This window comes from Variovorax sp. VRV01, from assembly GCF_014852545.1.
GTDB lineage: Bacteria > Pseudomonadota > Gammaproteobacteria > Burkholderiales > Burkholderiaceae_C > Variovorax > Variovorax beijingensis_A.
The window spans coordinates 56,587-113,278 of the sequence record NZ_JACVBS010000012.1 but is presented as its reverse complement, the minus strand read 5'-3'; the positions used below and the strand labels follow the sequence as shown (position 1 = coordinate 113,278).

The window sequence follows — 56,692 nt, the reverse complement described above, 5'->3', positions numbered from 1 at the left end:
CACCCATGAGCGGCGTACGCAGCAGGTCGAGCATCTGGGCAAACGGGTTCCACAGGATGTATTTGGCGCGGTCTGGAAGACTCTCGGGCAGCCAGAACACCGGTGTCAGGAACATCAGCATCTGCATGACGCTGCTCACGATCTGGGTGACGTCGCGGAAGCGGGTACAGATGAGCCCGAGCAACAGCCCAAGGGCGTGGGCATTGACGATGGCGATGGCCATTGCCGGGATGACCAGCAATGCAGACCAGGACAAGGAAATGCCCGCCCAAAGCGCAACCGGTACATACAACACGATTTGATGCGCGAACTGGATCAGGTTTCGCGCGATGCTCCGCCAGACAAACAGGCTGATCGGGAAGTAGCCTTGCTTGAGGTAGTTGGACGAGCCCACAAAGGCATTGCACGACTCCGTCACCACGCTCGAAAAGAAGCCCCAGAAAATAATGCCCAGCGCAAGGTGAGGGAAGAACTTGGAGAGCTCCGTTCCGAACAGGGAACTGTACAGGGGGCCCATGCCGCCAATCATGGCGCCCATGCTCAACGTGAGCCAGAGCGGGCCCAGCATCGAACGGCGATAGCGCAGCACGACGTCGAACCACGCGAGCGTCCACCAGATGTCTGTGCGGCGCGTACCTTCCCACCAGTCAGACCATGGGCTGCGATGCAAATTGGAATGTATCTGGCTCATACGCGCCCGTAGGTGTTTGCCAGGCGCACGAAACCGTTCTCGCCCGGATATTCTCGACACGGGGCTTCAATGAGCACCAGTTCCTCGTTGCCGATGTTCGTCAATCGATGTTTCTCTTTCAATGGGTATGGCGATATCCGCCGAGAAAGGGTCCCGCGCTGGACGTTGCCGATCTGGCCAATACCGCGGCCCTGGACGACAGCCCAGTGCGCTGCGCATTGGTGATGATATTGCAGTGACAGTTCCGCCCCGTCTTCACAAAACATGAACCTGGCTTGGAAGTTGCCTGTTGCGATGTTGGTCGGATCCGGGATTCTGCGCCCCCCAATAGCACAACCGAAAGGGCGCGCATTTTCTTGTTCGGGTGTGAAGAAAGGGATAATTTTACCGGCCCCCGCGCTGGGGGCTCCAGGAACCGTTGAAACCGCCTCCGATCGCCTCGCCGCATTGATAACCGCTCGCAGGACGAGCAAGCCATGAGCATCCCCCTTTCCCCCGAAATCTCCATCGCCCTTTGCACCCACAACGGCGCGCGTTTCCTGCGCGAGCAGGTGCGCAGCATCTGCCTGCAGACCCTGCCGCCGGTGGAGATCGTGTTGTCCGACGATGCGTCGACCGACGGTTCGGTGGAGGTGGTGCGCGCTGCAGTGGCCGAGTGCGCCGCCGAACGGCCGGAGCATCCCGTGGCCCTGCGCATCTTCGAGAACCGGCCCGCGCTGCGCGTGGTCAAGAACTTCGAGCAGGCCATCGGGGCCTGCACCGGCGAACTGATTGCGCTCAGCGATCAGGACGATATCTGGCTCCCCGAGCGCCTCGCGCAGATGGCCCCGCTTTTCGAGAGGGATCCGAATCTTCTGCTTTTGCACACCGATGCGCGCCTTGTCGACGCCGAGCGGCGTGATATCGGCGACACGCTGTTCCATGCGCTCGAAGTCACCCCTTCGGAGATCGAGCGCGTCCACGGCGGCGGCGCTTTCGACGTGTTCCTGCGGCGCAACCTCGTGACCGGCGCGACCACGGTGTTTCGCCGTTCGCTGCTCGAGCACGCTCTGCCCCTGCCCGTGGAATGGGTGCATGACGAGTGGCTGGGCATCATCGCGTCGGCCGTCGGTCGGGTCGATCTGATGGAGCAGCCGCTCATCGACTATCGCCAGCACGAGTCGAACCAGATCGGGGCCCGGCGCGACACCTTCGAAGCCAAGGTGCGCAAGGCCCTGGCTTCCAGGGGCAACACGCATGTCGAGCGGGCCTTCAAGGCCGAACTGCTCCTCGCACGGCTGCAGAAGATCGGAAGCCCGGTGTCACCGGAGATTCTCGAGAAGGTCCGCAGCAAGATCGAGCACCAGCGCTTCCGCGCCGCCTTGCCTGCGTCCCGGCTCGCTCGTTGCCTGCCTATCCTGCGCGAAGCCATGACCGGCCGTTACGACAAGTTCGGCCGTGGCTTCCGGGGCGTGGTGCGCGACCTCTTCGAATCTGTGTAGGCTCTGCGCCCAAGCGAATCGCGTCACTCCCACAAAAACAATGACCCCCACGAACCCTCCTCCTGTATCCACCGCCGGCGCTCCGCCCAGCGTGGTGGTGATCATTCCGTTCTACAACGGGGCGGACTTCATCGAGCGTTCTGTCCACAGCGTGTTCGAGCAGTCGGTGCCCGCGAACGAGGTGATCGTCGTCAACGATGGCTCCCGGCCCGAGGAGCGCGCGGCGCTCGACGCGCTTGCGAAGCGCTATCCGTTCCGCATCCTGGACAAGGAAAACGGAGGGCAGGGTTCGGCGCGCAACGCCGGCGTCGCCGCGTCCACGTCCGAGTACCTCTGCTTCCTTGATCAGGACGACTTCTATCTGCCCAACCACATTGAGACGCTGGTCAACGCCATACCGCCCGACGACCAGCTCTTCGGCTATGTCTACGCCGATTTGTTCGAGGCGGATGCCGATGGCAATGTGATCCGCACGGACGTTGTCAAGGACCATGCGAAGCACCCCAAGCGCAGCATCTTCGACCTGCTGCGCTACGACATGTTCGTTCTGCCTTCGGCCAGCCTGGTGAGCCGCAAAGCCTTCGAGGCGGTGGGCGGCTTCGACCCCCAGTTCATGGGCTATGAGGACGACGATCTCTTCTTGCGCATCTTCCGCAAGGGTTACAGCAATCAATTCGTGGACAAGGCCGTCACAGTCTGGTGCATCCATACGGCGAGCACATCCTTCGGCATCCGGATGGTCCGCAGCCGCTTCAAGTACTTCAAGAAGCTGCTGCAGATGTTCCCCGACGAGCATCAACGCGGCCGCTACTACCTTCGCGACTATCTGATGCCGCGGTTCCATCCGTTCTTCGTGAACGAGGCCATCGAGGCCATCAAGACCGATTCCGAATACCGCGGCGAAATGAGCGCAGTACTCGCCGAATATGCGGCCATCGTCTTTGCCAATCCCCATGTGGGCCGCAAGGCAAAGCTGCGCCTGTGGATCACGCTCCAACTGCTGCAACACAGTACACCGGGGATGGTGCGCTTCGTGGGCGCGATGACGCGGCTGCCTGGCATTCGCCGTTTGCGGCGCATCTACAGGGGCTGATTCCACGCGCTCGAGGACGCCTGGTGGACTAACGGGCGGCTTCGGCAGGCCGCCTCTGCGTGCTCATCGCCTTGTCGATGTACGTGGCGAACTTACGCACGTATTCGGCACGCAGGTGGCCCGAGTCCTTGTAGATCGGCGTGGCGTCGGCATCCGCGCGGGTGCATTCGCCGTTTTTGCAGAGCGTTGGGATCGGATCGATCACGATGGCGCCGCTGCGCTGGGCAATCTGGCGCATGCGTTCGTGCAGTTGCTTCTGTGCCACCGGCCAGGGCGCAGTAGGCGACATGCGAGCCACTTTCATGTCTCCAAGCCGCCCCCCCTTGATGAATTCTTCAGGTCCAAAGCCTTCGCCCACCGGGTTGTCCAGCAAGAGGTACACCTGTTTGTGCTTGGCAAGATTCGTCATCACCGCCTCCAGCATGTTGAGCGCAAGGTCCACGCCGCCGCCGCCCATGAAGCGGTGTTTGGTCTTGCCGTCGGAGTAGTAGTAACGGTCCGCGTCAGCGTTCGCGGCATTGGGCTTGCCGGTCTCCGAGAAGTAGCAGTTCCAGCAGCCGCCGAACACCACCGCATCGAACTTGTCGCTGATGGCCAGGCGCATGGCGCCATCGCGGCGCTCGCCGCACAGGTTGTTCTTTTCGTCGACCACGTTGGGAATGGGCGGGCAGGCGCCCCAGGTGGCGAAGGAGAGCGAATCGAGCGTGTCGGGCGCGATCTTGCTCAGTTCTACGGCGCGCGGGCCGTATTGCTCGATGTGGCTGTCGCCGAAGAGCAGCACCCGGCGCTTGCCGTGGCCGATCTGCTGGAGCACCTCGCCGTCGACCTTGATGGGGCTCAGCCCGTCCGGGTAGCCCCAGTCCTTGGCGGCCGCGGCCGTCTTGTTGAAGTAGGGGTCGCTGTGCCGCCCCACGTAGTAGCGCGTGGCCGCCAGGGTGCCCAGCACCACGAAGCCCACCATCAGCGCCACCAGCACCGAGATGACGGTGTCGTTCTCGCTGCGGCGCGTGCCGCGCTCGACGAAACGGTAGGTCAGCCAGGCCAGCACGACGGCCGCCAGCAGCATTAGCGCGCGCAGCCCGTTGGAGGGCAGGTCGCCCTCGACGATGCGCGCATACACCAGCAGCGGCCAGTGCCAGAGGTACAGCGGATAGCTGATCAGGCCGACCCATACCATCGGCTTCGAGGCGAGCACATAGCGGTTGAGCACGCCGGTCGGGCCGGCCGCGATGCAGTAGAACGCACCCAGCGTGGGCAGGATGGCCCAGAACCCCGGGAATGCCTTGCCGCCGCGGATGAACGCGAGGCCCAGGCCGATCAGCACCAGGCCGGCGATCGACTGCGCATGGCGGCCCCAGCCTGGCTTGGGCAGGGGGCGGTGCAGCCGCATGTACGCCAGCATGCCGCCGATCATCAGCTCCCAGAAGCGCGACAGCGGCGAATAGAAGGCCGCCGTGCGGTGGCTGTGGATGGTCGTGACGTTGAGCAGGAACGACAGGGCTGCCACCGTGCCCACCACCGCGAGCACGCGCCACTTGCGCTTCCAGGCCAGGCCCAGCAGCACGGGCCAGAAGATGTAGAACTGCTCCTCGATGGCCAGCGACCACAGGTGCAGCAGCGGCTTGGTCTCGGCCGCGTTGTCGAAGTAGCCGGCTTCGCTCCAGAAGGCGAAGTTCGAGACGAAGCCGGCGCCCGCCGCCACGTGCTTGCCGAGCTGCTCCCACTCGTGCGGCAGCAGTGCATACCAGCCGAAGGCAAAGGTGGCTGCCAGCACCAGCACCAGCGCCGGGAAGATGCGCTTCACCCGCCGGGCGTAGAACTCGCGGTAGCTGAACCCGTCGCCCTCGAAGCTGCCCAGGATGATGGTGGTGATCAGGAAGCCCGAGATGACGAAGAAGATGTCGACCCCGATGAAGCCGCCCTTGATCCACTGCGGAAACGCGTGGTAGCCGAGCACGGAAAGCACGGCGACGGCGCGCAGGCCGTCGATGTCGGGTCGGTACTTGGGATGGAGCAGGTGGGCGTGTTCCTGCGGGGCTGTCGGGCTGCTCGTGGTCGTCATCGTCGTGGTTGGGAGGGGACGGCGCCTGCGGTCTCTGCTGGCTTCCCGGCCCCGGATTGTCGGCGCAAACGCGGGGGCGGCTTTTTCAGGTCCCGCGGGAGCGGGCCCGCAGGTAGCGCCAGAACGCACCCGAGGTCCACACCTTGAACAGGCTGGTCACGTGCCAGTAGAGATGTTTTCTGCTGGTGCGGCTGGCGCGCTGGGCCTCGTGGCGCGCGAGCAGGTCTTCGCCCACCTGCAGCTTCCAGCCCGCCAGCTGGGTGCGGGCGCAGATGTCGAAGTCTTCGCCGTACATGAAGAAGCGCTCGTCGAAGCCCCCGATCTGGCGGTAGGCCTGGCTGCGGAACAGCATGAACAGGCCCGGAATCCAGTCCGGCACCGCCGGGCGCACGTACCCCGGCTTGCGCCGCGTGAGGATCTCGAGCGGCGTGATGATGGCGCGGTGCTGCTCGGGCGTGCTGCGGCCGGGCTCGAGGATGCGCGGCGTCAGCAGGCCGGCATCGGGTGCGGCCTGGGCCATCAGCGGCGCCAGCACGTCGCCGTCCAGGCGGATGTCGGGGTTGAGCACCAGGAACCACGGCGTATCGCAGTGCCCGAAGGCCTGGTTGTGGTTGGCGCCAAAGCCCTTGGGGCTGGCGTTTTCGATCCGCTCGACCGCAAAACCCCAGTCCAGGCCGGCCAGCACGTCGGGTTCGGGGATGTTCAGCGTGAGCACGACCTTGGCGGTCGAACTGCGGCAGAAACGGTCCAGCTGCTCGAGCAGCGGGCGCACCAATGCCAGCTGGCCGTGGCTGACGATCGAAATGGTGATCGGGGGGGAAGAAGAGGAAGGGGGCGCTGGCATGGTCTAATTTCGCTCGGGAATTCTAGGGTTCCCCAACACCCACACATGATTGCTCTGATCGTCATCAGTTTCTTCGTCTCCGCCTTCGGGGTCCAGGTGTTCATGCGCCGCGCGCGCAGGCACGCCCGGCTCTATGGCGCCGACATGCCCCAGCGCTTCCACAAGGGCCACGTGCCGCGGCTCGGGGGGGCGGGCATCCTGCTCGGCATGGGCGTGGCCTGGATGGCCTCCGGCATCACCGGCACCGACCCGTTCAACGTGTCCTGGCCGCTCAAGACCTCGATGCTCACGCTGCTGTGCATCGCGCCGGCGGTCCTCGGCGGCATCGTCGAAGACGTGACACAGAACGTCAAGGTGCGCTGGCGGCTGGCGCTGACCATCGGCTCTGCGCTGCTCGCGTGCTGGGTGCTGGGCCTGGGCCTGTCGCGCACCGGCATCGAGGCGGTCGACGGCTGGTTGGCCATGGTGCCGTACGGCGCCGTGCTGTTCGCGGCTCTGGCCATCGGCGGGCTGCCGCATGCCTTCAACATCATCGACGGCTACAACGGGCTGGCAGGCACGGTGGCGGTGCTGGTGTGCCTTGCCATTTCGCACGTGGCGCTGCAGGTGGGCGACCGCCAGCTCGCGGCCATGATGGTCTGCCTGGTCGGCGCCACCATCGGCTTCCTGATCTGGAACTATCCGCGCGGCAAGATCTTTGCCGGCGACGGCGGCGCCTACGTGTGGGGCATGGTGATTGCGCTGGCCTGCGTGACGCTGGTGCAGCGCCACCGCGTCGTCTCGCCGTGGTTCCCGATGCTGCTGCTGATCTACCCGGTCTGGGAGACGCTGTTCTCCATCTACCGCAAGCTCGCGCGCGGGCAGTCGCCTGGCACCGCCGACGCGCTGCACTTCCACCAGCTGATCTTCCGGCGCATCGTGCGTGTGGCGTTCGCCGACGACGAGGCGCGCCAATTGCTCGCCCGCAACAACCGGACCTCGCCCTACCTCTGGATGTTCGCCGCGCTGTCGGTGGTGCCGGCCGTGCTGTTCTGGAACAACACGATCGTGCTGATGCTGTTCTGCCTGCTGTTCGTCACGACCTACGTGGGCGCCTACCTGATGATCGTGCGATTCAAGGTGCCGCGCTGGCTGCGCCCGTGACGGCCGGCTTCCTTGCTGCAAGAATTCCTTCCTCCCATCGTCCTCACCGTTTTGGAGCCCGCCCGCCCATGACCGATCCCGTCCTCAACATTCCCCCGCGCGACAAGGCCGAGATCCTGGCCCAGGCGCTGCCGTACATCCGCAAGTTCCACGGCAAGACCATCGTCATCAAGTACGGCGGCAACGCCATGACCGATCCGGCCCTGCAGGCCGACTTCGCCGAAGACGTGGTGCTGCTCAAGCTGGTCGGCATGAACCCGGTGGTGGTGCACGGTGGCGGTCCGCAGATCGAGGCGGCGCTCAACCGCCTGGGCAAGAAGGGCAGCTTCATCCAGGGCATGCGCGTGACCGATGCCGAGACCATGGAGGTGGTCGAATGGGTGCTGGCCGGCGAGGTGCAGCAGGACATCGTGGGCCTGATCAACCAGGCCGGCGGCAAGGCCGTGGGCCTGACCGGCCGCGACGGCGGCATGATCCGCGCGCAGAAGCTCAAGATGGCGGACCGCGCCGACCCCACCCTGCACCACGACGTGGGCCAGGTGGGCGACATCGTCTCCATCGACCCCAGCGTGGTCAAGGCGCTGCAGGACGACGCCTTCATTCCCGTGGTGAGCCCGATCGGCTTCGGCGAGGAGAACGAGAGCTACAACATCAACGCCGACGTGGTGGCCGGCAAGCTTGCCACCGTCCTCAAGGCCGAGAAGCTCATGCTCCTGACCAACACGCCCGGCGTGCTCGACAAGGACGGCAATCTGCTCACCAACCTGAGCGCGCGCGAGATCGACGACCTGTTTGCCGACGGCACCATCTCGGGCGGCATGCTGCCCAAGATCGAGGGCGCGCTCGATGCGGCCAAGAGCGGCGTCAACGCCGTGCACATCATCGACGGCCGCGTGCCGCACGCGATGCTGCTCGAGATCCTGACCGACCAAGCCTACGGCACGATGATCCGCGCGCGCTGAGGCCGCAGCCTCAGCCGTTCACGTTCACCCTCCCAACCGCGGGTTTCCGGCCCAGGAATTCGAATCCCGCGGCGCCCACCTCCTGCACCGACTGCGGCAGCTTCTCGAAATCGGTCCAGAGCGGCGTGCCGCGCAGCGACGGATCGCGCCACAGGTCCACGAGCTCGCCCGCGGGGGTCTCCCGGAAGCGTTCCGCGGCTTCGTCGGACACGTTGGCGCGCAGCGCCTGTTCGCACTCCGACGCCAGCCAGCTGACGGAGTGATTCGGCGCGAAATTCTCCGACACCCGCACGCGCTCGGCCTCGAACTCGCGGAACCACTGCTCCAGCCCGTAGCGGGTGCAGTTGAAGAAGTGCCAGGGCCGCTCGTGCAGCGGCTGCATGAAGGCCGTGCGCACCAGGATGCGGCCGCCGGGCTTGAGCACCCGCAGGAGCTCCGCCGCCACCTTCTGCGGTTCGCGGTAGTGCTCGAAGGCGTTCATGACGATCGCGGCATCGAAGACCGCGTCGTCGAACGGCAGCACGTGGGCGTCCGCGACCACGTCGGTGTGCCTGAACAGGCAGTATTCGACCTCGACCACGTTCTCGATCTTTTCCTGCGAGCCTCCGCCGCTGAGATTCAGCACCCACCCCTTGGTGCTCTTTGTGAGCTTCAGGGCTTCGGGCGGCAGCGCGTTGCTGACGTGCTCGGCGGGTTTTACCTCGGGCTCGCCGATGTCCTCGCAAAGAACAGCCCGGCCCTGGACGACGGGCCAGCGCCGCCAGCCGTCCACGGTCACCAGCGCGCCGCTTGCCGCATCGGCCGTCAGCTTGAGCCCGGTCTTGGGACAGCGAAGAATCGGCAGCAGCGCCTGGAGCCGCGACTTCGCGCCGTCGTCGCTCAGCGCCGCCTGCAGCGCCGGCGGTTTGCGCGCGAGCCGCTCGTCGATCAGCGACACCCAGGGATACTGGGCCTTGAAGTTCTCGATCAGCCGCTGGTAATTCTGCGGGACCGTTGTCTCGGCCTTGAGCATCGAGCCCGCATGCACGCGGTAGTCCGCGAGCGTTTGCGCCTCCCACACGCCGCGCTGGCCCTGCTCCGCGAGCCGGCACCAGAAGTCGAAGTCTTCCCAGCCGTGGCGAACGTGGTTGTAGCCCCCGACGATCGCCCACACCTCCTTCGAGACCAGCGCCATCGCATCGATGTAGTTGCCGGCCACGAAGCGCTGTGGCTCGTAGCGGGAGTCGCCCAGCAGCGCACTGGAGGCGCCGAAGTGCTGGATGGTCGGGTAGGCGAAGGCCACGCGCTCGGTGCGGATGGCGCGGCGCAGCTCCTCGCAGCATTTCGGGCGCAGCCGGTTATCGGCATCCAGGGGCAGCACGTAGGGGCTGTCCGCGAGGTGGAAGCCCGCATTGCGCGTGAGGCCCAGGCCGCTGTTGGCCTCATGCCGGGCAACTGCCACGCGGTTGAAGCGCCTGGCGTGCTGCCGGGCCCATGCCAGCACGGTGTCCAGCGAGCCGTCAGTCGAACAGTCGTCCACCACCACCAGGTCCAGCACCGCGAGCGTCTGGGCACGCACGGATTCCAGCGCCTCGACGATGAACTGCTCGTAGTTGTAGAGCGGAATGACGACCGTGACATCCGCAAGCTCGACCTCTTCGGCTCGGTGCTCGAACAGCACGTCGAGCGGCATCAGCTGGGGCCGGCGGATCGGCGTCGAGCGCACGCGCGCATCGAGTGCGAAGGCCCGCGCGGCCAGCGCATCGCCTTGCAGCTGGTCGAGCACCCGGCCGAACTGCGCGGCCCGCTGCAGCGGGCCGTACGAGGCCATCGCGCGCAGGAACGCGGCCGAGCCGATGCGGGTCCTGAGCTCGGGGTCGGAAGCAAGGCTTGAAAGGTGGTGGTACCAGTCGTCGGCGCTCGCGGCCAGGAAGCCCGACACGCCGTGCTCGATCGCCCGCGTGAACGGCCCGGTCGGCGACGCGATGGTGGGAACGTCGACCAGCGCGGCCTCGAAGAACTTCAATTCGCTCTTGGCCTCGCAGAAGGGGTTGCCGAATTCCAGCGGAGCGATGTTGATGTCGAAGCGCGCAATTTCGCGCGGCAGTGTCTCCAGGGTCTGGAAGGGCCGCCATTCGATGCGGTGCGCCAGGCCGGCCATCACCGGATATTCCTCCACGTCGACCAGGCGCATGCCGGACTCGGTCTGGAACAGCACCAGGCGGCACAGCTCGTTTTCGCGCAGCACGCGCGCGATCGCCTCGATGGCCAGGCCCAGGTCGCGCTGGTGCGTCCGCGATCCGCCGGCATAGCCGATGCGCACCAGGTTATCGGTGCGCGCGCTGCGCCACTGCCTCGCACTGCGGCGCGACAGCTCGAAGGTCTGGTCGTCGAAGCCGTTGAACAGCACATGGGTGGACTTGCCCGCCCAGCGCATGTGGTAGGCCAGTTCCTGCGTGCTGGCAATGCAGACGTCGGCCGCGAGCATGGACCTGCGTACGCTCGCGAAGAGCTCGCGCACCGCGGCTTCCGGATGGGCGTTGGAGCGGATGCCGTCGATCACCTTGGTGTCGGCCAGGTCCGGCTCGATCATCAGGTCGTCGATGTCGAACACCACCTTCTTGCCCTGCGCATGCATCAGCCCGATGGCTTTTTCGAGGGCGGAGCTCCACTGGGTGCGCCAGAGAATCATCACGTCGTGCCGCGAGGTCAGCTCGAGCCGCGCCTCCAGCTCTTCCTGCCGGACCCATTCCGCCGGCACGCCGTTCATCCGCGCAGCCTCGATGTAGCGCGCCACGCGGTACAGATGGCCGGGCGTATCCGCCTCGCCCGAGACATAGAAGATCGAGAACACCCGGCTCGGCAATACAGGAAGGGGCGGCGGCTCCGTGTCGTCGCTGCCGAGCAGGCCGGCGCGCCGCCCCTCTCGGGCGCCGACCAGCATGTAGTGAAGCAGCGGATTGAAGCCCGCCGCGTCCCCATAGCGCGCGGTGTATTCGGTGCCCGAGAACCACGGGCCGGGCTGGCGCCCTTCGGCCGCGCCGTGGGTGACGTAGTGCTCCGCGGGGTCCGTGCCGGCCGATGCGACGTCGGGGTAGGTCTTCAGGTACCACTCGCGATCGAAGTAGGGCGAGAACCGGACGATCTCCACCGCGCCCAGGTCCACCCGCTTGCCGGCAAGGCGGCGGGCAAGCAGCCGCAGGCGCCTGCGCAGCTTGGCCTTTACGCTCAGCGACGGGTCCACCCGCAGGCGCGTGAAGCGCTCCATCAGCGATTCGACCCGGTCTTCCTTCCGGTCGGCGAGGTTCTTCCAGGCCAGCGCGGTGCGCTGCTGCAGGCTCCTGGCGTCGCTGGTCTCGTTCAGGTCGTCGCGGGTCTTGTTCAGGTCGGAGGCCAATTGCGCCACGACATTCCGCAGCTCTGCCACGCGCCGGTTCGCCTGCTCGTGGGCGAAGCCGGTTGCGCGGGCGGCGGCTTCGGCCCGGGCGGCCTTCGCCTGCGCATCGCTGGCCTGCTTGCTCAGGTCTTCCAGCTGGGCGGCCTTCTGGGTCACCTCCTGGGACAGGGCGCTCACTTGCCCTTCGGCGCTGGCGCGGGCCTCGGCCTCGGCGGCGCGGGCGGCCGCCACCTGGGCCAGTTCCGCTTCCACCGGCGCGCGCTGGGCATGGACGTCGTGGATGCGCTGATGCAGGTCGGCCGAACCGAGCTGTTCGCGCGTGGTGACGAACCAGCGCGCGCCTAGGTGCGAGAAGCGCGACCTGGCGGCATCGGCGCGCTCGGGCTCGAGGTTGCACAGCGCCATGGCGGCGGCCGGCGCGCGGTCGCCCACGGCCAGCACGCCGAGCCCATGCCCGTGCAGGAACTCGAACGAGGGATAGTGAAGCGCCTGTTCGGCGAAGAAGCGGAAGACGCCGAAATTGCCGCTGCGCACATTGGTGTCGTGGAACAGCACCACGGCCTTGTCCGACAGCTTGGGAAGCCAGGTCTCGAAGTCGTGCTTGACCGCCTCGTAGGTGTGGAAGCCGTCGATGTGCAGCAGGTCGATGGAGCCGTCGGCGAAGTACGGCAACGCGTCGTCAAAGGTGGACTTCAGGAGCTCGGAGAAGGCGCTGAAGTGCTTGTCATGGAAGTCGCGCAGCTCGTGGTAGACCTGCGCGTCGAAATGCCCGGCGTGCTCGTCTCCGGCCCAGGTGTCCACGGCGTAGCAGCGCGTGGCCGACTTGAGCCGCGCAACGGCCTCGCAGAATGCCGCGTACGACACGCCATTGTGCGTGCCCAGTTCCACCAGCAGGCCCGGCTTGCAAGCCGCCACGATCCAGAACGCGAACGGCGTGTGGGTCCACCAGGCACTGGCCTTGCCGAGCAGGTGCGGCGTCCAGAAAAGTGGGTCCAGCACCGGGTGCGTCAGCACGTCGAGCGACTTGTCGACCGTCGGAAGAATGAGGGTAGGTTCTTTCATTTGTATTCCTGCCCGGACGAGTCCGGGCCTCCGCTAGAAAGTCGATGAAACCGCCGCACCCGCCTCAGCGCGCGAGCTGCCATTGCTGGCCGGCGCTGGGGGCCAGGTGCGCGCCGGTGACCCAGTCCAGCTGGACATTCGGGTTGTGATAGGGGTCGTGCTCGAAGCGATCGATCCACTTGGCGCTGGCATGCGCCTGCTCGCGCGCTGCCCGCTGCTGCTTCTCTTCGGAAACATGGTCGTGCCCGCGCGAGGCGCTCTCCAGGTGCAGCAGCGAGGCAAACGGCGTGCAGATGTTGCGGTAGCCCGCATCGTTCACCTTCAGGCACAGGTCGATGTCGTTGTAGGCCACCGGCAGGTGCTCGCCGTCGAAGCCGCCCACCTGCTCGAACACCGAGCGCCGAACCGCCAGGCAGGCTCCCGTGACCGCCAGGTAGTCGCGCGTGCCGGCGAGCCGCCCGTCCAGGCCGGTGTCGGTGGCGCCATCGGTGCGGCAGACATGCATCGCCAGCGGGCCGTGCTGCAGCATGACGCCGGCGTGTTGGACCGTGCCGTTGCCGTACAGGAGCTTGGCGCCCACGCAGCCGATGTCCGGCCGCATGGCTTCGCCGACCATCTCCCTGAGCCATCCGCCATCGAGGATCTCGATGTCGTTGTTTAGGAAGAGCAGCACCTCGCCGGTCGAGGCCTGCACGCCGGCGTTGTTGATGGCCGAGAAATTGAACGGGCCAGGCACGCGCAGCACGCGCACGCGAGGGTCCGCGGCCAGCTCGGCGAAGAGCGACAGCGTCGCCGGCTCGACGCTGTCGTTATCGAGGATGAGGACTTCGAAATCCGGATAGTCGGTCTTGCGCAGCAGGCCGTCCAGGCAGGTCCTTACCAGATGGGCACGGTCGCGCGTCGGCACGAGCACGCTGACCCGTGGCGCGGGGCTGGGCAGTGAGCGGCGGACATGGTTGACGAACTCCGCGATCGGCGAGGGCAGCACCTCGGCCGCCATACCCGTCTGCCAGAACGCCGCTTCAGCCGCCACCCGCCGGGCCGCCGCCGCATAGGCCTCGACGGCCTGCCGCGTGTCGCCCGCATCGATGATTGGCGGGACCTGCCGGTGATACAGCACCGAGGGAATATGGCGCACCTGGCTGCAGGGCAGCGGCATCGCCACCCTGCAGTGCAGGTCGTAGCTTGCGGCCGGCTCGAATTCGGCGCGAAAGCCTCCAGCTGCGAGAACGTTGGCGCGCTTCATTACGCACAGCCCGTCCAGCAGGTCGAAGCCGAGCTGGGCCTCGGGATCCCATGCCGACTTGAAGCGCGGCTTGCAGCGGGCCTGGCCCTCGGCGATCCAGTCCTCGTCCGCATAGATGACCGCCGCATCGGGCCATTTCGCGAGCGTGAGCTGGATCGACGAAACGGCCCGCGGTGCGAGCCGGTCGCCCGCGAGGATCACTCCGAACCAAGTCTCGGCCGTGTGCTCGAGCGCGAGTTGCTGCAGTTCGAGCCGGCTTGCCGGCGCGTTCGCGGCCACGAGGCGGATGTTGATCGAATCGCGGACGAACGAGAGCGCGTTGGTGACCGCTTCCGCGCGCAAGGGGGTGCATGCCACCACCACATCGAACCGCTGACACAACTGTGGGGAAAGCGAGGCCAGGGTGGCGCGCAACCCTGCATCGTCGCCGCTGTCGGCGATTGCGAAGGTGATGCCGTGCCGGTACGGGAGATGCGCCAACTCCAGGCGCAGCGCCGGATCTTCTTCCTTTGCGCAGGATACTTCTACGTCGGTCCATGCCAGGTATTCGGCATCCGTGAAGGATGAAAACCTGCACGCTGCAGCCCAATGGGCATATCGCGCTTGATCGATAGACAAATCATTCTCCAAGTCTTCAAGGGGCGGCGGTACCGAGGACTCTCTGGCATGCAGAGGCCCACCGAATCAGAATACCGAGAGAAGCAGCCAAGGAAGAACCGCAGGCTGGTAACAGCCTGTTTGAGCTTTGGCTTATTCAGTCCGGATGTATGTGCTCGTTACCAGCGTACGCAGCGGTTTGCCGCGACCTGAAGGACAACGTGCCGACTGAATACCAGCACTTGTCTGATTTCGATGGCGGCAAACCGGTGCCCCCAAGCGGACGCCGTGCCGCAACGGTCAGAACCGCCCGCGGCCAAAGCCACTAGCGATCCATGGCTCTGGTGTCGTAGCCGTTCGGATTGCCCTGCTGCCAGCGCCAGCTGTCGGCGCACATCTGGTCGAGCCCGCGGTGCGCGCGCCAGCCGAGCGTGGCTTCTGCCAGCGAGGGATCGCCCCAGTACGCGGGCACGTCGCCGGGCCGGCGCGGGCCGATCTCGTAAGGCAGCGGACGCCCGCTCGCGCGCTCGAAGGCATGCACCACCTCCAGCACCGAGGCGCCGCGGCCGGTGCCGAGGTTCAGCGTGACCAGGCCCGCATGGCCTTGCGCATGCCGAAGCGCCGCCACATGCCCCTCGGCGAGGTCCATCACATGCACGTAGTCGCGCACGCCGGTGCCGTCGGGCGTAGGGTAGTCGTTGCCGTGGATCAGCAGCTTGTCGCGCTGCCCCACGGCCACCTGGCACACGAAGGGCATCAGGTTGTTCGGCTTGCCCTGCGGGTGTTCGCCGATGAGCCCGCTTTCATGCGCGCCGACCGGGTTGAAGTAGCGCAGCAGCGCAATGCGCCAGCCGGGCTGCGCGCGCTGCAGGTCGGCCAGCGCCTCTTCCACCATGCGCTTGGAGCGGCCGTAAGGATTGGCCGGCCTGCAGGGCGCGTCTTCCGGAATGGGGGAGTGGTCGGGTTCGCCGTACACCGTGGCCGAGGACGAAAAGATCAGCGTCCGCACGCCCGCCTGCTCCATGGCCGAGGCGAGCACGAGGCTGCCGTGCACGTTGTTGTCGTAGTAGGTGAGCGGGTCGGCCACCGAGTCGCCCACGGCCTTGAGGCCCGCGAAGTGGATTACGGCCGAAAAGCCTTCTTCGCCCAGCACGCGGTCGAGCAGGGCCCGGTCGCGCACGTCGCCCTCGATCAGCCGCGGCGCGCTGCCGGTGATCTGCCGCAACCGCTCCAATACCCGGATGTCGCTGTTGCCCAGATTGTCGAGAATCACCGGTGTGTATCCGGCGGTGGCCAGCGCGACGCAGGTGTGGCTGCCAATGAAACCTGCACCACCCGTCACCAGAACGCTTTTTGGGGCCATGAGAACTCTTGCTTGGTTGGATGGGCCGATTCTGTACGAGCTTTCCCGGGGCCGGTTTGCGCGCGCTCACTGCGCGGCCCTGTGCGAGAATCAATTGATTACATCTTTGCACGCGCTTCCATGCAGAACGAAGAGACAAGCCATCCCGGCACAGAAACCCCTACCGAGACGTCGACGCCCGTCGCGCCGGTCCGAAAGCGTCCCAAGCCCGGGGAGCGGCGCGTGCAGATCCTGCAGGCGCTGGCCGCCATGCTCGAGCAGCCCGGCGCCGAGCGGGTGACGACCGCGGCACTGGCCGCGCGGCTCGACGTCAGCGAAGCCGCGCTCTACCGCCACTTCGCGAGCAAGGCCCAGATGTTCGAAGGCCTGATCGACTTCATCGAGCAGAGCGTCTTCACGCTGGTGAACCAGATCCTCGAGCGCGAAGGCGCGACGGGGGCCCAGCAGGCCGCAAAGATCCTCACGCTGCTGGTGCAGTTTGCCGAGCGCAACCCCGGCATGACGCGCGTCATGGTGGGCGACGCGCTGGTGTTCGAGAACGAGCGTCTCCAGCAGCGCATGAACCAGTTCTTCGACAAGATCGAGGCCACCCTGCGCCAGGTGCTGCGCGGAGCAGCCGCCGCGGACGGCTCGGCCACCCCGAGCGTCGATGCGCAGGTGCGCGCCGCCGCGCTCACGGCCTTCGTGGTCGGGCAGCTGCAGCGCTTCACGCGCTCGGGCTTCCGCCGGGCGCCGTCGGAGCACCTCGAAGCCACGATCGCGCTGATCGTCTAGGTCGGCCGCCTATCGAGGCGATAGCTCAATGTGATGCAGCAGGGCTGCGTCCATTGAGAGAATGCATGGGCTCATCAACTCAAGAGGAAGCCCACCCATGACCGATTCCCGCAAGCTCACCACCGAAAACGGCGCGCCCGTCGAGAACAACCAGCAGTCGCAGACGGCGGGCCCCGGCGGCCCCGTGCTGATGCAGGACCACCACCTGATCGAAAAGCTCGCTCGCTTCGACCGTGAGCGCATTCCGGAGCGCGTGGTGCATGCGCGCGGTTCGGGCGCCTTCGGCACCTTCGAGGTCACGGCCGACGTGTCGAAATGGACCAAGGCCAGGTTTCTGAGCCAGGTCGGCAAGAAGACCGAGGTGCTGGCGCGCTTCTCAACCGTGGCGCTCGAGCTCGGCTCGGCCGACACCGTGCGCGACCCGCGCGGCTTCGCCCTCAAGTTCTATACCGAAGAAGGCAACTACGACCTCGTCGGCAACAACACGCCGGTCTTCTTCATCCGCGATCCGCTCAAGTTTCCCGACTTCATCCACTCGCAGAAGCGCGATCCCTACAGCCATGTGCAGGAGCCCAACAACGCCTGGGACTTCTTCTCGCATTCGCCCGAGGCCACGCACCAGTTCACCTGGCTGTTCGGCGACCGCGGCATTCCGAAGAGCTACCGCCACATGGACGGCTTCGGCTCGCACACCTTCCAGTGGGTGAACGCCAAGGGCGAGGCCTTCTGGGTCAAGTACCACTTCAAGACCAACCAGGGCATCGAGACCTTCGTGGCCGAAGAGGCGCAGCGCGTGGGCGGCGAAAACCCGAACCACCACCACCTCGACCTGCTGCATTCGATCGAGCGCGGCGAGTTCCCGAGCTGGCGCGTCCAGGTGCAGATCATGCCGGTGGCCGAGGCGCAGACCTACCGCTTCAACCCCTTCGACCTGACCAAGGTCTGGTCGCACAAGGACTATCCGAAGATCGACATCGGCATCCTCACGCTCAACCGAAATCCCGACAACTACTTTGCCGAGATCGAGCAGGCCGCGTTCAACCCGGCCAACTTCGTGCCCGGCATCGGCCCTTCGCCCGACAAGATGCTGCAGGGCCGGCTGTTCAGCTACGGCGACACGCAGCGCTACCGCCTGGGCATCAACCACACGCAGCTGCCGGTGAACCGCCCGCACGCCACCACGGCGCAGAACTACGGTCGCGATGGCGCGATGCGCGGCGACGGCAACGGCGGCCGCGGTCCCAACTACGAGCCCAACAGCTTCAGCAACGCACCCAAGCAGAGCAACGAGCCGGTCTACGCACCGCTCGAGATCCATGGCTGGACCGGCAGCCACCAGTGGCAGAAGCACCCCGAGGACAACGACTTCGTGCAGGCCGGCGACCTCTACCGCCTGATGGACGAAGCCGCCAAGGAACGGCTGGTGAACAACATCGCGGGCGGCCTGGGCGCGGTGACGCGGCAGGACATCATCGACCGTTCGGTGAGCTACTTCCGCCAGGCCGATGCCGACTACGGCGCGCGGCTCGACAAGGCCATCAAGGCCGTGCAGGCGAAGCTCAAGGGCGAGGAAGTGAGCGTGCAGGTCGGCAAGCCGGCGCACGACGCGAGCCGCAGCTGATCCGAGGCGGCAATGGGGTACCCAGGGGAGGGCGCGGGGCGCGGCATCGCACTCGACTTGCTTCATCGCGAAGCGTAGGATCAGCGCCCCCTTGCCGCTGAGTCGCGGCGACAAGCCTGTGTTCGTGTGGCTTCTGAACGGAGGTTCGTATGAGCTATCACCTGGAAGGTCGCCTGCTCGAGGTATGCAACTGCAACGTCCTGTGTCCCTGCTGGATCGGCGAGGACCCTGACAACGGCACCTGCGACACCATCGTCGCGTGGCGCATCGACAAGGGAACCATCGACGGCGTCGACGTTGGCGGCAACACCATCGCGGCCGTGGCGCATGTGCCCGGAAACATCCTCGAAGGCAACTGGACGGCGGCGATCTTCGTCGACGAAAACGCCTCCAAGGCGCAGGAAGAGGCGCTGCTCAAGGTCTACACCGGGAAGGCCGGCGGACCCATCGCCGATCTGGCCGCCCTCATCGGCCAGGTGGTGTCGGTCGAGCGGGCGCCGATCCGCTTCACCGTGAACGAAGGCAAGGGCGAGTTGGAAATCGGCAAGGACTACTACGCCGAACTCGAGCCCTACCGCGGCGCGACCGGCGGCCAGACCACGCTTTCGGACACCGTGTTCTCCACGGTGCCGGGCGCGCCGGTGTTCGTCGGCAAGGCGCCCACCTACCGCTCGAAGAACCCTGCCCTCGGCATCGATCTCGACATCAAGAACCACAACGCCCTGCAGAGCACCTTCGTCTTCGACGCATGAGCCTCCGCCCGGCCGTTCCGAAGGGGGCTGCTCGCACTGCCGTGAGCCACCGACGCGTGTTCCTGCCGGTTCTTGCCGCGCTGGTCATGCTCGCGTGGGTGGTGTTGTGGGCCTGGGCGCGCAGCCCTTACGGACGCTATCTCGAACACGGCGACTGGACCGCCTCCGGGCCAGCCGCGTTCCTGTGCCAGGCCATTCCCGCCGGCGGCGTGGTCGTGCCTGCAGTGCTCTATGCCTTTGCGTGGATCCTCATGACAATGGCCATGATGCTGCCGACCACGCTGCCGCTGTTCAACGCCTTCGACCGCCTGACCGCGGGGCGCTCGGACCACGCGCGCCTGCTCGTGATGCTGGGGCTCGGCTACATGGCCGTGTGGGGTGCCTTCGGGCTGCTGGCGCACGGGCTCCACAGCGCGGTGCTGGCGCTGCTCGCGAGTGCGCCCACACTGGCCTGGCACGGCTGGGTGATCGGCGCCGCGACCATCGCGCTGGCCGGCGCCTTCCAGTTCAGCAGCCTCAAGCACAAGTGCCTCGAGAAGTGCCGCACGCCGCTCGGCTTTGTCATCGAGCACTGGCGCGGCCGTGCGCAGGCCCGCCAGGCCTTCGCGCTGGGCCTGCACCACGGCCTGTTCTGCGTCGGCTGCTGCTGGGCGCTGATGCTGCTGATGTTCGCGCTCGGCACCGGCAGCCTGGGCTGGATGCTTCTGCTGGCCGCGGCCATGGCGCTGGAAAAGAACGTTCCCTGGGGCCATCGCCTGAGCGCACCGATGGGCTTCGCGCTGCTGGGTTGGGCGGCTTTCATGGTGGCGACGCATGTCTGAAGCCATCTCCGAGGTGCGCCGCGCGCCGTCCACCCTGCAGACCGTCGCGCTGACCGCGGTGGCCATGGTGGCGTTCGCGGCCAATTCGCTGTTGTGCCGGCTGGCGTTGCAGCAGCGCGGCATCGATCCGGCCAGCTTCGGCAGCATCCGGCTGGTGTCCGGTGCGCTCACGCTCGCGCTCGTCGTGCAGTTCCGGGCGCGGCCTGCTGTGCCCGGCCGCGCCGACTGGCTTGCGGCCGCCATGCTGTTCGCCTACGTCGCGTTCTTCTCCTTTGCCTACCTCAGCCTTTCCGCGGGCACGGGCGCGCTGATCCTGTTCGGCGCTGTGCAGCTCACGATGCTGGGCGCGGGCCTGGGCTCCGGCGAGCGCTTCGGGCCCGTGGCATGGCTCGGCTTCGTGCTGGCGGCCGGCGGGCTCGTCTACCTGGTGCTGCCGGGCGTCGCGGCGCCGCCGCTGCTCGGCGCCGTGCTGATGGCCATCGCCGGCGTGGCATGGGGCGTGTATTCGCTGCGCGGCCGCGGCGTGCCCGATCCACTGGCCGCCACCGGCCGCAACTTCATGCGGGCCGTGCCGCTGGCGCTGGCGCTGAGCCTTGCCTTCATGATGCGCGCCCATGCGGATGCCACCGGCATCGCGCTGGCCGTGGCCTCCGGCGCATTGACCTCGGGCCTCGGTTATGTCGTCTGGTATGCGGCGCTGGCGCGCCTGTCGGCCATGCAGGCGGCCACCGTGCAGCTGTCGGTGCCGCTGCTGGCCGCGTTCGGCGGCGTGCTGCTGCTGTCGGAGGCGATCACGCCGCGGCTGGCGGCCGCCTCGGTGGCCATCCTGGGCGGCATTGCGATCGTGCTGAGCCAGAAGTCGCGCAACGCGCGCCGGTAGACACCAGCGCCCTTTGCTACGCGACGGCCACGCCCACCTTGGCCCCGGCCGCGACGATCTCGCTCCACGTCGCATCGTCCAGCCAGATGCCGTCGCGCTCGCGCGCCACGCGTGCGGCGCGCTCCGGCTCGCCCGCGATCTGCACCTGGTCGAAACCGGCGCCCGGCGGGCTCTGGCGCAGCCAGTCGACGAAGGCTGTCGCTTCCTGCGCGAAGCTCTCCTGGGTGCCGAGCCTGGCGGGGTCGATCAGGATCGTCAGCATGCCGTTGAGCACCGTACGCGCCGTGTCGGCCGGGCGGTGCCAGGTGCCGCCGCCGGTGAGTGCGCCGCCCAGCAGCTCGCAGGCCATCGCCATGCCGTAGCCCTTGTGTTCGCCGAAGGTCATGAGCGCGCCGAACAGGCCATTGGACTGCGGCACCACGACCACGCCCGGGTCGTTGGTGGGCGCGCCGCGCTCGTCGATCAGGTAGCCGTCGGGCACGCGTTCGCCCTTGTTGTGGGCGACGCGCATCTTGCCCTGCGCCACGCGGCTGGTCGCGAAGTCGAGCAGGAAGGGCTCGGCGCCCGCCAGCGGAATGCCGATGCAGCACGGGTTGGTGCCGAAGCGTCCGTCGCCGCCGCCCCATGGCGCCACCACGGGCCGCGACAGCACGTTGACGAAGTGCATCGAGACCAGGCCCTCGGTCGTCGCCATTTCGGCGAAGTGCCCGATGCGGCCCAGGTGGTGCGCATTCGCGAGCGTGAAGATGCAGCTGCCGTGTTGCTTCGCCCGCTCGATGCCGAGCGCCATCGCCTGCACGCCGACGATCTGGCCGTAGCCATGCTGGCCATCGAGTGCGAGCAGGGTGCCGATGTCGGTGTTGACCTTGACCGCGGCATTCGGCACGAGCCCGCCTTCGGCCACGGCGTCGACATAGCGCGGCAGCATGCCCACGCCGTGCGAGTCATGGCCGCTCAGGTTGGCCAGCACGAGGTTCGCGGCCACCTGCGCGGCTTCGGCCGGCGTGCTGCCGGCGGCTTCGAGGATGCGGGCGCATTGCGATCGCAGAACAGAGGCGGGAAGGGTTTGGGACATAGGTTCCTTACATGACTGCGCCGACTTGCCACGGCACGAATTCATTTTGGCCGTAGCCATGTTTCTCGCTTTTCGAGGGTTCGCCGGATGCCGTGGCCAAGACCAGTTCGAAGATGCGCTGCCCCATCTCCTGGATCGAACTGGTGCCATCCACGATCTCGCCGCAGTTGATGTCCATGTCCTCTTCCTGCCGCTGCCACAGCGCCGAGTTGGTCGCGAGCTTGAGCGAGGGGGAGGGCGCGCAGCCATAGGCCGAGCCGCGTCCGGTCGTGAAGCAGATGAGGTTCGCGCCGCCCGCGACCTGCCCGGTGGCGCTCACGGGGTCGTAGCCCGGCGTGTCCATGTAGACGAAGCCGTGCGCCGTGACCGGCTCGGCGTATTCGTACACCGCCTCGAGGTTGCTGGTCCCGCCCTTGGCCACCGCGCCGAGCGATTTTTCGAGGATGGTCGTGAGGCCACCGGCCTTGTTGCCCGGCGAGGGGTTGTTGTTCATCTCGCCTTCGTTGATTGCGGTGTAGTGCTCCCACCACTTGATGCGGTCCACCAGCTTCTGGCCGACCTCGCGCCGGACGGCGCGGCGCGTGAGCAGGTGCTCGGCGCCATAGACCTCGGGCGTTTCGCTCAGGATGGCCGTGCCGCCGTGCGCCACCAGCAGGTCGACCGCCGCACCCAGCGCCGGGTTGGCGCTGATGCCCGAATACCCGTCCGAGCCGCCGCACTGCAGCCCGATCGTGATGTGCGCCGCGCTGCAGGGTTCGCGCTTGACCGCATTGGCGCGCGGCAGCATCTCGTTGATCAGCGCGATGCCTTTGTCGACCGTCTTGCGCGTACCGCCGGTGTCCTGGATGTTGAAGGTGCGGAAGTTCTCGCCTTCGGCCAGGTGGCCGGTCGCGAGCCAGGCATTGATCTGGTTCGCCTCGCAGCCCAGGCCCACCACCAGCACGCCCGCGAAGTTCGGGTGCGTGGCATAGCCCGTGAGTGTGCGCTCCAGGATCTGCATGCCCATGCCCTGCGTGTCCATGCCGCAGCCCGTGCCGTGGGTGAGCGCCACCACGCCGTCGACATTCGGGTAGCCGGCCAGCGCCGATGGATTGGTCTTGCGCGAGAAGTGGTCGGCAATGGCGCGCGCCGCGGTGGCCGAGCAGTTCACGCTCGTGAGCACGCCGATGTAGTTGCGCGTGGCCACGCGGCCGTCGGCCCGCTTGATGCCCATGAAGGTGGCCTCGCGCTTCGCGGGCGCAGGCTTCACGTCGGCGCCGAAGGCGTAGTCGCGCTCGAAGTCGCCCTTGTCGGGGCCCATGTCGAGGTTGTGCGTGTGCACGTGCTCGCCGGCCGCGATCGGCTTGCTCGCGAAGCCGATGATCTGGTTGTAGCGGCGCACCGGTTCGCCAACGGCAATGGCGTGCGTCGCCACCTTGTGCCCGGCGGGAATCAGGCCGCGCACGGCAAAGTCTTCGACCTTGGCGCCGCCGACCAGCTGGCTGCGCGCGATCACGACATCGTCGGCCGGATGCAGGCGAATGAAGGGATTCATCGTGGAACTCGTGTTGTGTTGGGGATCAGAAGAACATTTTCGGCAGCCAGAGTACCAATGAAGGTACATAGGTGATCACCACCAGTGCCAGCAGCAGCGGGATGAGCCAGGGAAGAATGGCCATCGTCGTGCGCTCGAAGCTCAGGCCCGCCACGCGCGCCAGCACGAACAGCACCATGCCCATCGGCGGATGCAGCAGGCCGATCATCAGGTTCAGCACCATCACCAGGCCGAAGTGGATCGGGTCCACGCCGAGTTGCGTGGCAATCGGCAGCAGGATCGGAACCAGAATGGTGATGGCGGCCGTCGGCTCCAGGAAGCAGCCCACGAACAGCATCAGCAGGTTGGCCAGCAGCAGGAACACCCAGGCTTCCTTGGTGAAGCCCAGCACCCAGCTCGCGATGTCGGTGGTCACGCCGGTGGCGGTGAGCATCCAGCCGAAGATCGACGCGGCCGCCACGATGAACAGCACGGTGGAGGTGGTCTCGATGGTGTCGAGGCAGACCTTGACGAACATCTTCCACGACAGCGTCTTGTACCAGCCAAAGCCCAGGATCATCGCCCACACGCAGGCGGCAATCGCGCCCTCGGTGGGTGTGAACAGGCCCGTGCTCATGCCGCCGATCAGCAGCACCGGCGTCATGATGGGCAGCAGCGCCTCGAAGCGGAAGATCCGGTCGAGCACGAACAGCGATGCGAGGCCCGCCAACACCGTGAGCTGCGGCGGCGTGCCCAGCTTGGCCACCAGCAGCCACATCAGCAGCGGCCAGGCGATCACCACGGCGAGCTCGCACATGGCCTTGAAGAAGCGCGTGCTCGAGAACTTGACGTCGCCGCCCCAGCCGTTGCGGTGCGCAAAGTAGGCCACCGTGAGCATCATCAGGATGGCCAGCAGTGCGCCGGGCAAGATGCCCGCGAGGAACAGCGCCCCCACCGACACATTGGCCATCATCCCGTAGATCACGAAGGGCAGGCTGGGCGGAATGATCGGGCCCAGCGTGGCCGAGGCGGCCGTCACGCCCACCGCGAACTCGGTCGAATAGCCGTGCTCCTTCATCGCCTTGATCTCGATGGTGCCCAGGCCCGCGGCATCGGCAATGGCGGTGCCGCTCATGCCTGCGAAGATCACCGAGCCGAGCACGTTCACATGGCCCAGGCCGCCCTTGAGCCAGCCCACCAGCGCGAGCGCGAAGTTGTAGATGCGGGTGGTGATGCCCGCGTTGTTCATCAGGTTGCCGGCCAGGATGAAGAAGGGCACCGCCAGCAGCGGAAAGCTGTCGATGCCGCTCACCATGCGGTGGATCACGACGAAGGGCGGCAGGCTGCCGCTCGCGAGGATGTAGGCCAGCGAGGCACCGGCCATGGCCACGGCCACCGGAATGCCGCCCGCCATGAAGACAAGGAAGAATATTTTCAGCATGCAGATGTTCTCGGGGGCTCAGCGGTCGGCGAGCGTGGACTCGGGGCGTTCGAGCACGCTGTAGCCGCGTTTCCAATGGACGCGCGCGACCTGGACCGAGCGCCAGGTCATCGCGACGAAGCCGAACAGGCACAGGCCGTAGACGATGTTCATTGGCGCATCGACGATCGTCATGCGCGTGGTGTTGCCGATCTTCAGCATCATCTGCACCGTCATGACCACGGCCGCGGCAAAGAAGGCAGTGCGCAGCACATCCACCGCGCGCGAGATCCAGCGGCCCATGGCCGCCGGCATGTGGCGGTAGAAGAAGTCGACCTGGATCTGGTTGTTCTTCGCGACCCCGATCGCGGCGCCGATGAAGACCACCGCGATCAGCATGTAGCGCGCCACCTCCTCGGTCCATGCGGCCGAGTCGTTCATCACGTAGCGCGTGACGAACTGGTAGAACACCGTGAGCGCGAGCATCCAGAAGATCGCAAGCGAGATCCAGCCTTCGGCGATGGTGTGGGAAAGGTCGACGGCCTCGTCTTCTGCGTGGAAGTGCCCTTCGTCGTCGATGATCTTCGGTTCAGTCATGCCGGCGCCCTGGGTTCACTTGATGCTCGTGATGCGGTCGTAGTCCTGCTGGCGGTAGCCATGGTCCGTGGGCTTGGTGTTCTTCAGCACGGCTTCGCGGAACGCGGCCTTGTCCACCGTGATCACGTTGTTGCCGCGCTTCTTGAACTCGTCGACCAGGCGGATTTCCGAGGCGATGATGTCGCGGCCGGTCTTTTCGGCGGCCTCCTGCATCACGTCGGCGAAGATCTTCTTCTCGTCGGCCGAGAGCTTGCCCCACAGCTGGCCGGAGACCACGGTCAGCAGCGAGTCGACGATGTGGCCCGTGAGCGAGATGTTCTTCTGCACCTCGAAGAACTTCTTGGCCTCGATGGTGGGCAGCGGGTTCTCCTGCGCATCGACCGTGTTGTTCTGCAGCGCCAGGTAGACCTCGGCGAACGCGATGGGCGTGGCGTTGGCGCCCAGCGCCTTGGGGAAGGCCAGGTAGGCCGGTGCGTCGGGCACGCGGATCTTCAGGCCCTTCATGTCTTCGGGCTTGGCCACCGGCCTGGCGGCGCTCGAGGTGACGTGGCGCGCGCCATAGTAGTTGAGCGCCGTGATGTGGTTGCCGCTCTTCTCGTCGTAGCCCTTGGCGAGCTCCTGGAACACATCGCTCTTGGCGTACTTCAGCAGGTGCTCCGCATCGCGGAAGATGAACGGAAAGTAGGTCACGGCCAGCGGCTTGTAGGTGTTGCCCGCGAAGCTGGCACCGGTCAGCACGATGTCGACGGTGCCCAGCGTCAGGCCCTGGTTGATGTCCGACTCCTTGCCCAGGCTGGAGGCCGGGAACACCTGGATGTCGTACTTGCCGTTGGTGCGCTTCTTGATTTCTTCCGCGGCCCACACCGAGTACTTGTGGAACGGCTCGGAGGTTTCGTAGACGTGTGCCCACTTGAGCTTGGTCTGCGCGCCGGCGATGCCGGCCGTGCCCAGCACGGTGGCCGCCAGGGCGCAGGCGGCGATGGCCTTGAGGGTGTTGTGTTTGCTGTTCATCGGTTTGTCTCCGTTGGTGTGATGTGTTGAAGAAGTCGCTGGCGGTTCAGGACGAGGCTTTCCTGGCGCGGCGCCAGCTCGCGCTGAACCGCTGGTGCGAGTTGTCCATGTGGGCGTGCATGGCGGCGCGCGCGGCCTCGGCATCGCGTGCGGCCACGGCGTCGCGGATGGCCTCGTGCTCGGCAATGGCGGAGCGCCAGGAGGCCACCGTCTCGAAGTAGCCGCCCAGCCGCGTGAAGATCGGTCCGTTGCGCGAATCCCAGAAGCTCTGCACCGTTTCCACCAGCACGGCGTTGCCGCTGGCATTGACGATGGCCACGTGGAATGCGCGGTCGCCTTCGAGCGGCAGTATTTCGCGGTCGGCGAGCCCGCGCATCGCTTCGATGGCGCGGCTCATGGCGTCGATGTCCTTGCGCTTGCCCACCGCGGCTGCAATGGCAGCAGTCTCGCCCTCGATCACGCGGCGCGCGCGAATCAGCTCCAGAGGCCCCCATTCGGTGGGCGCCACCGGCTTGCTCGCGCGATGCGAGCGGTCCAGCACGTAGACGCCCGAACCGGTCCGGACCTCGACCCAGCCCTCGACCTCGAGCGCGATCAGCGCCTCGCGCACCGAGGGCCGGCTCACGCCGAGCTGCTTGGCCAGGTCGCGCTCGGCCGGCAGCCGCGCGCCGGCCAGGAACTCGCCCTTGCCGATCAGTCCTCGGAGCTGGTCGGCAATCTGGCGATAGAGGCGCTGGGGTTCGACGGTCTGGAGCGGCACGGCGGGGGGGTTAAGGGTTGTCCTGAATTGGACAAGTGGTAAGGCCAATTCAGAATACGATCCGCACTGCGCCGCTGCCATCGGGCCAAACCCTGAACGCCCGGCAGCCAGCGCCCCATTTTTCCAAGGAGACATGCATGAGACTCAAGGGCAAGACCGTGCTCGTGACGGCGGCCGGACAAGGCATCGGCCATGCGAGCGTGCTCGCGATGGCCGCCGAAGGCGCGCAGGTCTGGGCGACCGACGTGAACGAGAAGTTGCTCGAGCGCTACACGGGCGTCGCCAACGTGCGCACGGCCCGGCTCGACGTGCTCGACAAGGACGCGATCGTCGCCTTCTTCAAGAGTCTTCCCGCGCTCGACGTGCTGTTCAACTGCGCCGGCGTGGTGCACAACGGCACCGCGCTCGAGGCCACCGACAAGGACCTCGAATTCGCGTTCGCCCTCAACGTGCGCGCGCAGTTCTGGACCATCCAGGCCGCGCTGCCGGGCATGCTGGCCGCAGGAAGCGGCAGCATCATCAACATGGCGAGCGTGTGCTCGAGCATGAAGGGCCTGCCCAACCGCTTCGTCTACGGCACCACCAAGGCCGCGGTGCTGGGCCTGACCAAGAGCGTGGCGGCCGACTTCGTGGCGCGCGGCATCCGCTGCAATGCCGTGTGCCCCGGCACGGTCGACACGCCCTCGCTCGGGGAGCGCATCAATGCCAACGAGGACCCCGAGGCGGCGCGCCGCGCCTTCATCGCGCGCCAGCCCATGGGCCGGCTCGCGCAGGCCGAGGAAATCGCGCCCGTGGTGGTGTTCCTGGCCAGCGACGAATCGGTGTTCGCCACCGGCCAGGCCTTCACGGTCGACGGCGGCATCACCATATGAACCAGCTCGATTTCGCGGGCCGCCACGCAGTGGTGACCGGCGGCGCGAGCGGGCTGGGCTACGGCATCGCCGAGCGGCTGATCGCGTCGGGCGGCAGCGTCACGCTGTGGGACCGCGACGCAGCGGCCGCGCAGAAGGCCGCAGCGGCTCTGGGCGGCAAGGCCTTCGCCGTGACGGTTGACGTGGCGCAGCAGCCTTCCGTGGCCCGGGCAGTGGCGGCCACGCTGGCGCATGCGCCGCGCATCGATGCACTGGTCAACAGCGCCGGCATCACCGGCCCCAACACGAAGCTGTGGGACTACCCGGTCGACGACTGGCGGCAGGTGATGGAGGTCAACATCAACGGCGTGTTCCTGTGCTGCCGCGAAGTGGTGGCGCAGATGCGCGTGCAAGGCTACGGACGCATCGTCAACATCGCCTCGGTGGCCGGGAAAGAAGGCAACCCCAACGCCAGCGCCTACAGTGCGAGCAAGGCCGCCGTCATTGCGCTCACCAAGTCGCTCGGCAAGGAACTGGCCGACACCGGCATCCGCGTCAACTGCGTGACGCCCGCGGCGGTGAAGACCGCCATCTTCGACCAGATGACGCCGGAGCACATTGCGTTCATGCGGTCGAAAATACCGATGGGCCGCTTCGGCACGGTGGAGGAAGTGGCCGCAATGGTCGGCTGGCTCTGCACCGAAGATTGCTCGTTTTCCACCGGCGCCGTGTTCGACCTGTCCGGCGGCCGCTCCACTTACTAGATAGTCAGTCTCCCCCAAGAAAGGACCACATGAAACTCGTTCGCTATGGCAATCCCGGCAAGGAAAAGCCCGGCCTCATCGACGACAACGGCCAGCTGCGCGACCTGAGCGCGCTGGTCAAGGACATCGGGCCCGAGCAGCTCGGCGATGCCGCGCTGGCCAAGCTGCGCAAGCAGAAGGTCGACAAGCTGCCGCTGGTCAAGGGCAAGCCGCGCTTCGGCAGCCCGGTGGCCAATGTCGGCAAGTTCATTGCCATCGGCCTGAACTATGCCGACCACGCGGCCGAGTCCGGCCTGCCGATTCCGAAGGAGCCGGTGGTCTTCATGAAGGCCACCAGCTGCATCCAGGGCCCGAACGATCCGGTCATGCTGCCCAAGAACTCGGTCAAGAGCGACTGGGAGGTCGAGCTCGGCGTGGTCATCGGCACGCGTGCGCGCTACGTCTCGCAGAAGGATGCACTCAACTTCGTGGCCGGCTACTGCACCATCAACGACGTGAGCGAGCGCGAGTTCCAGATCGAGCGCGGCGGCACCTGGGACAAGGGCAAGGGCTGCGACACCTTCGGCCCGATCGGCCCGTGGCTCGTGACGCGCGACGAAGTGCCCAACCCGCAGAAGCTGTCGATGTGGCTCGACCTCAACGGCAAGCGCATGCAGACCGGCAGCACCAGGACGATGATCTTCAGCATCGCCAAGATCGTGAGCTACCTGAGCCAGTTCATGACGCTCCTGCCCGGCGACGTCATCACCACCGGCACGCCGCCCGGCGTGGGCCTGGGCATGAAGCCGCCGCTCTACCTGAAGAAGGGCGACGTGATGACGCTGGGCATCGAAGGCCTGGGCGACCAGCGCCAGGAAGTGATTCCGTTCAAGCTGTAAGCGGCGAGCGAGCAGCCACAAACGGCGCGGCGGGCATTGGCCCGGCGCGCCGTTCTTCTTTGTGCCGCTGCGGTTTTAAATGTCCCATTGACAGAACATTGAAAGTGCAAAAACATCAAAGGCATGTCGCAGATGCCTTTGCCGAAGTACCACCAGATCTACCTGGTCCTGCGTGAGCAGCTGCACGAAGGCCGTTTTGCGGAGGGGCTGCCCGGCGAACTCGCGCTCATGGCGCAGTTCAACGTGGCGCGCGTCACGGTGCGGCGCGCGCTCGAGCAGCTGTCTTCCGAAGGCCTGATCGCGCGCAACCCAGGGCGCCGCACGCGCGCACTGCCGCCCGTGCCCGCGAGCGAAGCGAACAGCGGCAGGAGCATGGAGCGTGCCAATCTGCGCGGCCTGCTCGAGAACCTGGTGACGATGGGCCTGCACACCTCGGTGAAAGTGATCGAGGTCGCCACCATCACGGCCTCCACCCAGGTGGCCGAGGCGCTGCAGCTTCAGCTGGGCGACCCGGTGCAGAAGGCGGTGCGCGTGCGCTCCACCAAGGAAGGTCCGCTTTCGCACATCACCACCTACGTGCCCGATTCCATCGCGCGCCGCTTCGGCCGCCGCGAGCTGTCGAAGAAGCCGATCCTCGTGCTGCTCGAGGAATCGGGCGTCAAGGTGGGGCGCGCGCACCAGACCATCTCCGCGCGCCTGGCCGACAGCCTGATCGCGCAGCACCTTGACGTGTCGGTCGGCTCCGCGCTGCTCGCGGTGCGCCGCCTGATCTACGACGAGGACGAGCGGCCCGTGCAGTGGCTGCACGGCCTCTACCGCCCCGACCGCTACACCTACGAGATGCAGCTCTCCCGCGTGGGCGGCATCGACGCGAAGGTGTGGGTCAGCAAGGACGTGTCAGCCCAGTTCAACTGAAGAAAAAGGAAAGCCCCATGCAGAACCGCCGCAGTTTCGTGTCGCAGTCCGCCGCCCTGGCGACCGCCGTCGCCTTCCCGCTCGTGGCCGGCGCGCAGCCCAAGACCGTCAAGGTCGGCGTGCTGCATCCGGTCACCGGGGCGCTGGCCTACTCGGGCCAGCAGTGCCGCCTCGGCGCGCTGATGGCCATCGAGGACATCAACGCTGCCGGCGGCATCAAGTCGCTCGGCGGTGCGAAGCTCGAGGCCCTGCTGGGCGACGCGCAATCTCAGCCGCAGGCCGGCGCGGCCGAGGTCGAGAAGATGAACGAGGCCGGCGTCTCGGCCATCGTGGGCGCCTACGCCTCGGCCATCTGCCTGGCGACCACGCAGGCGGCGGCCAAGTACAACTTGCCGCACGTGGTCGACGTGGGCGTGGCCGACCAGATCGTCGAGCGCGGCCTGAAGAACACCTTCCGCTTCGGCCCCGGCTACAGGAAGTCGACCGAGGTGGCCATGGCCAACCTGCTGGTGCTCAACAAGGCCGCGGGCAACCCGGCCAAGACGGTGATGATCATCCACGAGGAGTCGCTGTTCGGCGCCGGCACCGCGCAGCTGCTCTCGCGCGAACTGCCGGGCTACGGCTTCGAGGTGAGGGAGGTGGTGAAGCACGCCAACCCCACGCGCGACTTCAACAACATCGTGCTGCGCATGAAGTCGGTCAACCCCGACATCGTGATCCCCGCCAACTACTACAACGAGTACGCGCTGCTGGTGCGCACCATGCAGCAGCAGAAGGTGGTGCCCAAGGCGATCTTCTCGGTGCTGGGCGGCGCCGCGTCGAGCTACAAGTTCGTGAAGGAGTTTCCGGACGCGGCCAACGGCATCATCGACTGCAACCACTGGTTCAACCCGAAGGACAAACGCTCGCAGGAGCTGCGCAAGCGCGTGGAAGCCAAGGGCCAGTTCTTCAGCTACGAGGTCTTCATGACCTACACCGCGATGTGGCTGCTGGCTGATGCGCTGGAGCGCGCGAAGTCGGCCGAACGCGCCGCCATCGTCGATGCGCTGGAGAAGAGCACCTTCTCGAATCACATCATGCCGTACGGTCCCACGAAGTTCGTCAATGGACAGAACGAGGGCGCACAGCCGTTGATGACGCAGGTGGTGAAGAACGACATCAAGGTGATCATCCCGCGCGACTACCGCGAGGTGGAGCCTGTGTTTCCGCTCAGGGCATGAACACGTTACCGCATGGTGTGGGCACGCTGCGGGTGCGCCCTTCGTATTCCGGCCGCGCCTGTTCCACCCTGGAGCCCGGTATGCGGTGCGGGCCGGGCGATCCCCTCTGCGCCGCCGAGGAGCGCAGCGTTTCGCGGATCAGGGCTCGCAGCTGTTTGAGCGAAGCGAGTTCTGCGAGACCCCGCGAAGCGCGAGCACCGCAGGGCAGCCCGAAGGGCCGGCGCAGTGGGGTCGCACGGCCCGCACCGCATACCGGGCGGACCCAATAAAAACGCAGCGTCCCACGCAAATGCTCGACTTCAACATCCTCTTTCCCTCGATTCTGAATGGCCTCACGACAGGCGCCGTGTACGCATTGATCGCGCTGGGGCTCACGCTGATCTATGGCGTGCTCCACATCATCAACTTCGCCCACGGCGCGAGCCTGATGCTGGCGCTGTACGCGGTGTACTTCCTCAAGGAGCGCTGGGGCATCGACCCGTACATGGCACTGCCCATTGCGGTGGCAGGCATGTTCGCGCTCGGCTACGCGCTGCAGCGCGTCGTCATCAACCGCGCGGGCCACGGCAAGGACGAGAACATCCTGCTCGCCACGCTCGGCATCGCCATCGTCATGGAGAACCTCGCGCTGCTGTTCTTCAAGTCGGACACCCGCAGCATCGACACCGCCTATTCGCTCAGCACCGTCGCCATCGGCCCCGCGATGATCGCCGTGCCCAAGCTCGTGGCCTTCGCGGGCGCGCTTGTCGTCTCCGGCATCCTGTTCTGGATCATGGGCCGCACCGATCTCGGCCGCGCCATCCGCGCCGTCGCCAAGGAGAAGGAAGGCGCCAAGCTCATGGGCATCGACGTCGACCATGTCTACGCCATGAGCTTCGGCATCGGCCTGGCGTGCCTCGGCGCGGCGGCCTGCTTCCTGCTGCCGGCCTATTACGTCAACCCGCAGGTAGGCGGCGGCTTCGTGCTTGTGGCCTTCACCATCGTCGTGCTCGGCGGCATGGGCAGCTTCGTCGGCGCGCTCGCCGGCGGCTTCCTGGTCGGCGTGGTCGAGTCGCTCGGCGGGCTGTACCTCGGCGAATCGCTCGGGCAGATCGGCATCTTCGCGATCTTCATCGGCGTGGTGCTGTTCCGGCCCCAGGGCATGTTCGGAGCCAGGGCATGAGCAGCGCGCACAGACAACTCGCGGGCATCGCGCTCTTCGCGGTGCTGGCCGGCTGCGTGCCGCTCGTCACGAAGTCGGGCTTGACGCTGAACTTCGTGATGATGGCGCTCTACGCCACGCTCATCGCGCAGGCCTGGAACATTCTCGGCGGCTTCGGCGGGCAGTTCTCGTTCGGGCATGCGCTGTTCTTCGGCACCGGGGCCTACATCCAGGCCATCGCGCAGCTGCAGGGCGGCATCAACGCCTGGGTCGCGCTGCCGCTGGCGGTGGCCGGCGCCGCACTGGTCGGGCTCTTCGTCGGCGCGCTGAGCTTCCGCTACGGCCTCAAGGGTTCGTATTTCGCGCTCGTCACGCTGGCCTTCGCGGAAGTGTTCCGCATCCTCGCGCTGTCGGTGAACTTCACGGGCGGCGGCGTGGGCCTGATGGTGCCGCTGCGCGAATCGGCGGCCAACCTGCAGTTCGCCTCGCGCGCCGGCTACCTGTGGGTGGTGCTGGCCATGGTGGTGCTGGCGCTGCTCGTGACCTGCTGGCTGCGCAACGGCCGCTTCGGCGCCTACCTCCAGGCCGTGCGCGACAACGAGGATGCGGCGCGCGCCGTGGGCGTGAACCCGTTTCGCGTCAAGCTCGCGGCCATCGGCATCTCGGCCGCCTTCATGGGGGCGGCCGGCGCCTTCTACGTGCAGGTGTTCCAGTACATCGACGCCGGCATCGCCTACGGCCCGGCCGTGTCGGTCGAGGCGCTGGTGGCAGCCATCGTGGGCGGCATGGGCACGCTGTGGGGCCCGGTGCTGGGCGCGGTCGTGCTGCACCTGCTGTCGGACCTCACGCGCAACCTGTTCGGCGAACTGCCGGGCATCAACATGGTGATCTACGGCACGGTGCTGGTCGTGATCGTGATCTTTTTGCCGCGCGGCGTCGCGGGGCTGGGGCTGTCGGTGCGGCAGCTGTGGAGCGCGAAGGGAGGCCGCCATGACTGAGGCGCTGCTGGCCGTGGGCGGTCTCTCGCGTTCCTTCGGCGGACTGAAGGCCGTGCAGGACGTGAGCCTGTCGGTGAGGGAGGGCAGCCTGAGCGCGCTGATCGGCCCCAACGGTGCCGGCAAGACCACGCTGTTCGCGCTGATGTCGGGCTTCCTCAAGCCCGATGCCGGCAGCGTGCGCTTCGCGGGCCAGGACATCACGGGCCGCGAGCCGCACCGCAATGCGCTGCTCGGCATGACGCGCACCTTCCAGATCGTGAAGCCCTTTGCGGCGCAGACGGTGCGCGAGAACATCGCGGTCGGTGCGCACCTGCACCTGCGCGGCCGCCGCGAGGCGCTGGCGCATGCCGAGGCCATCGCGCTGCGCGTGGGCCTCGCGCCGCAGCTCGACAAGCCCGCGTCGGACCTCACCGTGGCCGGCCGCAAGCGCCTCGAACTGGCGCGTGCGCTGGCCACGCGCCCGCGCCTGCTGCTGCTCGACGAAGTGCTTGCCGGCCTCAACCCGCAGGAGATCGCCGAGATGATGCCGGTGGTGCGCGGCATCGCCGACAGCGGCGTGACCGTGCTGATGATCGAGCACGTGATGCAGGCCGTGATGCACCTGGCCGAGCATGTGTGGGTGCTGGCGCAGGGGCAGCTGATTGCCGAAGGCAGCCCGGCGCAGGTGACCTCCGACGACAAGGTCGTCGAGGCCTACCTGGGCCATGGCACCGCGGCGCGGCTGCGCAAGGCCGCTTCGGGAGCTGCCGAATGACCGCGTTGCTGGATATCCAGCGCCTGCGCGGCGGCTACGGCCGCGTCGAGGTGCTGCGCGGCGTCGACCTGCAGGTGAACGCCGGCGAAATGGTCGCGCTGCTCGGCAGCAACGGCGCGGGCAAGTCCACCCTCAACAAGATGGTCTGCGGCCTGTGCCCCGCCTGGAGCGGCAATGTGCGCTTCGACGGCAAGGACCTGAGCGGCGCGCACTACCGCGACGTGGTCAAGGCCGGCCTGATCCAGGTGCCCGAGGGCCGCAAGGTGTTTCCCAACCTCAGCGTGCTGGAGAACCTGGAGCTCGGCTCCTTCACGCGGGCGCGCGAGCGCCGCGCGGCCAACATCGAGAAGATGTTCCACATCTTCCCGCGGCTGCGGGAACGCATGGCGCAGCACGCCGGCACCATGAGCGGCGGCGAGCAGCAGATGCTGGCCATCGCGCGCGGACTCATGGCCGAGCCCGTGCTGCTGATCCTCGACGAGCCCTCGCTCGGGCTCTCGCCGCGGCTGGTGGAAGAGATGTTCTCGCTGATCCGCGAACTGCGCGACGGCGGCCTCGCGGTGCTGCTGGTGGAGCAGAACGTGGGCCAGTCGCTCGAGATCGCGGACCGCGCCTACGTGCTGGAGAACGGCAGCGTTCGTTTTTCAGGCCTGCCCGGCGAGCTGCTCGGCAGCGACGAACTGCGGCGCGCCTACCTGGGGCTCTGACGTGCCCTCAAAAAAAATGAGCCAGGAGACTTCATGAAACGCCGCGACATCCTCATTTCGTCCACCGCGCTGGCCTCGCTGGCCATGGCCGGCGGCGCACGCGCGCAGATCGGCAATGCGCCGGTCCGCATCCTCGTCGGCGCACCCGCCGGCGGCTCGACCGACACGCTGGCCCGTTCGCTGGCCGTCAGCATGGGCCCGGCGCTCGGCCGCACCGTGATCGTCGAGAACCGGCCCGGCGCGGGCGGCAACATCGCAGCCGATGCCGTGGCCAAGGCCGCACCCGACGGCAACACGCTGCTGATGAGCTTCACCAGCCATGCGATCAACGCCACGCTCTATCCGGCACTGCCTTTCGATCCGGTGAAGGACTTCACCGCGCTCACCTGCGTGGCGACCTCGCCCTCGATCCTCGTCGCGCATCCGTCGGTGCCCGCGAAGGACGTGCGCGAACTCATCGCGCTCGCCAAGGCGAAGCCGGGCCAGCTCAACTTTGCGATCGGCGCGGTGGGCTCGTCGCTGCACATGGCGGGCGAGGCCTTCAAGATGCAGTCGGGCGTCGACATCGTGAACATCCCCTACAAGGGCACCTCGCCCGCCGTGCAGGACGTGCTCGCAGGCCAGGTGCAGCTGATGTTCGCGGCCGTGGGCAACGTCAAGGCGCACATCCAGGCCGGCAAGCTCAGGGCACTGGGCGTGACCACGGGCAAACGGCTGCCGGCCTTTCCCGACGTGCCCGCGATCGCCGAGGCGCTGCCGGGCTACGAGTCGAGCGCATGGTTCGGCCTCTTCGGCCCGGCCCGCATGCCGGCGGACCGCGTGAAGCAGATCGGCGACGCCGCGCGCCATGCGCTGCAGCAGGCCGACATGCGCCAGCGCCTCGACACCGAGGGTGCGATACCGGTGGGCAACTCGTCCGAGCAGTTCGCCGCCTTCGTGCAGAGCGAGATCACGCGCTGGGCCAAGGTCGTCAAGTTCTCGGGAGCCAAGCCGGAATGACCTTCAACGCTTCAGACCGCGCGCCGGCGCAGCAGACGCTGGCGCAGAAGCTCATCGCGCGCGCCAGCGGCCGCGCGCAGGTGGCGGTGGGCGAGATCGTGACCTGCGGCGTCGACATGGCCATGTTCCACGACTCCTCGGGTCCGCGCCGGCTGCAGCCGATGCTCGAGGAGCTCGGCGCGCAGATCTGGGACCGCTCCCGCGTGGTGCTGGTCATGGACCACTACGTGCCCGAGCGCGACGACGACTCGCGCCGCATCGTGCGCATCGCGCGCGACTGGGCGCGCGAGCAGCAGCTGCCGCACGTGTACGACAGCCAGGGCATCTGCCACGTGGTGGTGCCGCAGCACGGCCACATCCGCCCCGGCATGCTGTGCGTGGGCGGCGATTCGCATTCGCCCACGGGCGGCGCATTCGGCGCCTACATGTTCGGCATCGGCAGCACCGAGATGCTGGGCGTGATGGTCACCGGCGAGATCTGGCTGCGCGTGCCCGAGACCATCCGCATGTGGTGGGACGGCGCGCTGCCCGCCGGCGTGACCGCCAAGGACATGATGCTGCACATGATCGGCCGCTTCGGCATGAACGGCGGGCGCTACCAGGCGGTGGAGTTCGCGGGTCCGGCCGTCGCCGCGCTGTCGATGCAGGAGCGCATGACGCTCTCCAACATGAGCGCCGAGCTGGGTGCGCAGGCCGGCCTGATCGCGCCCGATGCCACCACCGCCGCGTTCCTCGCACAAGCCGGCGCCCCGCCGGTCGACATGGCACCCTGGTTCACCGACGAAGGCGCCGCGCTCACGCACCACCGCTTCGACGCCGCCACGCTCGAGCCCTACGTCGCCGCGCCGCACAGCCCGGCCAACGCGCACGGCGTGAGCCGGTACCTGGGCACGCATGTCGACGTGGCCTACATCGGCGCCTGCACCGGCGCCAAGCTCGACGACCTGCGCGCCGCAGCCCAGGTGCTGCGCGGCCACAAGGTGGCGAGCGGCATCCGTCTCATCGTGGCGCCCGCGAGCCTGCACGACCAGGAGCAGGCGCGCGAAGAGGGCGTGCTGCAGGTGCTGATGGACGCTGGCGCCGAACTGTTCCCGACCGCGTGCGGCGCCTGCTCGGGCTACGGCGATCCGATGGGCGACGGCATCACGGTGATCTCGACCACGGCACGCAACTTCAAGGGCCGCATGGGTTCGCCGACCGCTCAGGTCTACCTGGGCTCGCCCTACACGGTGGCGGCGGCCGCACTGCGCGGCTGCGTGACCGATCCGCGCGAGGTGCTCGCATGACCGCCGACATCCTGCACCGCCCGCATCGGGTCTGGCGCCTGGGCGCCGACATCGACACCGATGCGCTCGCGCCCGGCCATGCGATGAAGCACGGCATCGACGTCATCGCCAAGCACTGCCTCGAAGCCATCCGCCCCGAGTTCGCAAGCAAGGTGCAACCGGGCGACGTGATCGTGGCCGGCCCCAACTTCGGCATCGGCTCGTCGCGCGAACAGGCCGCGGCCGTGCTCGTTCAACTGGGCGTGGCCGCGGTGATTGCGCCTTCATACAGCGGCCTGTATTTTCGCAATGCCTTCAACGTGGGCCTGCTGCTGCTGACCTGCGCCGAAGCCGAGTCGCTGCAGGACGGCGAACGCATCGCACTCGACACCCGCACGCCCGCCGTGCGCACCGCCGATGCGCACACGCTCGCCTGCGAGCCCGTGCCGGGCTTCCTGATGGAGATGGTCGATGCCGGCGGCCTGCTGCGGCTGTTGCGCCGGCGCATGGCCGCGAGGAAGGAAGCCGATGCACAGCACTGACACTGATCACGATCCGCAACGTGCCGTGCTGCAGGCCACGGTGGCGCTGCACGCGGCGCAGCCGGCCACCGCCGAGGCCGCGTCGCAGGCGCGGCGCCTGCTGGTCGACACGGCCGGCTGCGCACTCGCGGGCCGGCATGCGAGCGAGGTGCAGCGCCTCGAAGCCGCGCTCGCGGCTTGCGAGCCCGGCGATTTCGCTTTCCCCGGCGGCCCGCCGATGGCGCTGCAGGCCGCCGCGCAGGTGCTGGCCATGGCCGCGACTTGGGACGAGGCCTGCGAGGGCCATGCACTCGCGCACGGCAGGCCCGGCGTGCCGCTGGTGGCGGCGCTGCTGCCACTTGCGCTGCGGCGCGGCGCCAGCCTTGGCGAGTTCATCGATGCCTTCGTGCTCGGCTACGAGGTCGGCGCGCGCTGCGGCGCTTGGCTGCGCATCCGGCCCGGCATGCATGTCGATGCGAACTGGCCCGCGCTGGGCGTCGCGGCCGGCGTGGCGCGACTGCTCGCGCTGCCGCCAGCGGGCATCGTGCAGGCCATCGACATCGCGGCCTGCCAGCTCGCGACCAGCCTCTACTTGCCGGTGCAGCAGGGCCGCACCGCGCGCAACACCTACCTCGGCCACAGCGCATCACTGGGGCTGCAGGCGGCCTTTGCCAGCGCAGCGGGCATCGACGCGCCGGACGGTGCGCTGGCTCACTACGCACACACGCATTCGGCCGCGACCGCGCAGCCGATGCCCGGTGCGGCGACGCCGCTGCTGCGCGATGCCTATCTCAAGCCCTTCGCGGCCGTGCGCCACGTGCACTACGGCGCGGCTGCCGCGCGCCAGGTCCGCGAGCAGCTGGCCCGGGACACCACCGGCATCCAGGGCATCGTGCTCAAGATATACGAAGAGGCGATCGTCTACTGCGGCAACCGCGCGCCGCGCACGCCGATCCAGGCGCAGTTCAGCCTGTCTTTCGGCGTCGCGGCGATGCTGCGCTTCGGCGATGTCGATCCCTCCGTTTATGCCGTGCCGCGTTTCGACGACCTCGAACTGCGTCGGCTCGAAGCCCTGGTCGTGCTCGAAGCCGATGCCGGACTGACGGCACGCGGGCAACGCGGTGCCACGCTCCAGGTGTCGCACGCGGGCGGCACGCTCGAGGCAGCCGTCGGCACCATCGCGGGGGACGCTGCCCGCCCGCTCGACCGCGCGGCGCTCATCGCCAAGTTCGCGCACTACACGGCGCACAGCGTGCCGGGCCCGAAGGCCGCGCGCTTCTGCGAGGGCGTGCTGGACGCGCCCGCAGGCGCCAGCCTCCGCGAGCTGTGGCAGCAGCTTGCCGACGCCTGAACCACTCATCACTCTCACCACCTACCCACCATGAAACTCCTGCGCCATCTCGCGAGCACGCTCCTTGTCTGCCTGCCGCTGGTCGCCGCCGCGCAGGCGGGCGATTTTCCGAACAAGGCGATCCGCATCGTCGTGCCGTTCCCGCCGGGCGGCGCCACCGATGCGGCGGCGCGGCTGGTCGCAGTGAAGATGGGCGAGCACTGGGGCCAGCCGGTGGTGGTCGACAACCGTGCGGGCGCGGGCGGCAACGTCGGCTCCGACCTCGTCGCCAAGGCGCCGGCCGACGGCTACACGCTGGTGATGGGCGTGACCGGCTCGCATGCGATCAACACCTCGCTCTACAGCAGGATGCCCTACGACCCGGTGGCCGACTTCGTCGCCATCGGCCAGGTGGCGGTGGTGCCCAACGTGCTGGTGGTGCATCCCTCGGTGCCCGCGAAGAACCTGGCCGAGCTCATGGCGCTTGCGAAGAAGGAGCCCGGCAAGCTCAACTACGCCTCGCTCGGCAACGGCACGGCCGCGCACCTGGGCATGGAAATGCTCAAGTCCGAGGCCGGCGTCGACATCACGCACGTGCCTTACAAGGGCAGCGCGCCGGCCGTGTCCGACCTGCTCGCGGGGCAAGTGCAGATGATGGTGGACGGGCTCCCGTCGGCGCTGCCGCACGTCAAGGCCGGCAAGCTGCGCGCCATTGCGCTCACCAGCCTGCGCCGCGCGCCGTCATTGCCCGACTTGCCGACCATCGCCGAGACCTACCCGGGCTTCTACGCCGATGCATGGTCGGGCCTGTTCGCGCCCAAGGGCACGCCGCAGCCCGTGGTGGACAAGCTCTCGGCCGAGGTGCAGCGCATCCTGAAGCTGCCCGAGGTGCGCGAGAAGCTGACGGCGCTGGGCGCGGAGCCCGTGGGCTCCACGCAAGCGGAATTCGCCGCGCACGTGAAGCGCGAGATCGACAAATGGGCCAAGGTCGTCAAGACCAGCGGCGCGAAAGTGGACTGAACATGAACGACACACTCGACCCCGTCACGCTCGCCGTGCTGCGCGGCCGCCTCGAACAGGTGGCCGACGAGATGGACGCTACGCTCTACCGCAGCGCGTTCAATCCCATCATTGCCGAGGCGCACGACGCCTGCCACGGCCTCTACGACGCCACGACCGGCGACACGCTGGTGCAGGGCAAGTCGGGCCTGCCGGTGTTCGTGGGCGCGATGGCCTTCGCGGTGCGCGCCACCGCCAAGGCGGCCGCGCCGCGCGGCGGCATGAAGGACGGCGACATCCGGATCAGCAACGATGCCTACGACGGCGGCACGCACGCCAACGACTTCAAGCTGGTTAAGCCCTTCTTCCGCAACGGCAAGCTGTATTGCTACATGGCCTCGGCCGCGCACTGGCACGACGTGGGCGGCGCGGTGCCCGGCAACTACAACCCCGCGGCCACCGAGTGCTGGCAGGAGGCGGTGCAGATTCCGCCGGTGCGCATCGTGCAGGGCGGCGTGCTCGATGCCGACGTGCTCGCCATCCTGCAGGCCAACACGCGCCTGCCCGACAGTCTCTGGGGCGACCTCAACGGCCAGCTCGCCGCGCTGGAGCTCGGTGCGAAGCGGCTGCACGGCCTGCTCGACGAATACGGCGACGGCCTGGTGCTGAATGCGCTCGGCGAGCTGCGCGGCCGCGCGCTGCGCCTCATGCGCTCGCACATCGCCTCGCTGCCCGACGGCCGCTACAGCTTCGAGGACGTGCTCGACAACGACGGCATCGTCAACCAGCCGCTCACCATCGCGCTCGACATGACGGTGGCCGGCGACCGGCTCACGCTCGACTTCTCGCGCACCTCGCCGCAATGCGCGGGGCCGGTGAACATTTCGCGCGCTACGGCGGTCGCGGCCTGCTACGTCGCGCTCAAGCACCTGTTCCCCGACGTGCCCGCGAACGCCGGCGTGCTCGACGCGGTCGACTTCGTGATTCCCGACCGGCTGGTGATCAGCGCCGAGCGCCCGCGCCCGGTCGGCGGCTACACCGAGACCATCCTGCGCATGATCGACGTGATCTTCAGCGCCGCCGCGCAGGCCGACCCCACGCGCGCGGTGGCGCAGGCCTACGGCACCATCAACGCACTGTCGATCGCGGGCCACCGCAGCGACAAGGGCCGCGAAGGCCAGCGCTGGGTGATGTTCAGCTTCTTCGGCGGCGGGCACGGCGGCCATTCGGGCGGCGACGGCCTGTCGCACGGCAACGCGCCGATCTCGACCGCGACGATTCCGCCGCTCGAAATCCTCGAGGCCGCCTACCCCGTGCGCTTCACCGAATGGTCGCTGCGCGCCGACTCGGGCGGCGACGGCCGGCACCGCGGCGGCCTCGGCGCCGTCTACGAGATCGAACTGCTCGAAAAGGATGCCGAGGTGTTCGTCTTCGGCGAGCGCGGCACCTCGCCGCCCAAGGGCATCGCGGGCGGCGGCCCGGGCGCCCTCAACGTGTTCCGCTACGAGAACGCGGGCGAATGGCACACGCCGCCCATGGTGTCGAAGATGCGCGGCATCCAGCTCGCGCGCGGCGAGCGCGTGCGGCTCGAAACGCCCGGCGGCGGCGGCTGGGGCCGTTCCGGCGAGCGGCCCGCTTCGCAGCGCGAAGCCGATGCCGCCATGGGCTACGTCACGGCCGCTACCGCCAGCAAGAAGAAAGCCTCCGAATGAGCTCCACAAGCAAATCCCTTGTCGTCGGCGTCGATGTCGGCGGCACCTTCACCGACCTGTTCGTGCTCGATGAGGCCAACGGCAGCGCGCGCATCGTCAAGGTGCCCTCCACGCGCGGCGAGGAAGCGCGCGGCTTCATGAACGGCGTGGCGCGCGTGGCCGATTCGGCCGCGGCCATCGCCACCATCGTGCACGGCACCACCGTCGGCACCAATGCGCTGCTCGAACGCAAGGTGGCGCGCACCGGCATCATCACCACGCGCGGTTTCCGCGACGTGCTCGAGATGCGCCGCCGCGACCGGCCCGAGACCTGGGGCCTGCGCGGCAGCTTCGTGCCCGTGGTGCCGCGCGACCTGCGCCGCGAAGTCGACGAGCGCGTGCTGGCCGACGGCACGCTGCACACGCCGGTCGACCTGGAACAGGTGCGCGCCGAGGCGCGCTCGCTACTCGAGGCCGGTTGCGAGGCCGTCTGCGTGTTCTTCATCAACACCTACGCCAACCCCGAAAACGAACGGCTCGCCGTGGCGGCCGTGCGCGCGCTCTGGCCCAACCCGCACGTCACCTCGGCCAGCGAGGTGCTGCCCGAGATCCGCGAGTTCGAGCGCTGCTCGACCGCCACGCTCAATGCGGCGCTGCAGCCGGTGGTCGGCAGCTACCTCGGCCGCCTCGAAGCCGACCTGCGCGCGCAGGGCTTCGCGGGCGAGCTGCTGGTGGTGCAGAGCAACGGCGGCGTGATGTCGCGCCAGACCGCGAGCGACCTGCCGGTGCGCACCGCGCTCTCGGGCCCGGCGGCCGGCGTGATTGCCTGCGCGGCCATCGCGCGCGCGGCGGGTTTTCCGAATGCGATCACCGGCGACATGGGCGGCACCTCGTTCGACGTGTCGCTGGTGGCCAACGGCGAGGCCGCGCTGGCCGCGCAGACCGCGATCGAGTTCGGCATGGTGATCCGCTCGCCGATGATCCAGATCGAGACCATCGGCGCCGGCGGCGGTTCCATCGCTTCCGTGGATGCGAGCGGCATGCTGCAGGTCGGCCCCGAGTCCGCCGGCAGCGTGCCGGGACCGGCGTGCTACGGGCGCGGCAACATGCGCCCGACCGTGACCGATGCCAACGTGCTGCTGGGCCGCATCGCCGCCGACCGGCCGCTCGGTGGCGGGCTGCTTGCGGCGTTGGACGCAGAGAAGTCCCGGCAGGCCATCGAGGCGCACGTCGCGCGCCCGCTGGGCCTCGACGTGCACGCCGCGGCCGAGGCGATCCTCACGGTGGCCAATGCACGCATGGCGGGCGCGATCCGCCTCGTGTCGATCGAGCGCGGGCACGATCCGCGCCGCTTTGCGTACATGCCTTTCGGCGGCGGCGGTGCGCTGCATGTGTGCGCGATGATGCGCGAGGTGGGCGTCGCCACCGGCATCGTGCCGCGCTATCCCGGCGTGACCTCGGCGCTGGGCTGCGTGATCGCCGACATGCGCCACGACGCGGTGCAGACCCTCAACAGGCCGCTGGCCGAACTCGACGTGGCCGACCTGCAGCGCCGCATCGACGAACTTTCGGCCGCCTGCCAGCAGCGCCTCGACTCGTCGGGCGTGCGCTTCGAGGAAGTGCGCGAGCTGGTCGCGCTCGACATGCTCTATGCGGGCCAGACCCACACGCTGCCCGTGGTGCTGGCCGATGCGGGCAGTACGCCGATCACCGCGCAATCCATTCGCGCCGCATTCGAGGCCAGTTACAGCGCCGCTTTCGGCCGGGTGCTCGACGGCATCCCGATCCGCGTGATGAACCTGCGCTATGCGCGCATTGGCGTGCGGCCCAAGTTCGACCTGAAGGTGCTGGCCCCCGAAGGGCAGGGCAGCACCGCGCCGCTGGGCACGCAGCGCGTGTTCCACCATGGCCAGTGGCACGAGGCCGTGCGCTACGCGCGGCTCGAACTGCCGGTGGCCGCGCGCATCGAAGGACCTGCGATCCTCGAGCAGGCCGACACCACCGTGTGGCTCGAACCCGGCTTTCACGCCGAGGTCGACGCGCACGGCAACCTGCTGGTGAGGCCGTCATGAGCGCAGCGAAGACGGCGCTGGTCATCATCGACCTGCAGAACGACTTCCTCGATGCCAAGGGCGCCTATGCGCGCGGCGGCGACACCAACCCGCCGGCCCTGCTTCTGCCGGTGCGCGTGGCCGAAGTGGCGCGCGCGCTCAAGGCCGCGGGCGGCCTCGTGGTGGCCAGCCAGTTCACGCTGTGGCCCGATGCGGCCGGCGAGCCGATGGTGTCGCCGCACCTGAAGGCGCTGCGTCCTTATCTGAGGAAGGGCGACTTCGCGCCCGGCAGCTGGGGCCAGGCGAATGTCGACGCGCTGGCCGGGCTCGTCGACGTGGCGGTCAGCAAGGTCGCGTATTCGGCCTTCTTCAACACCCAGCTCGACTGGGTGCTGCGCCGCGCGGGCATCGACACCGTGGCGGTGTGCGGCATCGTGACCAACGGCGGCGTGGCCAGCACCGTGCGCGATGCGCACATGCGCGACTACCGCACGCTGGTGCTGGCCGACGGCTGTGCGGCCTTCGGCGAAGAGCGCCACCGGACCTCGCTGGCCGATATGCGCAACGTGGCCGAGGTGACCGACTGCGCGGCTTTCATCGCATCGCTCGCATGACGGCAAGCCCCTCGCGCCTCATCCGCCGCGCGGCACATCTCGAGGCCGAGGTGCAGGTGCCGGTGGCCATCGTCGGCGGCGGCGCGTGCGGGCTCACGGCCGCGCTGATGCTGGCCGATGCGGGCGTGGACTGCGTGGTGCTGGAGCGCGATGCGTTGCCGAGCGGCTCGACCGCGCTGTCCTCGGGCTTCATTCCCGCGCCCGGCACGCGCACGCAGCGGGCGCATGGCGTGCAGGACGACAGTGCCGAGCGTTTCGCCGCCGACATCCAGGCCAAGGCCCATGGCCGCGCGGCGCCCGCGCTGGTCGAGGCCTATGCGGCCGCCATCGGCCCGGCGCTCGATGCGCTGCAGGAGCGGCACGGCCTGCAGTGGATGCTGCTCGACGGCTTTCTCTATCCGGGCCACAGCGTGCATCGGATGCATGCGCTGCCGCAGAAGACCGGCGCATCGCTGATGGCGGCGCTGCAGGCGGCCGTCGAGGCGGCGGGCATTCCGGTGCTGACGCAGGCGCTGGTCGACGCGCTGGTGTTCGACGCCGAAGACCGCGTGGTCGGCGTCGATTACCTGCGCCCCGATGGCAGCCGCGAGACGCTGGCCTGCGACGCACTGCTGCTCGCCTGCAACGGCTTCGGCGGCAATTCGGAAATGGTCCGCACGCTGCTGCCCGAGATGGCCGAAGCCACCTTCGGCGGCCACGCCGGCAACGACGGCAGTGCGATCCTCTGGGGCGAAGCGCTGGGCGCGCGCCTGCGCGACCTGGGCGGCTACCAGGGCCATGGCTCGTGGGTCACGCCGCAAGGCGCGCTGATGTCGTGGGCCGTGATGATGGAAGGCGGCGTCCAGCTCAACCGCGAGGGGCGGCGCTTCCACGACGAGACGCAGGGCTACTCGGAAGCCGCCGTGCACGTGCTCGCGCAACCGGGCGGCATTGCATGGAACGTGTTCGACACGCCGCTGCTTGCACTGGCGCGGGGCTTTCCCGACTTCTGCGAGGCCGAAGCGGCAGGTGCGCTGCGCCGCTGCGAATCGGTGGCTGCGCTGGCGGATTGCATCGGCTGCGAGCCTTCCGCCTTGCAGGGCACGCTCGACGCCATGCGCGCCGGCACGCCGCCGCCCGATGGCCGCGTGTTCGCACGCGCACTCGAGGCGCCGTACTTCGCAGTGAAGGTCACGGGCGCGTTGTTCCACACCCAGGGCGGCCTCGACACCGCGCCCGACATGCGCGTGCTGCGGCACGACGGCACGCCCTTCGCCAACCTGTTCGCCGCCGGCGGCGCGGCGGGCGGCGTGTCGGGCGATGCGGTGTGGGGCTATCTCTCCGGCAACGGCTTGCTGAGCGCCGTGGCCGGCGGCTACATCGCGGCGCGCACGGCGGCCGCACTGATCCAATCGACGGAAGCATCCGCATGACGAATCCCTCCTTCAAGACCCGGCTCGCGCGCAACGACATCGTGCTCGCACCCGGCGTGTACGACGCCCTCAGCGCCCTCGTGGCCGAGCAGGCCGGCTTCGAGGCGCTGTACCTCTCGGGCGCATCGATCGCCTACACGCGGCTCGGCCGCTCCGACATCGGCCTGACCACCTTCACCGAGGTGGCCGACACGCTCGCGCGCATCACCGAACGCGTGAACCTGCCGGTGATCGTCGATGCCGACACGGGCTTCGGCAACGCGCTCAACACGCAGCGCACCGTGCGCGGATTCGAGCGCGCGGGCGCGGCGATGGTGCAGATCGAGGACCAGACCTTTCCCAAGCGCTGCGGCCACCTCGACGGCAAGACCGTGGTGCCCGAGCGCGAGATGGTCGGCAAGTTGAAAGCCGCGCTGGACGCGCGCACCTCGAGCGACACGCTGATCCTCGCGCGCACCGATGCGGTCGCGGTCGAAGGGCTGGAGGCCGCGCTCGACCGCGCCGAGGCCTACCTCGCCTGCGGCGTCGATGCGCTCTTCATCGAGGCGCTGCGCTCGCCAGAGCAGATGGATGCCGCCTGCCAGCGCTTCGGCGACCGCGTGCCGCTGCTCGCCAACATGGTCGAAGGCGGCAAGACGCCGATCCAGGATGCCGATGCGCTGCAGGCCCATGGCTTTCGCATCGCGATCTTTCCGGGCGGCACCGCGCGTGCCGTGGTCCACACGCTGCAAGGCTACTACGCGAGCCTGTACCGGCACCGCACCACGCAGCCCTGGCGGCCGCAGATGCTGGACTTCGACGCGCTCAACGAGGTGATCGGCACGCCGGAACTGATGCGCACCGGACAGAAGTACGACTGACCTGCCGCCTCAGCGCAGCACGCGGATCAGCTCGTCATACACCAGCCGCACGCGCGCGGGCACCGGCGCGCGCTGCGAGCGGTAGACGTGGATCGGCCAGGGCTCGGGGGCTTCGGCCTCGAGCACCGCCACCAGCTCGCCCGACTGCAGCAGCGGCTCGGCCAGCGGTCCCACGAGCTGGCCGAAACCCAAGCCCGCGCGCACCGCGGCGCATTCGGCATCGACGTCGTCGGTGACGAAGGCCGGCGCGGCGACCGGCACCTGCCGCCCCTTGCTGAAGAACCAGGACCAGGGGCGGCCCGAGCTGCGGTCCATCAGCGCGGTGAGCGGAAAGCCGGACAGCATGTCGAGACTCTTCGGGATGCCGGTGCGCTCGACCAGCGCGGGCGCGGCCACCACGTGGAGCCGCATCTTGCCGACCGTGCGCGCAACGAAGCGTGCATCGCGGATCGGGCCCGCGCGCACGCCGATGTCGATCTGTTCGTCGACCACGTCGGCATGCGCCTCCGACAGCCGCAGGTCGAGCACCAGGCCCGGATGCGCGGCCAGCATCGGCGCGAGCGCTTCCGGGATCAGGCGCCGGCCGAACACGTTGGGCGCGGTGACGCGCACCGTGCCCGCGTGCTGCGACAGCGCGCGCCGGTCGGCGCGGTGGAACAGCGCATCGACGCCGCCGACCGCGGCGCGCGCGCGCTCGGCGAGCTGCCGACCGAAATCGGTGAGCTGCACGCCGCGCGTGCTGCGGTGGAACAGCGGCTCGCCCAGTTCTTCTTCCAGCTCGCGCACCGCGCGCGTCACGACCTGCGGCGAGACGGACAGGCGCGCGGCGGCCTCGCGGAAATTGGCAGCGGCGGCGGCGGTGCAGAACACGCGCAGGGCTTCGAGACGGTTGGCCATGGGGGCTTTCAAGAGAAGGTGTATTCCAGATCAAGGAATTCTGAAGTCGACAGAGTTTCATTTACGGGAACGCGTGGATTTTCCACACTGCATGCACTTCTTCAACAACACACCCGAAAGGAATTTCCCATGACATCCGTTCAAGACAACATCCGCGGCAAGGTCGCCATCGTCACCGGCGCGAGCAGCGGGCTCGGCGAATCGACAGCGCGCCACCTGGCCGCGCGCGGCGCCAAGGTGGTGCTCGCGGCGCGCCGCACCGACCGGCTGGAGAAGGTCGTCGCCGAGATCCGCGAGGCCGGCGGCGAGGCCATCGCCGTGGCCACCGACGTGGCCCAGCGTGCCGACCTGGATCAGCTCGCCGCCGCGACGGTCGAGGCCTTCGGCCGCATCGACGTGCTGGTCAACAACGCGGGCGTGATGCCGCTGTCGCCGATCGAGAAGCTCAAGGTCGACGAGTGGGACCGCACCATCGACGTCAACATCAAGGGCGTGCTCTACGGCATTGCCGCGGTGCTGCCGCGCATGCAGGCGCAGGGCAGCGGCCACATCGTCAACGTCGCGTCGATCGCGGGGCTCAAGGTGTTCACGCCGATCGGCACCGTCTACAGCGCGACCAAGCATGCAGTGCGCGCAATCTCCGAAGGGCTGCGCGTCGAAATGGGCAACAGCGGCGTGCGCGTGACCATCGTCTCGCCCGGCGCGGTGGAGTCGGAGCTGAAGTTCGGCAGCACCGACGCCGAGAGCGCGGCCGGCGTGAAGGCGTTCTACGAGGCCAACCAGATTCCCGCCGATTCGGTGGCACGCGCGGTGGTCTATGCCGTGGAGCAGCCCGCGGACGTGGACATCAACGAGGTGGTGCTGCGGCCGGTCTCGCAGGAGTTCTGATCCGGGAGGGCGGGGCTTGGCGGCCCCTCTGCGCACCCATTAACCTTCAAGTGTTGAAGGTCATTGCCAGCCAAAAGTGCAAAGCCCCTGCAAAATAGAACGACCGTTCGTTTTATTCCGGAGCTTCCACGATGTCTGTCAATGCCGTTCCCGCCAAGCCGGCCCGCGCCGCCCAGAAGGGCCAGCAGACCAAGGCCGTCATCGTCGACGCCGCGCTGGCGCTGGCGGCGCAGATCGGGCTCGAGGGCCTGTCGATCGGTGCCGTGGCCGAGCTCACCAAGATGAGCAAGTCGGGCGTGTTTGCCCACTTCGGCTCGCGTGAGGAACTGCAGATTTCCGTGGTGCGCGAGTATCACGCACGTTTCGAGCAGGAAGTGTTCTTTCCCGCCCTCGAGGCGCCGCGCGGCCTGCCGCGCCTGCGCGCCATGTTCGCCAACTGGATGAAGCGCACCTCGGCCGAGATCGACTCGGGCTGCATCTACATCAGCGGCGCCTCCGAATTCGACGACCGTCCCGGCCCGGTGCGCGATGCGCTGGTGGAGTCGGTCAGCATCTGGCAGGCGGCCGTGCTGCGCGCCATCGTCCAGGCCAAGAGCGAAGGCCATCTGCGCGCCGATGCCGACGAGCGGCAGCTGGCCTTCGAGATCCACGGCCTGATCCTCGCGCTGCACTACGAAGCGCGCTTCCTGCAGGTGCCGGGTTCCATCGGCCGCGCCAACGTCGGCTTCGACAACATCCTGGCGCGCAGTGCCACGCCCGATGCGCCGCCCGCCGAAGCCGCGGCAGCGACCAAGCCCGCCGCCTCCCGCCGGCTCAAGCCGGTGCGCTGAGCGGCCCCTTTTCCCTTTTTTCTTTTTCCCTTTCAGTTTTCGACCAGGAGAGTCCCGGATGCCCAGCTACAACCCACCCTTGCGCGACATGCAGTTCGTGCTGCACGAAGTGCTCAACGTCGCCGACGAACTCAAGGCGCTTCCGGCCCATGCCGAGACCGATGCCGACACCATCAACGCGGTGATCGAGGAGGCCGGCAAGTTCGCCGCCGAGGTCACTTTTCCGCTCAACATCAGCGGCGACGAAGAGGGCTGCACGCTCGACAAGGCCACGCATGAAGTCAAGACGCCCAAGGGCTTCAAGGACGCCTACGCCAAGTATGTCGAAGGCGGCTGGCCCGCGCTGTCGTGCGACCCGGCCTTCGGCGGCCAGGGCCTGCCTTTCGTGGTGAACCAGTGCCTGTTCGAAATGCTCAACAGCGCCAACCAGGCCTGGACCATGTACCCCGGCCTCTCGCACGGCGCCTACGAAGCGCTGGTGGCCCACGGCACCGAAGAACAGAAGAAGACCTACCTGCCCAAGCTCACGAGCGGCGAATGGACCGGCACCATGTGCCTGACCGAGCCGCACTGCGGCACCGACCTGGGCCTGCTGCGCACCAAGGCCGAGCCGCAGCCCGACGGCACCTACCGCATCACGGGCAGCAAGATCTTCATCTCGGCCGGCGAGCACGACATGACGAGCAACATCATTCACCTGGTGTTGGCCCGCCTGCCCGATGCGCCCAAGGGCAGCAAGGGCATCAGCCTGTTCGTGGTGCCGAAGTACAAGGTCAAGGCCGACGGCTCGCTGGGCGAGCGCAACCCGATCTTCTGCGCCGGACTGGAGCACAAGATGGGCATCCATGGCAACGCCACCGCGCAGATCGTGATCGAAGGCGCCACCGGTTCGCTGGTGGGCGAGCCCAACAAGGGCCTGCAGGCCATGTTCGTGATGATGAATGCCGCGCGCCTGGGCGTGGGCAACCAGTCGCTCGGCCTGACCGAAGTGGCTTACCAGAATGCGCTGGCCTACGCCAAGGACCGCATCCAGATGCGTTCGCTCTCGGGCGTGAAGGCCAAGGACAAGGAAGCCGATCCGATCATCGTGCACCCCGACGTGCGCAAGATGCTGCTCACGGCCAAGGCATACGCCGAAGGCGGCCGCGCGCTGCAGATCTTCTGCACGCTGCTGCTCGACAAGGAGCACAACCATCCCGACGAGAAGGTCCGCAAGGACTCCGGCGAGCTGGTGGCGCTGCTCACGCCCATCGTCAAGGCCTTCATCACCGACAACGGCCACATCGCCACCAACGCCTGCATGCAGGTGTTCGGCGGCCATGGCTTCATCAAGGAATGGGGCATGGAGCAGTTCGTGCGCGACAACCGCATCAACATGATCTATGAAGGCACCAACACCATCCAGTCGCTGGACCTGCTGGGCCGCAAGGTGCTGGGCAATAACGGCGCATCGCTCAAGAAGTTAGGCAAGCTGGTTGCGAAGCTGGTCGAAGAAGAAGGTGTGAACGAGAAGATGGCCGAGTTCATCAACCCGATCGCGGGCCTGGGCGACCAGCTCACCAAGTTCACGACCGAGATCGGCTTCAAGGGCTTCCAGAACCCCGACGAAGTGGGCGCCGCCGCGGTCGACTACCTGCGCGTGGCCGGTCACTTCGTGTTCGGCTACCTGTTCGCGCGCATGGCGCAGGTCGCGCTGCGCCAGATCGCGGCCGGCAACACCGACCCGTTCTACGTCGCCAAACTGCAGACCGCGCGCTTCTACTTCGCCAAGCTGTTCCCCGAGACCGCGACGCTGATGCGCACCGCGCGCGCCGGCAGCAAGGTGCTGATGGATACCGACGCGGCGCTGGCCTGAGGCCTTCGTCCTTTCTTCATCGTCCGACCGGGAGCCGCCCATGAAATCGACGCTTGCAGCCATCGTCCTCGCCGTCACTTCCGCCGTGGCCGCGGCCCAGACCACGCCGGTGGGGCTGTGGCGCAACGTCGACGACAAGACCGGCGAGGCCAAGGCCGAGATCCGCATCGGCGAGGCCAACGGCGCGCTCATCGGCCGCATCGAGAAGTCGCTCAAGAAGGACGCCAAGCCCGACGCGATCTGCGACGAATGCAGCGACGACCGCAAGGGCAAGCCCATCACCGGGCTCGACATCATCCGCGGCGGCAGGAAGGCCGAGGGCAAGGACGTCTGGGAAGGCGGAAAGATCCTCGACCCCGAGAACGGCAAGGAATACCGCGCGAGCTTCACGCCGATCGAAGGCGGCAAGAAGCTCGAAGTGCGCGGCTACCTGGGCCCCTTCTGGCGTACCCAGACCTGGAATCGTGCCCAGTAAACCACCGCACTTTCAATCCAAGAAATACCAATCAACATGTCCCGATTCCAAGTGAAGAAAGTCGCCGTGCTCGGCGCCGGCGTGATGGGCGCGCAGATCGCGGCCCACCTCGTCAACGTGCGCGTGCCCGTGGTGCTGTTCGACCTGGCCGCAAAGGAAGGCCCGAAGAACGGCATCGTCTCGCGCGCCATCGACAACCTCAAGAAGCTCAAGCCCGCGCCGCTCGGCGACGTGGCCGACGCGGTGCTCATCGAGCAGGCCAACTACGAAGACGACCTCGCCAAGCTCGGCGAGTGCGACCTCGTCATCGAAGCCATTGCCGAGCGCATGGATTGGAAGCTCGATCTGTACAGGAAGATCGCGCCCCATGTCGCCAAGCATTCGATCCTGGCCTCCAACACTTCGGGCCTGTCGATCACCAAGCTCAGCGAGGCGCTGCCTGAAGCGCTGAAGCCGCGCTTCTGCGGCATTCACTTCTTCAACCCGCCGCGCTACATGTTCCTGGTGGAGCTGATCAACACGCCCACCACCGAGCCGCAGGTGCTCGACGACCTCGAGGCCTTCGTCACCAGCACGCTCGGCAAGGGCGTGGTGCGCGCGCACGACACGCCCAACTTCATTGCCAACCGCGTCGGCATCGCCGGCATGCTGGCCACGCTGAAGGAAGTCGAGAAATTCGGCCTGACGCCCGACGTGGTGGACGACCTCACGGGCAAGAAGCTGGGCCGCGCGAGCTCGGGCACCTTCCGCACCGCCGACGTGGTGGGCCTGGACACCATGGCGCACGTCGTGAAGACGCTGCAGGACAACCTCAACGCCGAAACCGATCCGTTCTATGCCAACTTCTCGACGCCGTCGGTGCTCGCCAAGCTGCTCGAGCTCGGCAACCTGGGCCAGAAGACCAAGGCCGGCTTCTTCAAGAAGGTCGGCCGCGACATCCTGCGCTTCGACCTCCAGAGCGGCGAGTACGTGCCCGCCGGCGCCAAGGCCGACGAGGTGTATGGCCGCATGCTGAAGAAGCCCGCGGGCGAACGCCTGAAGCTCTTGCGCGAGAGCGAAGGGCCGCAGGGGCAGTTCCTCTGGGCCATCCTGCGCGACGGGTTCCACTACGCCGCGGTGCACCTGGCCGACATCGCCGAGAGCGCGCGCGACATCGACTTTGCGATGCGCTGGGGCTTCGGCATGAAGCAGGGCCCGTTCGAGCTCTGGCAGGAAGCCGGCTGGGCGCAGGTCGCCAAGTGGGTGCAGGAAGATATCGACGCCGGCAAGGCGCTGAGCACGGTGCCGCTGCCCAAGTGGGTGTTCGAAGGCCCGGTGGCCGAGGCCGGTGGCGTGCACACGCCCGAAGGCTCGTGGAGCGCGTCGCAGAACAAGTTCGTTCCGCAGCGCAAGCTGCCGGTACACGGGCGCCAGCTGTTCCCCGAAAGCGTGCTCGGCGCGAACGCGGCGGATGCCAACACGGCCGGCACCACCATCAGCGACGAAGGCGATGTGCGCGTGTGGACGCTCGACGGCGAAGTGCTGATCGCGAGCATCCATTCGAAGATGCATGCGATCAGCCCCGACGTGGCCGAGGCGCTGGGCGCCGCGGTCGACCTGGCCGAAGCCGAATACAAGGGCCTCGTGATCTGGTCGCCCGATGAGATGTTCTCGGTCGGCGCCGACCTGCAGGCGATGCTGCCGGCCTTCGTGGTCGCGGGCATCGGTGCGGTGGAGGGCGCGGAAGAAGAGCTGCAGAACGTGATGCTCAAGATCCGCTACGCGAGCGTGCCGGTGATCTCGGCCGTGCGCGGCATGGCGCTGGGCGGCGGCTGCGAGCTGGCCATCCATTCGGCCAGGCGCGTTGCCGCGATGGAAAGCTACATCGGCCTCGTCGAAGTGGGCGTGGGCCTGATTCCGGGCGCCGGAGGCCTGACCTACATCGCACGCCGCGCGGCCGAGAACGCCGCGGCCTCGACGGGCACCGACCTGCTGCCGTTCTTGACCGAAGGCTTCACGGCCGCCGCGATGGCCAAGGTGGGCACCGGCGCGCTCGATTCGAAGAAGCTCGGCTACCTGCTGGACAGCGACATCATCGTGCCGAACAAGGACGAGTTGCTCTACGTGGCGCTGCAGCAGGCCAAGGCCATGGCCGACGCCGGCTACCGCCCGCCGTTGCGCCGCACGTTCCGCGTGGCGGGCCGCAGCGGCGCCGCGACGATCAAGGGCCAGCTCGTGAACATGCGCGACGGCGGCTTCATCAGCGCGCACGACTTCCACATCGCGAGCCTGATCGCCAACGTGGTGACCGGCGGCGACGTGGACGCCGGCTCGCTCGTGACCGAGGAGTACCTGATGGCGCTGGAACGCAAGGCGTTCTGCTCGCTCATCGTGCATCCGAAGACGCAGGAGCGGATCATGGGGATGCTGAGCACGGGGAAGCCGGTGCGGAACTGACCTGCATTTCTCCTTCCCCCTCCGGGGGAAGGCAGGAATGGGGGCGACCTCCAACCAAGCACGATGCGAAACCAGTCCACGCCCAACGCACGCGCAAACGCGCAGGTGCTTCGCCGCGAGATGACCGATTCGGAGCGAAAGCTCTGGGGCGGACTGCGCGCTGAGCAACTGGGTGTGAAATTTAGGCGCCAGCATCCGCTGGGCAACTACGTCGCGGATTTCGCGTGCCTTGCACCCAAGCTGATCGTCGAACTCGACGGATCGCAGCATCAGGTGCAGCAAGGCTACGACGCGCGACGTGACGCATTCTTCCGCGCGCAGGGTTTCGATGTGCTGCGCTTTGCATCGAACGATCCGTTCACCAATCTTGATGGGGTTCGCCAGGCCATTGCCAATCGGCTTGCCGAGTTGATGCCGCCGGCCCCCATCCCAGCCTTCCCCCGGAGGGGGAAGGAGCAAGAAAATCTAGGAGCTTCTTCATGAGCAGCAAACAAGTCCAAGACGCCTACATCGTCTCCGCCACCCGCACCCCCATCGGCAAGTCGCATCGCGGCTACTTCCGCAACTACCGCCCCGACGACCTGCTCGCGACCACGCTCAAGGCCGCACTCGCCGCCGTGCCCGGCCTCGATCCCAAGGCCATCGAGGACATCATCTGCGGCTGCGCGATTCCCGAATCGCAGCAGGGCCTGAACGTGGCGCGCATCGGCGCGGTGCTCGCGGGCCTGCCGACCAGCATCGGCGGCATCACCGTGAACCGCTTCTGCGCCTCGGGCCTGTCGGCCGTGCAGATGGCCGCGGACCGCATCCGCGTGGGCGAGGCCGACGTGATGATCGCGGCCGGCGTCGAAAGCATGAGCATGGTGCCGATGATGGGCAACTCGCCCTCGCTGTCGCCCGCGATCTTCGAGCGCGAGGGCGACGTGGGCATCGCCTACGGCATGGGCCTCACGGCCGAGAAGGTCGCGCAGCAGTGGAAGGTGAGCCGCGAGGCGCAGGACGCGTTCGCGCTCGCCTCGCACCAGAAGGCCCTGGCCGCGCAGAAGGCTGGCAAGTTTGCCGACGAGATCACACCCATCGAAGTGACCGACCGCACGCCGGACCTGGAAACCGGCGAATCGATTGCCAAGACGCGCACCGTGAATCTCGACGAAGGCGCGCGTCCCGACACCAGCCTCGAAGGCCTGGCCAAGCTGCGCACCGTGTTTGCCGCGCGCGGCACCGTGACGGCCGGCAACAGCTCGCAGACCTCCGATGGCGCGGGCGCGCTGATCCTCGCGAGCGAGAAAGCCGTGAAGCAGTACGGGCTCACGCCGCTCGCGCGCTTCGTGAGCTTTGCCAGCAAGGGCGTGCCGCCACACATCATGGGCATCGGCCCGATCGAGGCCATTCCGGCCGCGCTGCGCTACGCGGGCCTGAAGCACGAGGACATCGACTGGTTCGAGCTCAACGAAGCCTTCGCCGCGCAGTCGCTCGCCGTGATCAACACGCTGGGGCTCGACCCGAGCAAGGTCAACCCGATGGGCGGCGCGATCGCCCTGGGCCATCCGCTCGGCGCGACCGGCGCAATCCGTGCGGCCACGGTGGTGCATGCGCTGCGGCGCGAGAACCTGAAGTACGGCATGGTCACGATGTGCGTGGGCATGGGGCAGGGCGCCGCGGGAATTTTCGAACGCGTCTGATCGTTCCACCACCTGCCACATGCACGCGCACCAGCACCAGAAACTTCGGGTGGACGACGAGACGCAGCTCGCCGTGCGCCGCTACGAGCCGGCGGGTGAGGCCCGGGCCAGCATCGTCATCGGCGGTGCGATGGGCGTGCGCCAGTCGTTCTACGAACCCTTCGCGCAGTGGCTCGCGCAGCAGGGCCTGCGTGTCTGGACCTTCGACTACCGCGGCTCGGGCGATTCGCGCAACGGTGCCTCGCTGCGCGGCTTCGAGGCCGACCTGTTCGACTGGGCGCGCGACTACGAAGCGGTGATCGACGCCGCCAAGGCCGCGCTGCCCGAACAGCCGCTCTACCTCCTCGGCCACAGCCTGGGCGCGCAGCTGCCGGGTTTCCTGCAGCGCCCCGGGCAGGTGGACGGCCTCGTCAGCATCGCCGCCGGCAGCGGCTACTGGCGCGAGAACGCGCCCAAGCTCAGGCGCAGCATCCTCTACTTCTGGTTCGTGCTCGTGCCGCTGGCCACGCGGCTGT

Annotated in this window: 50 protein-coding genes (2 of these 50 running past the window's edge); 36 read left to right on the top strand and 14 right to left on the bottom strand. The window is 67.7% G+C overall.

Features of this window, described 5'->3' with window-relative positions:
- On the bottom strand, positions 1-691 hold the 5' portion of the coding sequence (locus IB278_RS21410; RefSeq protein WP_192325309.1) for an ABC transporter permease. Its footprint begins 113 nt before the window's first position; 691 of the gene's 804 nt are visible here — the first part of the coding sequence; its start codon is at positions 689-691; its stop codon lies beyond the left edge, outside the window.
- A complete protein-coding gene (locus tag IB278_RS33885) occupies positions 688-1,215 on the bottom strand; it encodes a hypothetical protein (RefSeq protein WP_318646692.1) in 528 nt (175 codons plus the stop codon). The genes IB278_RS21410 and IB278_RS33885 overlap by 4 nt, the downstream gene beginning before the upstream one ends.
- 27 nt (positions 1,216-1,242) lie before the next feature.
- Between IB278_RS33885 and IB278_RS21400 the strand changes: the two genes are divergently transcribed.
- Both IB278_RS21400 and IB278_RS21395 read left to right on the top strand, forming a co-directional pair.
- On the top strand, positions 1,243-2,172 hold the full coding sequence (locus tag IB278_RS21400; protein ID WP_318646691.1) for a glycosyltransferase: 930 nt from the start codon (positions 1,243-1,245) through the stop codon (positions 2,170-2,172).
- A gap of 40 nt (positions 2,173-2,212) precedes the next feature.
- Entirely contained in the window at positions 2,213-3,265 is a 1,053-nt protein-coding gene (locus IB278_RS21395) for a glycosyltransferase family 2 protein (RefSeq protein WP_192325305.1), read from the top strand.
- Positions 3,266-3,293: 28 nt separating this feature from the next.
- On the opposite strand, the gene IB278_RS21390 is transcribed toward IB278_RS21395, so the two are convergent.
- Together IB278_RS21390 and IB278_RS21385 are read right to left on the bottom strand one after the other, a co-directional pair.
- The gene (locus tag IB278_RS21390; RefSeq protein ID WP_192325303.1) at positions 3,294-5,327 is read right to left on the bottom strand and encodes an acyltransferase family protein; all 2,034 of its coding nucleotides are present in this window, start codon (positions 5,325-5,327) and stop codon (positions 3,294-3,296) included.
- 85 nt (positions 5,328-5,412) lie between these two features.
- On the bottom strand, positions 5,413-6,171 hold the full coding sequence (locus IB278_RS21385) for a glycosyltransferase family 2 protein (protein ID WP_145742209.1): 759 nt from the start codon (positions 6,169-6,171) through the stop codon (positions 5,413-5,415).
- Between the two features lie 45 nt (positions 6,172-6,216).
- On the opposite strand from IB278_RS21385, the gene IB278_RS21380 reads away from it, so the two are divergent.
- Positions 6,217-7,314 carry a glycosyltransferase family 4 protein gene (locus tag IB278_RS21380; protein WP_145742207.1) on the top strand — a complete coding sequence of 366 codons (1,098 nt, stop codon included), beginning with the start codon at positions 6,217-6,219 and terminating at the stop codon, positions 7,312-7,314.
- A gap of 68 nt (positions 7,315-7,382) precedes the next feature.
- Positions 7,383-8,276, top strand: a complete 894-nt coding sequence (gene argB, locus IB278_RS21375; RefSeq protein ID WP_145742205.1) for an acetylglutamate kinase — start codon at positions 7,383-7,385, stop codon at positions 8,274-8,276.
- Positions 8,277-8,286: 10 nt separating this feature from the next.
- Here argB and IB278_RS21370 read toward each other — a convergent pair whose 3' ends face one another.
- From IB278_RS21370 to galE, 3 genes are all read right to left on the bottom strand, one after another.
- On the bottom strand, positions 8,287-12,714 hold the full coding sequence (locus IB278_RS21370) for a class I SAM-dependent methyltransferase (protein ID WP_192325301.1): 4,428 nt from the start codon (positions 12,712-12,714) through the stop codon (positions 8,287-8,289).
- 64 nt (positions 12,715-12,778) lie between these two features.
- Positions 12,779-14,440, bottom strand: coding sequence for a glycosyltransferase family 2 protein (locus IB278_RS21365; RefSeq protein WP_225613056.1), 1,662 nt, complete (start codon positions 14,438-14,440; stop codon positions 12,779-12,781).
- Between the two features lie 442 nt (positions 14,441-14,882).
- A complete protein-coding gene (gene galE, locus IB278_RS21360; RefSeq protein ID WP_192325299.1) occupies positions 14,883-15,920 on the bottom strand; it encodes a UDP-glucose 4-epimerase GalE in 1,038 nt (345 codons plus the stop codon).
- A gap of 120 nt (positions 15,921-16,040) precedes the next feature.
- Here galE and slmA point away from each other — a divergent pair, with 120 nt between their 5' ends.
- The 5 genes from slmA (at position 16,041) to IB278_RS21335 (ending at position 20,768) form a co-directional block, all read left to right on the top strand.
- On the top strand, positions 16,041-16,694 hold the full coding sequence (gene slmA, locus IB278_RS21355) for a nucleoid occlusion factor SlmA (RefSeq protein WP_145742197.1): 654 nt from the start codon (positions 16,041-16,043) through the stop codon (positions 16,692-16,694).
- Positions 16,695-16,791: 97 nt separating this feature from the next.
- Positions 16,792-18,315 carry a catalase gene (locus IB278_RS21350; protein ID WP_145742195.1) on the top strand — a complete coding sequence of 508 codons (1,524 nt, stop codon included), beginning with the start codon at positions 16,792-16,794 and terminating at the stop codon, positions 18,313-18,315.
- Positions 18,316-18,464: 149 nt separating this feature from the next.
- On the top strand, positions 18,465-19,067 hold the full coding sequence (locus IB278_RS21345; protein ID WP_145742193.1) for a DUF1326 domain-containing protein: 603 nt from the start codon (positions 18,465-18,467) through the stop codon (positions 19,065-19,067).
- Entirely contained in the window at positions 19,064-19,888 is an 825-nt protein-coding gene (locus IB278_RS21340; protein ID WP_192325297.1) for a DUF2182 domain-containing protein, read from the top strand. The genes IB278_RS21345 and IB278_RS21340 overlap by 4 nt, the downstream gene beginning before the upstream one ends.
- On the top strand, positions 19,881-20,768 hold the full coding sequence (locus tag IB278_RS21335) for a DMT family transporter (protein ID WP_145742189.1): 888 nt from the start codon (positions 19,881-19,883) through the stop codon (positions 20,766-20,768). Before IB278_RS21340 ends, IB278_RS21335 begins: the two co-directional genes overlap by 8 nt.
- A gap of 16 nt (positions 20,769-20,784) precedes the next feature.
- Here IB278_RS21335 and IB278_RS21330 read toward each other — a convergent pair whose 3' ends face one another.
- From IB278_RS21330 to IB278_RS21305, 6 genes are read right to left on the bottom strand one after another with little or no spacing between them, the layout of a single operon-like run.
- Positions 20,785-21,843, bottom strand: coding sequence for a malate/lactate/ureidoglycolate dehydrogenase (locus IB278_RS21330; RefSeq protein WP_145742187.1), 1,059 nt, complete (start codon positions 21,841-21,843; stop codon positions 20,785-20,787).
- A gap of 7 nt (positions 21,844-21,850) precedes the next feature.
- Positions 21,851-23,377, bottom strand: coding sequence for a UxaA family hydrolase (locus IB278_RS21325; RefSeq protein ID WP_192325295.1), 1,527 nt, complete (start codon positions 23,375-23,377; stop codon positions 21,851-21,853).
- A 25-nt stretch (positions 23,378-23,402) separates the two neighbouring features.
- Positions 23,403-24,797, bottom strand: a complete 1,395-nt coding sequence (locus tag IB278_RS21320) for a TRAP transporter large permease (RefSeq protein ID WP_145742183.1) — start codon at positions 24,795-24,797, stop codon at positions 23,403-23,405.
- Positions 24,798-24,815: 18 nt separating this feature from the next.
- Positions 24,816-25,373, bottom strand: coding sequence for a TRAP transporter small permease (locus IB278_RS21315; protein WP_145742182.1), 558 nt, complete (start codon positions 25,371-25,373; stop codon positions 24,816-24,818).
- Positions 25,374-25,388: 15 nt separating this feature from the next.
- A complete protein-coding gene (locus tag IB278_RS21310; RefSeq protein WP_192325293.1) occupies positions 25,389-26,384 on the bottom strand; it encodes a sialic acid TRAP transporter substrate-binding protein SiaP in 996 nt (331 codons plus the stop codon).
- Positions 26,385-26,430: 46 nt separating this feature from the next.
- Complete coding sequence (locus IB278_RS21305) at positions 26,431-27,144, bottom strand: FadR/GntR family transcriptional regulator (RefSeq protein ID WP_192325291.1); 714 nt, start codon at positions 27,142-27,144, stop codon at positions 26,431-26,433.
- Between the two features lie 137 nt (positions 27,145-27,281).
- Here IB278_RS21305 and IB278_RS21300 point away from each other — a divergent pair, with 137 nt between their 5' ends.
- From IB278_RS21300 to IB278_RS21210, 19 genes are all read left to right on the top strand, one after another.
- Complete coding sequence (locus tag IB278_RS21300; protein ID WP_145742177.1) at positions 27,282-28,016, top strand: SDR family oxidoreductase; 735 nt, start codon at positions 27,282-27,284, stop codon at positions 28,014-28,016.
- Positions 28,013-28,759 (top strand): SDR family NAD(P)-dependent oxidoreductase, encoded by a 747-nt coding sequence (locus tag IB278_RS21295; protein ID WP_192325289.1) that lies wholly within the window; start codon positions 28,013-28,015, stop codon positions 28,757-28,759. The genes IB278_RS21300 and IB278_RS21295 overlap by 4 nt, the downstream gene beginning before the upstream one ends.
- A 29-nt stretch (positions 28,760-28,788) precedes the next feature.
- On the top strand, positions 28,789-29,637 hold the full coding sequence (locus IB278_RS21290; RefSeq protein WP_192325287.1) for a fumarylacetoacetate hydrolase family protein: 849 nt from the start codon (positions 28,789-28,791) through the stop codon (positions 29,635-29,637).
- A 132-nt stretch (positions 29,638-29,769) separates the two neighbouring features.
- Positions 29,770-30,552 carry a GntR family transcriptional regulator gene (locus tag IB278_RS21285; RefSeq protein ID WP_192325285.1) on the top strand — a complete coding sequence of 261 codons (783 nt, stop codon included), beginning with the start codon at positions 29,770-29,772 and terminating at the stop codon, positions 30,550-30,552.
- A 17-nt stretch (positions 30,553-30,569) separates the two neighbouring features.
- Complete coding sequence (locus IB278_RS21280) at positions 30,570-31,772, top strand: ABC transporter substrate-binding protein (protein ID WP_192325283.1); 1,203 nt, start codon at positions 30,570-30,572, stop codon at positions 31,770-31,772.
- A gap of 289 nt (positions 31,773-32,061) precedes the next feature.
- On the top strand, positions 32,062-32,934 hold the full coding sequence (locus tag IB278_RS21275) for a branched-chain amino acid ABC transporter permease (RefSeq protein ID WP_145742167.1): 873 nt from the start codon (positions 32,062-32,064) through the stop codon (positions 32,932-32,934).
- Positions 32,931-33,911 carry a branched-chain amino acid ABC transporter permease gene (locus IB278_RS21270; RefSeq protein WP_145742165.1) on the top strand — a complete coding sequence of 327 codons (981 nt, stop codon included), beginning with the start codon at positions 32,931-32,933 and terminating at the stop codon, positions 33,909-33,911. The genes IB278_RS21275 and IB278_RS21270 overlap by 4 nt, the downstream gene beginning before the upstream one ends.
- Positions 33,904-34,665, top strand: coding sequence for an ABC transporter ATP-binding protein (locus IB278_RS21265; protein ID WP_145742164.1), 762 nt, complete (start codon positions 33,904-33,906; stop codon positions 34,663-34,665). The genes IB278_RS21270 and IB278_RS21265 overlap by 8 nt, the downstream gene beginning before the upstream one ends.
- A complete protein-coding gene (locus tag IB278_RS21260; protein WP_192325280.1) occupies positions 34,662-35,372 on the top strand; it encodes an ABC transporter ATP-binding protein in 711 nt (236 codons plus the stop codon). Before IB278_RS21265 ends, IB278_RS21260 begins: the two co-directional genes overlap by 4 nt.
- Before the next feature lie 33 nt (positions 35,373-35,405).
- A complete protein-coding gene (locus tag IB278_RS21255; RefSeq protein WP_145742160.1) occupies positions 35,406-36,371 on the top strand; it encodes a tripartite tricarboxylate transporter substrate binding protein in 966 nt (321 codons plus the stop codon).
- Complete coding sequence (locus IB278_RS21250; protein WP_145742158.1) at positions 36,368-37,657, top strand: 3-isopropylmalate dehydratase large subunit; 1,290 nt, start codon at positions 36,368-36,370, stop codon at positions 37,655-37,657. Before IB278_RS21255 ends, IB278_RS21250 begins: the two co-directional genes overlap by 4 nt.
- Complete coding sequence (locus IB278_RS21245; protein WP_192325278.1) at positions 37,654-38,178, top strand: 3-isopropylmalate dehydratase; 525 nt, start codon at positions 37,654-37,656, stop codon at positions 38,176-38,178. The genes IB278_RS21250 and IB278_RS21245 overlap by 4 nt, the downstream gene beginning before the upstream one ends.
- Entirely contained in the window at positions 38,165-39,508 is a 1,344-nt protein-coding gene (locus IB278_RS21240; RefSeq protein ID WP_192325276.1) for an MmgE/PrpD family protein, read from the top strand. The genes IB278_RS21245 and IB278_RS21240 overlap by 14 nt, the downstream gene beginning before the upstream one ends.
- Before the next feature lie 30 nt (positions 39,509-39,538).
- Positions 39,539-40,507 carry a Bug family tripartite tricarboxylate transporter substrate binding protein gene (locus IB278_RS21235; RefSeq protein ID WP_192325274.1) on the top strand — a complete coding sequence of 323 codons (969 nt, stop codon included), beginning with the start codon at positions 39,539-39,541 and terminating at the stop codon, positions 40,505-40,507.
- 2 nt (positions 40,508-40,509) lie between these two features.
- On the top strand, positions 40,510-42,198 hold the full coding sequence (locus IB278_RS21230; protein ID WP_192325272.1) for a hydantoinase B/oxoprolinase family protein: 1,689 nt from the start codon (positions 40,510-40,512) through the stop codon (positions 42,196-42,198).
- Positions 42,195-44,249 (top strand): hydantoinase/oxoprolinase family protein, encoded by a 2,055-nt coding sequence (locus IB278_RS21225; RefSeq protein WP_192325270.1) that lies wholly within the window; start codon positions 42,195-42,197, stop codon positions 44,247-44,249. Before IB278_RS21230 ends, IB278_RS21225 begins: the two co-directional genes overlap by 4 nt.
- Positions 44,246-44,842 carry a cysteine hydrolase family protein gene (locus tag IB278_RS21220; protein WP_192325268.1) on the top strand — a complete coding sequence of 199 codons (597 nt, stop codon included), beginning with the start codon at positions 44,246-44,248 and terminating at the stop codon, positions 44,840-44,842. The genes IB278_RS21225 and IB278_RS21220 overlap by 4 nt, the downstream gene beginning before the upstream one ends.
- Positions 44,839-46,254, top strand: a complete 1,416-nt coding sequence (locus IB278_RS21215) for an FAD-dependent oxidoreductase (RefSeq protein ID WP_192325266.1) — start codon at positions 44,839-44,841, stop codon at positions 46,252-46,254. Before IB278_RS21220 ends, IB278_RS21215 begins: the two co-directional genes overlap by 4 nt.
- Positions 46,251-47,114, top strand: coding sequence for an isocitrate lyase/PEP mutase family protein (locus IB278_RS21210; protein ID WP_192325264.1), 864 nt, complete (start codon positions 46,251-46,253; stop codon positions 47,112-47,114). The genes IB278_RS21215 and IB278_RS21210 overlap by 4 nt, the downstream gene beginning before the upstream one ends.
- A 9-nt stretch (positions 47,115-47,123) precedes the next feature.
- Here the strand turns inward: IB278_RS21210 and IB278_RS21205 are convergent, their stop codons facing one another.
- Positions 47,124-48,011 (bottom strand): substrate binding domain-containing protein, encoded by an 888-nt coding sequence (locus tag IB278_RS21205; protein WP_192325262.1) that lies wholly within the window; start codon positions 48,009-48,011, stop codon positions 47,124-47,126.
- Between the two features lie 129 nt (positions 48,012-48,140).
- Between IB278_RS21205 and IB278_RS21200 the strand changes: the two genes are divergently transcribed.
- The 8 genes from IB278_RS21200 to IB278_RS21165 all read left to right on the top strand — a co-directional run.
- On the top strand, positions 48,141-48,899 hold the full coding sequence (locus IB278_RS21200; RefSeq protein WP_192325260.1) for an SDR family oxidoreductase: 759 nt from the start codon (positions 48,141-48,143) through the stop codon (positions 48,897-48,899).
- A gap of 131 nt (positions 48,900-49,030) precedes the next feature.
- The gene (locus IB278_RS21195) at positions 49,031-49,729 is read left to right on the top strand and encodes a TetR/AcrR family transcriptional regulator (RefSeq protein WP_192325258.1); all 699 of its coding nucleotides are present in this window, start codon (positions 49,031-49,033) and stop codon (positions 49,727-49,729) included.
- A gap of 58 nt (positions 49,730-49,787) precedes the next feature.
- The gene (locus tag IB278_RS21190; RefSeq protein ID WP_192325256.1) at positions 49,788-51,584 is read left to right on the top strand and encodes an acyl-CoA dehydrogenase C-terminal domain-containing protein; all 1,797 of its coding nucleotides are present in this window, start codon (positions 49,788-49,790) and stop codon (positions 51,582-51,584) included.
- 40 nt (positions 51,585-51,624) lie between these two features.
- Entirely contained in the window at positions 51,625-52,059 is a 435-nt protein-coding gene (locus IB278_RS21185) for a DUF2147 domain-containing protein (RefSeq protein ID WP_192325254.1), read from the top strand.
- Positions 52,060-52,095: 36 nt separating this feature from the next.
- Positions 52,096-54,495 (top strand): 3-hydroxyacyl-CoA dehydrogenase/enoyl-CoA hydratase family protein, encoded by a 2,400-nt coding sequence (locus IB278_RS21180; protein WP_192325252.1) that lies wholly within the window; start codon positions 52,096-52,098, stop codon positions 54,493-54,495.
- Positions 54,496-54,558: 63 nt separating this feature from the next.
- Positions 54,559-54,978, top strand: a complete 420-nt coding sequence (locus IB278_RS21175; RefSeq protein WP_192325250.1) for an endonuclease domain-containing protein — start codon at positions 54,559-54,561, stop codon at positions 54,976-54,978.
- Positions 54,975-56,177, top strand: coding sequence for an acetyl-CoA C-acyltransferase (locus IB278_RS21170; protein ID WP_192325248.1), 1,203 nt, complete (start codon positions 54,975-54,977; stop codon positions 56,175-56,177). The genes IB278_RS21175 and IB278_RS21170 overlap by 4 nt, the downstream gene beginning before the upstream one ends.
- A 19-nt stretch (positions 56,178-56,196) precedes the next feature.
- Positions 56,197-56,692, top strand: the 5' portion of a protein-coding gene (locus IB278_RS21165; RefSeq protein ID WP_192325246.1) for an alpha/beta fold hydrolase. It continues 410 nt past the right edge of the window; only the first 496 of its 906 coding nucleotides appear in the window; the start codon lies at positions 56,197-56,199; its stop codon lies beyond the right edge, outside the window.

Excerpts from the sequence above, each read along its gene's own strand:
- IB278_RS21395 (WP_192325305.1), top strand. The coding sequence starts at position 2,213 with ATGACCCCCACGAACCCTCCTCCTGTATCCACCGCCGGCGCTCCGCCC.
- IB278_RS21390 (WP_192325303.1), bottom strand. The coding sequence starts at position 5,327 with ATGACGACCACGAGCAGCCCGACAGCCCCGCAGGAACACGCCCACCTG.
- IB278_RS21385 (WP_145742209.1), bottom strand. The coding sequence starts at position 6,171 with ATGCCAGCGCCCCCTTCCTCTTCTTCCCCCCCGATCACCATTTCGATC.
- IB278_RS21380 (WP_145742207.1), top strand. The coding sequence starts at position 6,217 with ATGATTGCTCTGATCGTCATCAGTTTCTTCGTCTCCGCCTTCGGGGTC.
- argB (WP_145742205.1), top strand. The coding sequence starts at position 7,383 with ATGACCGATCCCGTCCTCAACATTCCCCCGCGCGACAAGGCCGAGATC.
- IB278_RS21370 (WP_192325301.1), bottom strand. The coding sequence starts at position 12,714 with ATGAAAGAACCTACCCTCATTCTTCCGACGGTCGACAAGTCGCTCGAC.
- galE (WP_192325299.1), bottom strand. The coding sequence starts at position 15,920 with ATGGCCCCAAAAAGCGTTCTGGTGACGGGTGGTGCAGGTTTCATTGGC.
- slmA (WP_145742197.1), top strand. The coding sequence starts at position 16,041 with ATGCAGAACGAAGAGACAAGCCATCCCGGCACAGAAACCCCTACCGAG.
- IB278_RS21350 (WP_145742195.1), top strand. The coding sequence starts at position 16,792 with ATGACCGATTCCCGCAAGCTCACCACCGAAAACGGCGCGCCCGTCGAG.
- IB278_RS21345 (WP_145742193.1), top strand. The coding sequence starts at position 18,465 with ATGAGCTATCACCTGGAAGGTCGCCTGCTCGAGGTATGCAACTGCAAC.
- IB278_RS21340 (WP_192325297.1), top strand. The coding sequence starts at position 19,064 with ATGAGCCTCCGCCCGGCCGTTCCGAAGGGGGCTGCTCGCACTGCCGTG.
- IB278_RS21335 (WP_145742189.1), top strand. The coding sequence starts at position 19,881 with ATGTCTGAAGCCATCTCCGAGGTGCGCCGCGCGCCGTCCACCCTGCAG.
- IB278_RS21330 (WP_145742187.1), bottom strand. The coding sequence starts at position 21,843 with ATGTCCCAAACCCTTCCCGCCTCTGTTCTGCGATCGCAATGCGCCCGC.
- IB278_RS21325 (WP_192325295.1), bottom strand. The coding sequence starts at position 23,377 with ATGAATCCCTTCATTCGCCTGCATCCGGCCGACGATGTCGTGATCGCG.
- IB278_RS21320 (WP_145742183.1), bottom strand. The coding sequence starts at position 24,797 with ATGCTGAAAATATTCTTCCTTGTCTTCATGGCGGGCGGCATTCCGGTG.
- IB278_RS21315 (WP_145742182.1), bottom strand. The coding sequence starts at position 25,373 with ATGACTGAACCGAAGATCATCGACGACGAAGGGCACTTCCACGCAGAA.
- IB278_RS21310 (WP_192325293.1), bottom strand. The coding sequence starts at position 26,384 with ATGAACAGCAAACACAACACCCTCAAGGCCATCGCCGCCTGCGCCCTG.
- IB278_RS21300 (WP_145742177.1), top strand. The coding sequence starts at position 27,282 with ATGAGACTCAAGGGCAAGACCGTGCTCGTGACGGCGGCCGGACAAGGC.
- IB278_RS21295 (WP_192325289.1), top strand. The coding sequence starts at position 28,013 with ATGAACCAGCTCGATTTCGCGGGCCGCCACGCAGTGGTGACCGGCGGC.
- IB278_RS21290 (WP_192325287.1), top strand. The coding sequence starts at position 28,789 with ATGAAACTCGTTCGCTATGGCAATCCCGGCAAGGAAAAGCCCGGCCTC.
- IB278_RS21285 (WP_192325285.1), top strand. The coding sequence starts at position 29,770 with ATGCCTTTGCCGAAGTACCACCAGATCTACCTGGTCCTGCGTGAGCAG.
- IB278_RS21280 (WP_192325283.1), top strand. The coding sequence starts at position 30,570 with ATGCAGAACCGCCGCAGTTTCGTGTCGCAGTCCGCCGCCCTGGCGACC.
- IB278_RS21275 (WP_145742167.1), top strand. The coding sequence starts at position 32,062 with ATGCTCGACTTCAACATCCTCTTTCCCTCGATTCTGAATGGCCTCACG.
- IB278_RS21270 (WP_145742165.1), top strand. The coding sequence starts at position 32,931 with ATGAGCAGCGCGCACAGACAACTCGCGGGCATCGCGCTCTTCGCGGTG.
- IB278_RS21265 (WP_145742164.1), top strand. The coding sequence starts at position 33,904 with ATGACTGAGGCGCTGCTGGCCGTGGGCGGTCTCTCGCGTTCCTTCGGC.
- IB278_RS21260 (WP_192325280.1), top strand. The coding sequence starts at position 34,662 with ATGACCGCGTTGCTGGATATCCAGCGCCTGCGCGGCGGCTACGGCCGC.
- IB278_RS21255 (WP_145742160.1), top strand. The coding sequence starts at position 35,406 with ATGAAACGCCGCGACATCCTCATTTCGTCCACCGCGCTGGCCTCGCTG.
- IB278_RS21250 (WP_145742158.1), top strand. The coding sequence starts at position 36,368 with ATGACCTTCAACGCTTCAGACCGCGCGCCGGCGCAGCAGACGCTGGCG.
- IB278_RS21245 (WP_192325278.1), top strand. The coding sequence starts at position 37,654 with ATGACCGCCGACATCCTGCACCGCCCGCATCGGGTCTGGCGCCTGGGC.
- IB278_RS21240 (WP_192325276.1), top strand. The coding sequence starts at position 38,165 with ATGCACAGCACTGACACTGATCACGATCCGCAACGTGCCGTGCTGCAG.
- IB278_RS21235 (WP_192325274.1), top strand. The coding sequence starts at position 39,539 with ATGAAACTCCTGCGCCATCTCGCGAGCACGCTCCTTGTCTGCCTGCCG.
- IB278_RS21230 (WP_192325272.1), top strand. The coding sequence starts at position 40,510 with ATGAACGACACACTCGACCCCGTCACGCTCGCCGTGCTGCGCGGCCGC.
- IB278_RS21225 (WP_192325270.1), top strand. The coding sequence starts at position 42,195 with ATGAGCTCCACAAGCAAATCCCTTGTCGTCGGCGTCGATGTCGGCGGC.
- IB278_RS21220 (WP_192325268.1), top strand. The coding sequence starts at position 44,246 with ATGAGCGCAGCGAAGACGGCGCTGGTCATCATCGACCTGCAGAACGAC.
- IB278_RS21215 (WP_192325266.1), top strand. The coding sequence starts at position 44,839 with ATGACGGCAAGCCCCTCGCGCCTCATCCGCCGCGCGGCACATCTCGAG.
- IB278_RS21210 (WP_192325264.1), top strand. The coding sequence starts at position 46,251 with ATGACGAATCCCTCCTTCAAGACCCGGCTCGCGCGCAACGACATCGTG.
- IB278_RS21205 (WP_192325262.1), bottom strand. The coding sequence starts at position 48,011 with ATGGCCAACCGTCTCGAAGCCCTGCGCGTGTTCTGCACCGCCGCCGCC.
- IB278_RS21200 (WP_192325260.1), top strand. The coding sequence starts at position 48,141 with ATGACATCCGTTCAAGACAACATCCGCGGCAAGGTCGCCATCGTCACC.
- IB278_RS21195 (WP_192325258.1), top strand. The coding sequence starts at position 49,031 with ATGTCTGTCAATGCCGTTCCCGCCAAGCCGGCCCGCGCCGCCCAGAAG.
- IB278_RS21190 (WP_192325256.1), top strand. The coding sequence starts at position 49,788 with ATGCCCAGCTACAACCCACCCTTGCGCGACATGCAGTTCGTGCTGCAC.
- IB278_RS21185 (WP_192325254.1), top strand. The coding sequence starts at position 51,625 with ATGAAATCGACGCTTGCAGCCATCGTCCTCGCCGTCACTTCCGCCGTG.
- IB278_RS21180 (WP_192325252.1), top strand. The coding sequence starts at position 52,096 with ATGTCCCGATTCCAAGTGAAGAAAGTCGCCGTGCTCGGCGCCGGCGTG.
- IB278_RS21175 (WP_192325250.1), top strand. The coding sequence starts at position 54,559 with ATGCGAAACCAGTCCACGCCCAACGCACGCGCAAACGCGCAGGTGCTT.
- IB278_RS21170 (WP_192325248.1), top strand. The coding sequence starts at position 54,975 with ATGAGCAGCAAACAAGTCCAAGACGCCTACATCGTCTCCGCCACCCGC.